This is a genomic window from Citrobacter pasteurii, from assembly GCF_019047765.1.
GTDB lineage: Bacteria > Pseudomonadota > Gammaproteobacteria > Enterobacterales > Enterobacteriaceae > Citrobacter > Citrobacter pasteurii.
This window is the reverse complement of sequence record NZ_CP077262.1, coordinates 2,075,460-2,131,307: the sequence shown is the minus strand read 5'-3', so window position 1 is coordinate 2,131,307 and position 55,848 is coordinate 2,075,460. Positions and strand designations below refer to the sequence as shown.

The window sequence follows — 55,848 nt, the reverse complement described above, 5'->3', positions numbered from 1 at the left end:
AGTAGGCAACGATTCCCACGACCACCACCGCCATCAGACGCATCACACGCCACACCATTGTCCCCTGTGACCAGTCCGGCATCATGTAAAGCATCCCTACCAGCGCAGCAGACATCACCAGCACTGAAATCAGCAGACGCGTCAGGAACCAGGCCCAGCCCGGCTGTGGGGTGAATATTTTCTGTTTGCGCAGTTGCCAGTAGAGCAGTGAAGCATTCAGACACGCCGCCAAACCGATCGACAACGACAGTCCGGCATGCTTCAACGGCCCGATAAACGCCAGGTTCATCACCTGGGTCAGAATCAGCGTTACAATGGCAATTTTTACCGGCGTTTTAATATCCTGACGCGAGTAAAAACCAGGCGCCAATACTTTCACGACGATAATACCAATCAGCCCGACCGAATACGCCACCAGCGCGCGCTGGGTCATCGCCGCATCAAACGCGGTAAATTTTCCGTACTGGAACAGCGACACCGTCAGCGGTTTCGCCAGGATCCCCAATGCCACGGCACTGGGTAACGCCAGCAGAAAGCACAGGCGCAGCCCCCAGTCCATCAGGCGGCAATACTCATCATGATTACCGCTGGAAAAACTTTTGGACAGTGACGGCAGCAGGATTGTCCCCAGCGCCACCCCCAAAACACCGGACGGAAACTCCATCAGGCGGTCGGCATAGTACATCCATGACACCGAGCCGGAGGCCAGAAACGAGGCAAAAATCGTATTGATGATGAGAGAAATCTGGCTGACAGAGACCCCAAGGATCGCCGGCCCCATTTGCTTCACGACGCGCATCGCACCTTCATCGCGGAAGTTGACACGCGGCAGTACCAGCATGCCAATTTTCTTCAAATGTGGAAGCTGATAAACCAGTTGCAGCACACCGCCCACGGTGACAGCCCACGCCAGCGCCAGCACCGGCGGATGGAAATAAGGCGCGGCAAACAGCGCAAAACCAATCATGCTGATATTCAGAAACGTCGGCGCAAACGCTGGAATGGAGAAGCGATTCCATGTGTTAAGGATTGCACCAGCCAGTGAGGCCAGCGAAATCAGCAAAATATAAGGAAAGGTTATTCGCAGCAGTTGGGTGGTCAGTGTGAACTTATCTGCAGTATCAGCAAACCCTGGCGCGGTGACCATTATCACCCACGGCGCAGCAAGCATCCCGGCCACCGTGACGACGGCCAGCGCCAGCGTCAATAGACCAGAAACATAGGCGACAAACACGCGGGTGGCGTCTTCGCCCTGCTTACTTTTGTATTCGGCAAGAATCGGTACAAACGCCTGAGAGAACGCTCCCTCAGCAAAAATGCGGCGCAGCAGGTTAGGAAGTTTGAATGCCACAAAAAAGGCGTCGGTCGCCATCCCTGCGCCAAAGATTCTGGCGACAATCGCGTCACGCGCAAAACCCAGCACACGTGAGAACATCGTCATCGAGCTGACGGCTGCCAGCGATTTTAATAAATTCATCTATGTTGTATTCCAGACTCTGAGGCAGAACCCCGCATAGCCAGTCCATTGGCCGGAGAAGGCGTTGAGCCCTCATCCGGCAATGTCGCAGGGCCTGATGCCGACGCTAAAGCGTCTTATCAGGCTGACAAACTGGTCTATAGCTTGAAAAGAGGTGTTTTTTGAGTGGGCATATAGTACCTGGATTACCGTGAATTACTACCGCCAGATGTTACAGGGGGTTATTCCGCCATCGCCTCCCGCCACAGTTTATCAACCACACGCTGCGCCAGAATCGCCTGCTCGCCCGCCGTCTCAGGAACCGTCTGATTTTGTACACAGGCTATAAAATGGCGTGCGCATCCGGCAAACCCACGTTGTTCTAGCGTAGTTTGCCATCCAGCAATGGGCTTATGTACCACCCCCTGCCCGCGCTCTTCGCGCCATTCCCGCATATCCGTTACATCAATCAAGCCACCCTCCGTCACGGCCTGGATACACTCGCGCTGGCTACCAGCACGGCGGTGCATACTGGTGGTTATCTGTAGCTGATCGGCAGAAAAATGATGTTCAGCATAAAGCATTTCACCGATGTCATTTGTTAACAGCGTGCCGCCATTAAGTTGAACCTTTCCTCCTGCCAGCCACAGCGCGGTGTCTACCACATGCAGGTAATCATCCAGCAGCGTAAAACGCAGATCGTGCGGCCCGACGCTGTTCGTACGGTGCTTGTCCATACGGACAGACGCCGCATTGACCAACTGCGCCTTTAGATCCTGATACAGCGGCGCAAAGCGGCGATTAAATCCAACCATTAGCGTCAGTTTTTTCCGCGCCGCTAGCTCCACCAGTTGTTCAGCTTCGCGCAGATTTTCTGCCAGCGGCTTGTCCACGCAAACATGAACGCCGGCATTCAACAACTCACTCACTACGGCGTAGTGAGTGGCGGTACTGGAATGAACGAAAACAGCATCGCAGGTTGCCGCTAAATTCTGTACGGAATCAACGTATGGCATTCGCCAGGTTTCACAAATACGCTGCGCTTTTTCCCGCGAGGGGGACCATGCGCCCTGCAGCGTCCAGTCCACAGATGCACCCAACACAGGCAACCATGCCTTTTGCGCGATGCCTCCTAACCCGACTACGCCAATACGCAATTTTCCCACGTCAGTCTCCCAGGTGTGCCAATAACGAATCGAGCCGCTGTTTCAACTCTGCCACTTCGGTTTCCAGCGCTTCAACACGCGCCTGCAAATCTCCAGGTGCCGCCTGCGGTTCATCTGCCGCGGCGAGTAACTCATCAACCTCGCCACAAAACAGGTGCATATAACGACTTTCTCGTTTCCCAGGTTCACGCGCCAGGCGAACCACATAAGGACCATCTTCCCGGGTAGCCAGTTTCTCCAGCGTCGACTCCACTTCCGCCATATCGCTGAACTCATACATTCGGGATGCGCGGCTACGCAATTCACCCGGTGTCTGAGCGCCACGGAGTAACAGCGTGGTAATCAGTGCCACTTCACCCGCGCTAAGCTTAAGATCGCCAAACTCTGAATTACAGAACCGCTGTTCGTATTTGGTCACGCGATTACCAAAGCCGCTCACCGTACGCAGAAAATGCCTTTTTACCAGGTTATCAAGCTGATCCTGCACGTCGGCTTCCGATAGATTCATCACCGGTTCACGGTTGGTTTTTTGATTACACGCGGTCACCACACCATTCACGGAAAGGGGATATTGTTCCGGTGTAGTAACCTGCTTTTCTAATAAGCAGCCAATCACACGGGCTTCGGTGGCGGTTAATTCGTATTTCATCGTCTTCTCCATTATTCAGGCCGTGCGCCTGAAACTTAGCGACCGGGGGTCCATTCTGATGTGGTCAACGCCGTCAGCACATGATCGCGCCACTGTCCATCAATCAGCAGATAGTCTTTTGCATACCCTTCTTTCTCAAAGCCGAGTCGCGCCAGCAAATCGCCGCTACGCTTATTGTGTGGCATGTAGTTCGCCATAATGCGGTGAATATGTTGCGTCCGCTGCACATAACGAATAGCGGCGGTCAGGGCTTCGTACATCAGCCCCTGCCCTTGCCACTTCTGCGCAATGGAATAACCGAGATAGCAAGCGTGGAAAGATCCGCGCACCACGTTCGAGAAGTTCGCTACGCCGATAATTTCTTTTTCATCAGGATCGAGCAGCGCGAAATACCAGGCCGTGCCTTGTTTATGAAATTCAGAGATCATGCTCAGACGCGCCTGCCAGCCGGACGGATAACAGTGGCTTTCATCGCGAATAGGTTCCCAGGGCTTTAAGAAATGACGATTTTCTGCGTAATAATCTGCCAGACGCCAGGCATCACGCTCATGCACTAAACGCACGACCAGGCGGTCCGTGGTTAAGCGCACTTTTGGCACGTTACTGCGATAGCCAAACATTCTATACCTACTCCTTCCCGTAACGTCTTCAATACGCAATTCGCATTACTATACCTGTGCAAATACACCGTGTGAAAAGAGCAAAATGCCATTTTTTGAATTATTCACACATTTTGATGAAAACTCTCTATCAAGACTGACTTTTGATAAAAAAATATTGTCCCGCCAAGGGTGGGAAAAGCGCAAACGACACCGCAGAATAGAAGGTGCTTATCTTTTAAACTCTCCACCGAGTGACGAGTTTTTTCCCTGGAGGGGAAATGTCGCAAGTCTCGCAGGCAAGGAGCCTGGGTAAATATTTCCTGCTCATCGATAATATGCTGGTCGTGCTGGGTTTCTTTGTCGTTTTCCCACTGATCTCTATCCGTTTCGTCGACCAAATGGGCTGGGCCGCCGTGATGGTCGGTATCGCACTTGGATTGCGCCAATTTATCCAGCAAGGTCTGGGGATTTTTGGCGGCGCAATTGCTGACCGCTTTGGTGCCAAACCGATGATTGTGACCGGCATGCTGATGCGTGCCGCCGGATTCGCCACGATGGGGATTGCGCACGAACCCTGGCTATTGTGGTTCTCCTGTTTCCTCTCCGGCTTAGGCGGTACGTTATTCGACCCGCCCCGCTCGGCACTGGTGGTCAAACTGATCCGCCCGGAAAAGCGCGGGCGTTTTTTTTCTATTCTGATGATGCAGGACAGTGCCGGTGCCGTTGTTGGCGCATTACTCGGCAGTTGGCTGTTACAGTACGATTTCCGCCTGGTCTGCGCCACAGGTGCGATTTTGTTCGTTCTGTGCGCCGCGTTTAACGCATGGCTGCTTCCGGCATGGAAGCTATCCACCGTGAAGATTCCCGTGCGCGAAGGCATGAGTCATGTGATGCATGACAAACGATTTGTCACCTATGTCCTGACGCTGGCGGGGTATTACATGCTGGCGGTACAGGTTATGTTGATGCTGCCGATTATGGTTAATGACATTGCCGGTTCGCCAGCCGCCGTGAAGTGGATGTATGCCATCGAAGCGTGTCTCTCTTTAACGCTGCTCTACCCTATCGCCCGCTGGAGTGAAAAACGTTTTCGTCTTGAACATCGGCTGATGGCAGGCCTGCTGATCATGTCTCTTAGCATGATGCCCATCGGTCTGGTCGGGAATTTACAGCAGCTTTTCACCCTGATTTGCACCTTCTATATCGGTTCTATCATCGCCGAACCGGCACGCGAGACGTTGAGCGCGTCGTTGGCAAATGCGCGCGCACGGGGCAGTTACATGGGCTTTAGCCGCCTCGGGTTAGCCATCGGCGGCGCCATCGGTTATATCGGTGGCGGCTGGCTGTTTGACATGGGTAAAGCACTGTCACAGCCAGAGCTCCCGTGGATGATGCTCGGCATTATCGGCTTTATCACCTTCCTCGCGCTGGGTTGGCAGTTTAGCCATAAACGCCCGTCACGCGGCATGCTGGAACCTGATGCCTGATAGCTGACCAGGCGTCCCGGACTCAATTTCAGTTTTTTCTGCTGGTGTCCGGGCCGCTGGTGCTGGATGCTGCTTTGTGTCACGATTACGCCACAAGCATCATGTTGAGGAACCCCATGAAAAAGTTTTTTTTTGCTGCTGCACTGATTGTCAGCGGCCTGTTGGTTGGTTGTAATCAACTCACACAATACACGGTTAGCGAGCAAGAGATTAATCAGGCACTGGCAAAGCATAACGACTTCTCGAGAGATATTGGTCTGCCTGGCGTTGCTGAAGCCCATATCGTACTGACCAATCTCGCCAGCCAGATTGGTCGAGAAGAACCGAATAAAGTGACTCTGACAGGCGATGCCAATCTGGATATGAATTCCCTTTTTGGTAGTCAGAAAGCGACCATGAAGTTGAAGTTAAAAGCATTGCCAGTCTTCAATAAAGAAAAAGGCGCGATTTATCTGCAAGAAATGGAAGTGGTCGATGCGACCGTCACACCAGAGAAAATGCAATCTGTACTGCAAACTCTGATGCCCTACTTAAATCAGTCGCTGCGCAATTACTTTAACCAGCAACCGGCCTATATTTTGCGTGAAGATAGCAGCAAAGGCGAAGCGTTGGCGAAAAAACTGGCGAAAGGGATTGAGGTTAAACCGGGCGAAATCATTATCCCGTTCACCGATTAATAAACAACAGGGCGCTAATGCGTCCTTTTTTTCGTGCAAACGAAAACGTTTCCGCTTATCCTTTGTTTCCGGCAAAAAAGACTATCCTCAGCCGGAGCATATTGATGACTGCACCATCCCAGGTTTTAAAGATCCGCCGCCCAGACGACTGGCACCTTCACCTTCGCGATGGCGACATGTTGAAAACTGTCGTGCCTTATACCAGTGAAATTTATGGTCGCGCGATTGTTATGCCAAACCTCGCTCCGCCGGTCACGACAGTTGATGCGGCCATTGCGTACCGTCAGCGCATTCTGGGCGCTGTACCCGCCGGACATAGCTTTACTCCGTTAATGACCTGCTACTTAACGGACACGCTGGATCCTAATGAACTTGAGCGTGGATTCAACGAAGGCGTCTTCACCGCCGCGAAACTTTATCCCGCCAATGCAACAACCAACTCTACACATGGTGTAACCTCAGTCGATGCCATTATGCCGGTACTGGAGCGCATGGAAAAATTGGGGATGCCACTGTTGGTGCATGGTGAAGTGACGCACGCTGATATCGACATTTTCGATCGCGAAGCACGTTTCATCGAAACGGTGATGGATCCCTTGCGTCAGCGTTTAACCGCGCTAAAAGTGGTGTTTGAACATATCACGACCAAAGATGCCGCCGAATACGTTCGCGAGGGCAATGAGCTTCTTGCAGCAACCATCACACCGCAGCATTTAATGTTTAACCGCAACCATATGCTGGTCGGTGGAATTCGCCCGCATCTGTACTGCCTGCCAATACTCAAACGTAACGTTCACCAACAGGCGCTGCGTGAACTGGTTGCCAGCGGATTCAGTCGTGCATTCCTGGGTACCGACTCCGCACCGCATGCGCGTCATCGTAAAGAGTCCAGTTGCGGCTGTGCGGGCTGCTTTAATGCGCCGACCGCGCTGGGCAGCTATGCCACTGTGTTCGAAGAGATGAACGCGCTGGACCATTTCGAGGCCTTCTGCTCACTCAATGGCCCACAGTTCTATGGTTTGCCGGTGAATGAGACCTTTATTGAGCTGGAACGCGTGGAGCACCAGGTCCCGGAGAACATCGCGTTGGAAAACGATACGCTGGTGCCGTTCCTTGGCGGTGAAACGGTACGCTGGTCAGTAAAACGCTAAAAAAGTGTAGCCCACTGTTGTCAACTGGCGCAGTTAACTGTATAAATAACCAGTACAAACAACAGGGGGCTATTATGCGTATTGAAGTCACTATTGCCAAAACTTCACCTTTACCTGCCGGTGCTATCGACGCGCTGGCAGATGAACTCTCCCGCCGTATTCATCATCATTTTCCGGATAACGAAGGTAACGTTACCGTTCGTTATGCCGCGGCCAACAATCTGTCGGTTATTGGCGCAACAAAAGAGGACAAAGAACGCATCAGCGAAATCCTACAGGAAACCTGGGAAAGCGCGGATGACTGGTTCATCAACGAATAAAAAATGATATGCAGTGATGTTTGTTTGCCGGGTCGCCCCGGCTTTTTTACACATGCGTCCTTTAAATCAATCTTGCATTCACCACGCTAGCAGATAATTTATATTAAACACCTTGATTATCTTTTAATCAAAACACCAAAATAATTGCACAACATGCTAAAAAAAAATGAATAACATGTTGTTTTATTAATCATATAACACCGAAAACAAAAAATTTATGCGCCGTCCTCTTTAAATTTTCAATGAATACCCTTATTTATTGATATACTGAAGTTGCTTCAGAAAAAAACGCATTGAACCTCGAAAACCGTTGTCTAGTAACACGAATTAGGGGGCATGATGGAAAAGAATAATGAAGTCATTCAGACTCATCCGCTTGTAGGGTGGGACATCAGCACTGTTGATAGCTACGATGCGCTGATGCTGCGTTTGCACTACCAGACCCCGAATCGTCCGGACCCGGATGGGACTGAAGTCGGTCAAACGCTCTGGTTAACCACTGATGTTGCCAGGCAATTTATTTCGATATTAGAAGCCGGAATCGCCAAAATTGAATCAGGCGATTACCAGGTAAATGAGTATCAGCGACATTAAACCTGATACATCAACCCATCAAAAGGCACCTTCACGGTGCCTTTCTTATTTCCAGGTTGAATATTCCGGATCAGTTATTTACTCTGCTATACCTGTCATACTTCAAGTTGCATGTGCATTGGCTTTATTACTCGGCCCATCCCTGGGCCTCGCCCCTTCGGGGCCAGCGCAAGCGCTGTTCAAAACGGCCGGGGCGTTTTGTCCTGCAACTCGAATTATTTAAGGTATACTATCGCGATTGCAGAGAGAAGCGGATGAAATACGACTTAATCATTATTGGCAGCGGTTCCGTGGGCGCCGCAGCCGGATATTACGCCACTCGCGCCGGTCTGAAGGTGCTGATGATCGATACGCATATGCCACCGCATCAGCAGGGCAGCCACCACGGCGATACACGATTAATTCGTCATGCGTATGGCGAAGGTGAAAAATACGTTCCGCTGGTGCTACGTGCGCAAACATTGTGGGATGAACTTTCCGCACAAAATGAAGAGCCTGTTTTTGTTCGCTCTGGCGTTATCAACCTGGGTCCAGCAGATTCGACCTTCTTAGCGACCGTGGCGCAAAGTGCCAAACAGTGGCAGCTCAATGTCGAACAGCTGGATGCAACTGCCATCATGACTCGCTGGCCAGAAATTCGCGTGCCTGAAAACTATATCGGGCTGTTTGAAACCGAATCCGGTTTTTTACGCAGTGAGCTAGCCATTAAAACCTGGATCCGCCTGGCTGAAGAGGCAGGTTGTGCGCAGCTGTTTAAATGCCCCATCACGGCAATTCATCACCACAATGATGGCGTAACGGTTGCAACAGCCGATGGTGACTACCACGCGAAAAAAGTTGTCGTCAGCGCCGGCACCTGGGTCAAGGCATTATTGCCTGAACTGCCGATACAGCCGGTGCGTAAGGTATTCGCATGGTATCAGGCTGACGGGCGCTACAGTGTCAAAAACAAATTCCCGGCATTTACCGGCGAACTGCCTAATGGCGATCAATACTACGGTTTTCCGGCTGAAAATGACGAGTTAAAAATTGGCAGGCATAACGGCGGACAGGTCATTCATTCACCTGAGGAACGTAAACCGTTTGCCGCTGTCGCCAGCGATGGTTCTGAAGCCTTCCCATTCCTGCGCGCTATTTTGCCTGGCATCGGCTGTTGTCTGCATGGCGCATCCTGTACTTACGATAACTCGCCAGATGAAGACTTCATTATTGATACGCTGCCAGACCATGACAACACGCTGGTGATTACCGGACTCAGCGGACACGGTTTTAAGTTTGCTTCCGTACTGGGCGAAATCGCGGCTGATTTTGCCCAGGGTAAACCGTCAGCCTTTGACCTGACGCCATTCAGGCTGTCCCGTTTTAAGCGATAATTGATCAATGGCCTCGTTGGTGAGGCCATTTTTAATGACAGGAATAACATTGATGCGCCGCATCTTTCACTATCTGGTTAATAATATTCGCGAGCATTTCATGCTCTACATTATTTTATGGTCGCTGCTGGCGATTATGGACGTCATATATATTATGTTCTTCTAATCTATATGCGCTGACATTAATTGACAAAAACTGATAATTACTTAATTTCATTGCAATAAACTGAATAACATAACTTTCATCTTTCCTTGTTTTCAAGCCCTTCTCCCTGTCCACTCACACTAACGATTTGATGATTGCGCCTTTAATTAATCAATTTTATTGAAATAAAAATAAATATCATCACCATTGTTATTTATTAGTTGCATTAATGTCTTTTACGCGCCATTTTCATTCACTTCTGAAATATATAACGGTGTATTTATGCAATTCAATAATAGTCCACAGCGCTATGGCGTGGTGTCTGCCGCATTACACTGGCTGGTCGCTATTGCCGTCTATGGCATGTTTGCTCTGGGTTTATGGATGGTAACACTCAGTTATTACGATGGTTGGTATCACCAGGCGCCTGAACTGCATAAAAGTATCGGTGTGTTGCTGATGATGGGACTGGTTGTCCGCATTGTCTGGCGGGTTGTTTCCCCTCCCCCTGCCGCGCTGAAAAGCTATTCCCGTTTAACCCGTATTGCAGCGGCATTGGGCCACCTCACGCTGTATACCCTACTTTTTTCTATTGGCATCAGTGGCTATCTGATCTCTACCGCAGACGGTAAAGCAATAAGCGTATTTGGTTGGTTCGATGTTCCCGCCACGTTTGCCAACGCAGGCGTACAAGCCGATATCGCCGGTAGCGTGCACCTGTGGCTCGCGTGGGCCGTGGTGGTTTTATCACTTCTGCATGGGTTAATGGCCCTGAAACATCACTTTATCGATAACGACGATACCCTTAATCGCATGTTGGGAAAATCGTCATCTGACTATGGAGCTTAAAAATGAAAAAAAACCTGCTGGGACTTACCCTCGCCTCTCTGTTATTCACCACCGGGTCGGCCGTAGCGGCAGATTACAAAATTGACAAAGAAGGACAGCATGCCTTTGTTAATTTCCGCATTCAGCATCTGGGATACAGCTGGCTGTACGGCACATTTAAAGACTTCGACGGCACATTTACCTTTGACGAGAAAAACCCGGCTGCCGATAAAGTCAATGTCACCATCAACACCAACAGTGTTGATACCAATCATGCCGAACGTGACAAACACCTGCGTAGTGCAGAATTCCTCAATGTGAGCAAGTTCCCGCAGGCTACCTTTACGTCCACCAGCGTGAAGAAAGAGGGCAACGATTTGGATATCACCGGTAACCTGACCCTGAACGGCGTCACCAAACCGGTAACTCTGGATGCAAAGCTGATGGGCCAGGGTGGCGATCCATGGGGTGGCACACGCGCCGGTTTTGAAGCTCAAGGGAAAATAAAGCTGAAGGATTTCAACATTACCACCGATCTTGGTCCCGCTTCGCAGGAAGTCGAATTAATTATCTCGGTGGAAGGCGTACAGCAGAAATAACGTCCTATTGATGCCGGATGAGGCTTTTGCCGCCATCCGGCATCGTGTTATTGCGCAGGATCGGGAATACCGAGCTTAGTATTTAAACGACCACGCGATTTATTAAAGATCTTATTGCCATTCTCACGCCCCGCGCGACGGCGGCGCTGCTCCTCTTCCGGCAGTTCGCTCTCTTCACAACACAGTTCACTACAGCAGCCTTTATACTTTTGCGCACAGGCTGGACACTGTATAAACAGCAGATGGCAGCCATCGTTTTTGCAATTGGTATGGCTGTCACATGCGGTACCGCACTGGTGACAATGCGAAATCACATCGTCAGAGATCCTTTCACCCATGCGTTCATCGAAAACAAAATTTTTACCGATAAAACGCACAGGCAGTCCCTGCTCACGCGCTTTGCGGGCATACTCAATAATGCCGCCCTCAATGTGCCAGACTTTGCTAAACCCGTTATGTTTCATCCAGGCACTGGCTTTCTCACAACGAATCCCCCCAGTACAATACATAACGATTTTTTTATCCTTATGCTCCTGCATCATTTCTACCGCTTTCGGCAGTTGATCGCGGAAGGTATCTGCCGGGATCTCCAGTGCGTTTTCGAAGTGACCCACTTCATATTCATAGTGGTTGCGCATATCAATAAACACCGCATCCGGATCGTCCAGCATGGCATTCACTTCAGCAGCCTTCAGATAATCACCCACGTTGCTGGCGTCAAAATCAGGATCATCAATGCCATCCGCGACAATTCGCTCACGGACCTTCATGCGCAGAACCCAGAAAGATTTGCCGTCATCATCTAATGCAATATTGAGACGCAACCCGGATAACGCAGGATCAAATGCGTATAACTGTTGGCGAAACGCATCAACGTTACTTTGCGGTACACTGATTTGTGCGTTAATGCCTTCCCGTGCAAGATATACGCGGCCAAACACATTCAGTGTAGTGAACAGTTGATACAGTGCATCACGCGTTTGCTGAGGATCAGCGATGGTGAAATATTTATAGAATGAAATCGTCGTGCGCGGCTCGGATTCCGCCAGCATTTTAGCTTTGAGCGCGTCATTCGAAATGCGGTTGTGTAACACTGGCATGGTGTACGTATCCTGCAATCAGTAAAAATGAAAATCGGCCGGCATGATAAAGCAAACTTCGCCAATTTACATCCACACATTTTACGCTACATTTCATACTTCACGATAAAAATGCAACAACAATTGATGATTTAATCACCGTTCTCCCGTCGTAAATTTTAGATACGCGCAAAAAAATGCGACAATACAGGGAATTGGTCGTTAGAAGACAGGATAGACATGACGAATTTACCCAAGTTTTCGGCTGCGCTACTGCATCCGCGTTATTGGTTAACCTGGCTGGGAATTGGCATCCTTTGGTTAATCGTACAGTTACCCTACCCAGTGCTCTATAAATTGGGATGCGCATTAGGCCGTCTGGCGTTACGTTTGATGAAACGTCGGGCAAAGATTGTTTCCCGCAATCTGGAACTGTGCTTCCCGCAAATGAGCGAGCAGGAACGCCAGCAGATGATGGTAAAAAACTTTGAGTCTGTCGGTATGGGCGTAATGGAAACCGGCATGGCCTGGTTTTGGTCCGACAGGCGAATATCACGCTGGACTGAAGTTATCGGAATGGAGCATATCCGGGACGTTCAGGCACAAAAGCGTGGGATCCTGTTAGTTGGTCTGCACTTTTTGACCCTCGAGTTGGGTGCACGCCAGTTTGGCTTACAAGAGCCGGGAATTGGTGTGTATCGTCCTAACGACAATCCTCTGCTCGACTGGCTACAAACCTGGGGGCGTATGCGCTCCAATAAATCGATGCTCGATCGTAAAGACCTGAAAGGGATGATTAAAGCGTTGAAGAAAGGTGAAGTGGTCTGGTACGCGCCGGATCACGACTACGGCCCTCGCGCCAGCGTATTTGTGCCTTTGTTCGCCGTTGAACAGGCTGCGACGACGTCCGGAACCTGGATGCTGTCACGAATGTCGAATGCCTGCCTGGTGCCATTTGTTCCCCGCCGCAAACCTGACGGCAAGGGGTATCAATTGATCATGCTGCCACCTGAGTGTTCACCACCGCTGGACAATGCTGAAACAACGGCGGCCTGGATGAATAAAATCGTTGAAAAATGCATCATGATGGCCCCCGAACAATACATGTGGCTGCATCGCCGCTTCAAGACACGTCCTGAAGGCTCCCCGTCTCTGTACTGAGTCTTTGTTGCAGTCCTGTGGGCTGCAACACCTTCTCTCCCCTTTTAGGTTTAACTGCTATCCGCATTGCAGCAACTATCAACCAGGCGCATAATTAGCCTGCTTATTTATATTTACTCGATAGCGCAAACAGCGCATCACACTGCGGATCGCTATGTCACCCTCTGATGTCCCCATAAACTGGAAACGCAACCTCACCGTTGCCTGGCTGGGCTGTTTTTTAACCGGCGCAGCATTTAGCCTGGTCATGCCATTTTTACCCCTTTACGTCGAGAGTCTTGGCGTGACGGGTCACAGTGCCCTGAATATGTGGTCAGGGCTGGTATTCAGTATCACCTTCCTGTTTTCCGCGATTGCCTCACCTTTCTGGGGCGGACTGGCCGATCGTAAAGGCCGGAAAATCATGCTGTTACGCTCGGCGTTGGGCATGGCCATCGTCATGCTGCTGATGGGGCTGGCACAAAATATCTGGCAATTCTTGATCCTGCGCGCCCTGCTGGGTTTGCTCGGTGGATTTATTCCTAATGCCAACGCACTGATCGCAACCCAGGTGCCACGCAATAAAAGCGGCTGGGCGTTGGGGACACTTTCCACCGGCGGCGTCAGCGGTGCTTTACTTGGACCACTGGCGGGTGGGTTACTTGCCGATCAGTATGGTCTGCGCCCTGTATTTTTCATCACAGCCCTGGTGCTGTTGATCTGTTTTATTCTGACACTCTTTTTTATCCGTGAACGCTTCCAGACAGTGAGCAAGAAAGAGATGTTGCACGTTCGCGAAGTTGTAACGTCGTTAAAGAATCCAAAGCTGGTGCTGAGCTTGTTTGTCACTACCCTGATAATTCAGGTTGCAACCGGCTCCATTGCGCCAATCCTGACGCTGTATGTACGGGAGCTTGCGGGTAATGTCGGCAATATCGCGTTTATCAGTGGGATGATTGCCTCTGTACCGGGTGTTGCGGCCTTAATCAGTGCACCAAAGCTCGGCAAATTGGGTGACAGGATTGGTCCGGAGAAGATCCTGATCGTTGCATTGGTTATCTCCGTACTGCTGCTGATCCCAATGTCATTCGTCCAGACACCCTGGCAGCTAGGCGTGCTGCGTTTTTTACTGGGTGCCGCTGATGGTGCATTGCTGCCTGCCGTACAGACCTTGCTGGTGTATAACTCAACCAACCAAATCGCCGGGCGTATTTTTAGTTACAACCAGTCGTTTCGTGATATCGGCAACGTTACAGGGCCGTTAATGGGAGCTGCTATATCGGCAAATTATGGCTTCCGTGCCGTCTTCTGCGTCACCGCTGGTGTTGTGTTATTTAACGCGATCTACTCATGGAACAGTCTGCGCCGCCGCCGGGGATCTCAGATCCTGGGATGATTTGGTGTATTCATTCTCAACGGGCCCCCAACATATCAATTGGATTAATGTAGGAGGATACGCAGAGTGAGCTCCGTGACAATTCTGATCGTACTGGCTACACACCTTTTTTAAACGTCATGACACTCAATAACGCTTAATATTATTCTAGCTGTTATAGTAAACTACTTTATTTCTACCTGAATTTTTCGCTTCATACAGCGCAGCATCAGCATATGATACGACTTTGTCAGCAGAATAATCATCAGATTTACTACAATATACACCGATGCTGATTGTCATTTTCTCTTTCAAGCCATATATATTGGGCACCGCTGTTTCAGTTTCAACATTTTTTCTTATTCTTTCCGCAACAAACATTACTTCAGCGTTATCTTTACACTTAATCAGGATCCCAAACTCTTCCCCACCAATTCTCGCAAAAATGTCTGAGTCTCTGATCGATTTATTGACAATATCAACAATGCTTTTTATAACGCGGTCGCCTTCCTGATGGCCATAAGTATCATTGATGCGTTTGAATTTATCTATATCCAGTATCATTATACAAACAGCACCTTTTACTAAAGATGATTTCAGTGCCTTATAGAATAACTTCCGGTTATATATCTTAGTCATCGCATCTTTTATTGCTGAATCCTTCTCTCTCTTAAGAATAATGAACATGTTGTACATTAATATAGATATGATACATAAGGTGCTGATAACTTCGATTCCCCTACTGACATACCAAATATACATACTATATTCATCCAGACTTAACAGAAGAACATTCGTCAGGATTGCAGAGCAACACAGTAACGCGATGCTTTTCCATAAGATACCATGCATTTTGGTTTTCACTGCCAGATACAACAAAACCATTCCCCATGCAATAATCAGTGAATATATATAGCCAATATGCCAGTGCACCGTTTTATTGTCAGCTTTGAGACTGGTAATTTCAATCGTGACATCAGCGTTATAACTGGACAAATTATGCGAAAGGGATGCAATTGCCAGCATAATCAACAAGGCTATAATTATGTAACATGGTTCTCTTTCTTTAGTCTCAATAACTGTGGAAGTCGCTTTATAAGATTTCAATGATACAAAAAACAATGCAATAAAACTAACTTGCCTAAAATAATAGAAGATAGCGATATCATTTGTGCGTTTTTCTATCAAAACGCTATCATTAATTAAATCCTGAACGATATATATAGTTTCTATAAAATAGATATCATTACTAAGAAATGCCATTCCTAGTATCATCAGGTATGTTAGATCTTTCCTGCAAAGGTATTGAAAAAGCATAAAAAGAAAAATTATGCCGTACAGAAAAAACAACCCAACGATGATTATCAAATATGTTGTTTGAGGTACACTCTGCACTTCTAGCTGATACTGAGAAAGACACATGCCAGCAATAAAATAGCTGACTAAGCAAGTAATGTAAAAGTTCATCAACCTGCTATTATTTGAATTACTATTATCCATAACAGCCCTGACAAGAATCCTATTTCGCATTTTATATATTAAGTCATTACTCTTTGCAAATTAATAATTTATCATTTTTTTAATAATGACAATCTTATTTATAACGCATGTTATTATTCATTAAATATTATGGATGCTCTCTTATACTCCGCTATATATATAATATAGTCACCACATGCATAATGATTAACAATATCATTTATGGATATCTAACTTAAACAAACATCGATACTTTCAGACGTAATACTCACACGCGTCATTTTTATACTTACCTTTTAATTTCAACTAGTTAAAATAAAAAATTTTGTATGAATTATAATTGTTTCACCCGCCATAAAGTATGGTTTGCAGTCTATTTAATCACCCCGTTTAAACTATAACATCCTCACTCATGGTGCTCCTGTCATAACGGCTTGAGTTTAATACACTCCAACCGATTCTTAAAAACTTAAGGTTTGCTGTTCATGAATCGTATTGGCGGTAGGGTTCCCCCGTGTTTTTGTTGTTTCAGGAAGCACCACAACCGTATGGTTATGGTAAGAAACACCCGATGCTTCAAGCCGTTGCATACCTGAAACTTCGCGATAAACGAATGCTTTGACAGTTCTCACCACACCACCTATATCTTTTTATTAAGCCAATCACCCATGCGATCAGGATGCGAATATGAATGCCTTATACCCCACCCTTGAAGAAGCCATTGATGCAGCCCGTGAAGAGTTTCTGGCTGAGAATTCAGGCCTTGAATCTGACGAAGCCAGTGTCCAGCAGCTGAACGTACAAAAGTACGTGCTACAGGATGGCGATATCATGTGGCAAGCTGAGTTTTTTGCCGACGAAGATGATGGCGAAGGCGAATGTTTGCCCATGCTGAGCGGTGAAGCGGCACAAAGCGTTTTTGATGGCGACTATGATGAGATTGATATTCGTCAGGAATGGCAGGAGGAAAATACGCTCCACGAATGGGATGAGGGTGAATTTCAACTGGAGCCTCCCCTTGACACAGAAGAAGGCCAGACCGCAGCCGATGAATGGGATGAACGATAGTTACTCGTAAGGCCCATGGTGTATATCGAGCGGTAATAGCAACGTATCAAACACCAGCGAAAACGGCAGATCCAGGAGGGTGACATAACGCCACGCAGAGTCCCGGACATCCCATTGCACGCCTGGATAGTATTGATTTCCGTGTCCTTGTCCGGGGATCGTCCGGCTAATAATGCTGCCGCATCCGCTCAGAAGAAAGACCATCATTCCCACAGCGAGTATTCGCACTGGATACCTCATGACTTTTATATTCAGTATAAAAAAATACCGGCTCCAGGCCGGTATTTTTACGTTTCACACGCTTATTTTTTCCTGAGCGCCAGTGGGTTCAGGGAGATCCCCTGATAATAATTAACCCATGAAGAATACTTATCTGGTGAATTCCAGACGCGATAATGTAAACGCGCCATAGTCACCGGATCGCTCAACAGAACCAGGCGGCGATCGCGATTCAGTTTCTCCGGCGTTTCATTCAGCGCCTGCTCGACATGACGATCACGTGCGATTTCAAGCACGTTACTCGCACGATGGCGCGCGGTAGCCATTGCCGTTGCCAGCGCGTTAAACGACGGGTTAAACACAGCGTGCATGAAACCGTCATCCAGCGAACGATTACGGTTCAGCTCCAGATAGTTATCCGTGTCCACCAGCACCTTCGGCGGAGAATACTCTTCCGGGATCAGGAACAGTTTCCAGCGTTTGGTACGTAACCCAACCGTTGAACGACTGGAAATGACGGAAACAAACGGCGACAGGATTAGTGAAAAGACAATCGGAGCCAGCCAGAACAGGAAACGCAGATCCAGCCAGGCCATCCCTACTGCCCACACCAGGCCCAGCAACAGCTGAGATCCGTGACGCATAAACGCCTCGCCCCACGGAGTGGAGTCGTCATCGCGTTGCGGCGAATTCCACACCACTTCCCATCCGAGGAAGGCACTGACCACGAAAACGGTGTGGAACAGCATACGCACCGGCGCCAGCAGCACGGAGAACAGGACCTCCAGCAGCAGCGACAACGTGACGCGAATAAATCCACCGTACTCTTTCGTGCCTTTGCACCAGATAAGCAAAATACTCAGCAGCTTCGGCAGGAACAACAGCACCATCGTTGAGGCAAACAACGCGATAGCCAGCTCAGGACGCCACTGCGGCCAGACCGGGAACAACTGACGTGGTTGCAGGAAGTACTGCGGTTCCGTCAACGCATGGACCACCTGCAATGCGGTCGACAACGCGAGGAACATAAACCATAACGGTGCTGACAGATAGGACATCACACCGGTCAGGAACACCGCGCGATGAACCGGGTGCATCCCTTTAACCAGGAACAGACGGAAGTTCATCAGGTTACCGTGGCACCAGCGACGGTCACGCTTGAGCTCATCCAGCAGGTTCGGTGGCAGCTCTTCATAAGAGCCCGGCAGATCGTAAGCAATCCACACGCCCCAGCCCGCACGACGCATCAATGCCGCTTCCACGAAGTCATGGGAGAGGATCGATCCCGCAAACGAGCCTTCGCCCGGCAGCGGTGCAAGCGCACAGTGTTCAATAAACGGTTTCACACGAATAATCGCGTTATGACCCCAGTAGTGCGATTCACCCAACTGCCAGAAGTGAAGTCCGGCGGTAAACAGCGGACCATAAACGCGGGTAGCAAACTGCTGGCAGCGCGCGTACAGGGTGTCCATACCGGACGCTTTTGGCGAAGACTGGATAATCCCGGCATTCGGGTTCGCTTCCATCAGGCGTACCAGACCGGTCAGACAATCTCCGCTCATCACGGAATCAGCGTCCAGCACCACCATATAGCTGTACTGGTTGCCCCAGCGACGGCAGAAGTCATCAATGTTACCGCTTTTACGCTTCACACGGCGACGACGACGACGGTAGAAAATCTGTCCTTCGCCCTGCACTTCGGCAATCAGCTCCATCCACGCCTTTTGTTCCGCAACGCAGATATCGGGATTGTAGCTGTCACTCAGAATGTAAACATCGAAATGCTCCGCATTCCCCGTGGCTTTAACCGACTCCCACGTAGCGCGCAGGCCCGCGAATACGCGGTCAACGTCCTCGTTACAGATAGGCATGATTAGCGCAGTGCGGTGCTCAGGATTCAGCGGCTCATCCCCTACCGTTGAGGCAGAGATACTGTACTTGTCACGCCCAATCAGCAACTGCAGGAAGCCCATCAGCGCGGTCCAGAAACCGGCTGATACCCAACAAAAAAGCACGGCAAACAGAATGAGGATACCGGTCTGCAGCACATAAGGCAGCAACTGCATAAAGGAAACCCACAGGTTCTGCCCCATCATATCTGCTGGATTAATGAATGCCCATCCCTGATAAGGAAGGATCGTTTTCATATACCAGGTCGCTACGACCGTTTGCGCCAGCGTTAAGATCAACAGCGTATAACGGCGGATCGTGCCGACGGTACGCCATTTCTGCTCACTTTCTTGTTCTTCTTTCGTCAAACGAGAAAGATAACGCGGTGTGACATCGCGCCCGCGCAGGCGATCCCAAAAACGGCCAACCGGGTTAGTACGCCAGGGATCGGGAAACATTGAAGTACGTGTCGCTTTCGGCATTGCCTGCAGCTGGTCACGCCCTTCATCATCCTTTATCAACTGATCTTTGGCCAGAGAGTCTGGCCAGGCTTGCTCAAGGCGAGCTTTTACAGAACCCTGCGGTGAGTCATCTTCGCGCGAGTAAGTACGGTGCTCGGCATCCAGCGCCTGATGAACGGCGCGAATGTCAGTTTTCGGCAGTGCCGCTTTTTCGATATCCGAAAGCGGCATTGCGTCAATATACTCAGTTGTCTTATTCATTGGCAGGTAACTGGTAGCTCCAGGTTTCACTCAACGGCTGATCGGCATTGGCCAACGCAGCACGCATTTCAGTGGTTTTCTTCGCATCTTTCACTTTCACGCGCAGCATCAAACGCCACCCTTTCGTAACCGGGTTGTAGCGCACGGTGCTTTCCACGATTTCACCGTTGTCACCAATGCTGGTTTGCGCGGTAATCGGGGTGTCCTGCGGCAGCTTTTTCATTTCGGTGCCGGTGAAATCCACCACAAACGCGATAGTGCCGTCAGGCTGACGAATGAGATTGGATTGTTTGACATCCCCTGTGGAACGGCGAGTCTGCTGCACCCAGGCATTTTCTGGCGCATGAAGCTTATCTTCATCACGCGTAAACGTCAGGGTGTACTTAAAGTTCATCTCTTTACCTGCTTCCGGCAGTTGGTCCGGCGTCCAGTAGGCAACGATGTTATCGTTTGTTTCGTCGTTAGTAGGGATCTCAACTAATTCAATTTTGCCTTTACCCCAGTCGCCTTTTGGCGTGATCCAGGCACTTGGGCGCAGGTCATAACGGTCGTCGATATCTTCGAAACGGGAGAACTGACGTCCACGTTGCAACAGGCCGAATCCTTGCGGGTTTTCCATCGCAAAGCTGCTCACCGCGAGATGTTTCGGGTTATTCAGCGGACGCCAAATCCACTCGCCGTTACCTGCATGGATAGACAATCCGTTTGAGTCGTGCAGTTCCGGACGATAATTTGTCGTCGGAGATGGCTGGTTCGGGCCGAACAGGAACATACTGGTTAACGGAGCTACGCCCAGTTTGCCCACTTTATCGCGCAGATAGACTTTGGACTGAACATCCACAACCGTGTCACGGCCTGGAATAATCACAAAGCGATACGCCCCGGTTGCACGCGGGGAGTCAAGCAGGGCATAAATGGTTAAACGTTTGTCAGTCGGTTTTGGACGTTCGATCCAAAACTCACGGAAGCGGGGAAACTCTTCACCAGAAGGCAGTGCGGTATCTATCGCGAGACCGCGCGCAGACAGACCATAGACCTGGCCTGCACCAAGTACGCGGAAATAGCTGGCGCCGAGCATGCTGACGATTTCATCGTTTTTGTCTTTGCTGTTGAGCGGATACAGCACCTTAAACCCGGCGAACCCGAGATCTTTTACGGTGTCTTTATCGTGCTGCACATCGCCAAAATTAAAATAATCCGGGCTGTATTTGATTTTTTTTACCGCAGTCGCGGTAACTTCGTTGATCTTGACCGGCGTGTCGAAGTACATACCCTGGTGGTAGAATTCGAGCTTAAATGGGGTCTTGAGATTGCTCCAGTATGCTTTGTCGCGATTAAACTGGATCTGCTGATAATCCGCATATTTCATGTCGCGGAAAACGGAGGGCAAGTTACTTTTTGGCGCCTCGTAGCCTTTATCGGCTAAGGATTGAGCTTGCTTTGCAACATCATCAATACTGAACGCCCAGCTCGATGATGTATACAGCGTTAACATTACTGCTGCACCCAACCAACGCATTTTCATCATTTGTAGTTTATGTTTCATAATTAGTAAGCACTTCCCCCTTTGTGTGCTTATATTGATCCGATCCATTTTAATGGATAATCGGGTATTCCGACAACTGAATCCCTGTATTGTTCGTATGCTGGCTCATGGTTTAAGCAGGTTCGCCTGCCTGTTTTCACTTTGAGTGCTTATCCTGGAGACAGGTTGTTGGACTTCGTGTAGGGTTGCCTTCGAATGTAACCATAATTCGTCTTAGGGATAAGACGAAAAGTCTGAGAATACGTAACTGTCTATGAGCTCTGTATCTCCACCGCGTGAATATTTTCTGGATTCCATCCGTGCCTGGCTGATGTTGTTGGGGATTCCCTTCCATATCTCGCTGATCTACTCCACGCATACCTGGCATGTGAACAGCGTAGAACCGTCATGGATATTGACCCTGTTTAACGATTTCATACATGCATTTCGCATGCAGGTCTTCTTTGTTATTTCGGGTTATTTTTCATACATGCTGTTTTTGCGCTACCCCTTAAAGCGGTGGTGGAAAGTGCGTGTTGAACGCGTGGGGATCCCTATGCTGACCGCCATCCCACTACTCACGCTGCCGCAATTTATCATGCTGCAATATGTGAAAGGCAAAGCCGACAGTTGGCATACTCTTAGTGGATACGATAAATACAACGCGCTGGCATGGGAGCTGATTTCTCATCTGTGGTTTTTACTCGTCCTTGTCGTTTTAACAACCGTGAGTATGTGGGTGTTTAGCCAAATGAAACACCGGTTGACGAGCCCCGATGGCGTCAGCACTTCCACGATATCGATGACAAAACTGACGTTGATCTTTTTGTTGCTTGGCGTCGGATACGCCGCCGTCAGAAGAACAATTTTTATCGTCTACCCGTCTATTCTCAGCGATGGCATGTTTAATTTTATCGTCATGCAAACGCTGTTCTATGTGCCGTTCTTTATGCTCGGCGCGCTGGCGTTTATCAATCCGCAGCTGAAAGCACTGTTCACAACGCCCTCGCGCAGCTGCACGTTAGGTGCGGCATTCGCTTTTGTGGCTTATCTGCTCAATCAACGCTATGGAAACGGCGATGCCTGGATGTATGAAACCGAATACGTAATAACGATGGTGATGGGACTGTGGATGGTTAACGTCGTTTTCTCGCTCGGCCACCGTTTATTGAATTTCCAGTCAGCCCGCGTCACCTATTTTGTCAATGCATCACTGTTTATCTATCTGGTGCATCATCCGTTGACGCTGTTTTTCGGTGCCTATATCACACCGCACATTACATCAAATCTGCTGGGTTTTCTCTGTGGGCTGCTGTTTGTTGTCGGGATTGCGGTAATATTGTACGAAATCCACTTGCGGATACCGGTGCTGAAGTTCCTCTTTTCAGGGAAACCCATCGTTAAGCAGGATAAAAACAAGGCCATTGCCGGATAGCAGGCCTGTCATTGCATGGTTCAGAGCAGCCATTCAATCGGTAATACAGAGGCCAGCCTCACCAGAACCCGCTTCCAGAATCCTGTGGCGGGTTCTTTTTTCACTACCCGCTCGCTGCTGCCAGGACAATCTACCCAGTTTATCCGGCCCCAGCGGTCCAGGCGTAATTGCCAGGCCACATCACGCTGGCTTTGCATAAAGCGTTTATGAATCAATGACGCCAGAACTTCACTCTCAATCACAAATCCCATTTCCGTATTGAGCAACGTTGAGCGCGGATCGAAATTAAGCGAGCCGATGAAAACTTTGCGGCCATCAATGCTGAAGGTTTTCGCATGCAGACTAGAGCCTGAATTGCCGGTCAACCCGCGATCGTGTACCACCGCACCGCGATCGCGGGTTGGTTTTAGCTCATACAGTTCTACACCATAGCGCAGCAATTTTTTCCGCCAGCGCGCGTATCCTGCATGCACAATTGCCACATCATTCGCAGCCAGCGAGTTAGTTAAAATAGCAATCTTTACCCCTTTTCGGACCAGGCGCAGGAGCTGTGCGACTCCGGCACGTGTCGGCACAAAGTAAGCGGAAATTATATCAATACGCTCAGTGGGTGAGCCCATGACGTCAAACAAACGTTGCGGTAATAGCGAGTGACGCGGCGCTTTCCCCTCTCCTTTTGCCGGATCGTCACTGAGCAGGCGCGTTTTGGCCCAAATCAGCGACAGTGAACCCTGATCAAGATGCGTCATAAACTGGCTGGTCTCCAGTTTGTGCAAATAGCGTCGGGTAATATCGTCGTTATACCACGATTCAGGCAGTTCAATGCGTTGAGTCGTTTCTGGCTCAGACAACTCCAGGACTCTTTGTAACGTTGAAACTGACTGACATTGCCAGTATCGCTCAAAATCATCCGCGACCTCTTTCACCACCGGACCGATGGCCATCACGTCAAGATCGGAAAACAACGGTTCTTCACCCGCACCGAAATAGGCATCGCCGATATTACGCCCGCCAACCAGCGTCACTACACCGTCCGCGGTATAACTTTTATTGTGCATGCGGCGATTGAGCCGGGCGAAATCGGTTAAATACCCCAACGCGCGAAGGATGCGAAATGAGAAGGGATTAAACAGGCGGACTTCAATATTCGGATGGTTATCCAGCAGACGCAGCGTGTCATCAAGGCCCGGCGTGTTGTTATCATCCAACAGCAAGCGAACCCGTACCCCGCGTTTCGCCGCGGCCAGCAGAACAGAAAACAGCAGCAGCCCGGACATGTCGTTCTCCCAGATGTAATACTGCACATCCAGCGTTCGTTCCGCCATTTCTGTCAGCCGATAACGGGCTGCGAAAGCATCCAGACTGTCATCCAGTGCCAGAATGCCGCACTGGTTCGGATGGCTTGCGCACAATGGGGTAATGGCACGCTCAAGTCGCGTCATATCAGGCCGTGTTATCATCGCCTTGTTGGGTGAGTAATCTCTTGTATAACCCGGCATTTTCCTCATCAAAACACACGAAGTAGATTTGATCAGGTAGCGCACGGCGGGTGATAAATTTCAGCACCGTATTCACCGCTATCTCCGCCGCCGCCGCACGTGGATATCCGTAGGCTCCGGTGCTAATAGCCGGGAACGCAATGGATTGATAGCCATTGGCCAGTGCCAGTTGTAATGAATTGCGATAGGCCTCTTCAAGGCGTTCTGCTTCATGATGATCGCCGCCCTGCCAGACGGGCCCAACAGTGTGGATCACCGCTTTGGCGGGGAGATTTCCCGCCAGGGTAATAACCGCATGACCGGTTGGGCATTCGCCCTGTTGCTGTAATACCTGTTTGCAGGCCTCCAACAGTGCAGGTCCAGCGGCGCGATGAATCGCTCCATCAACGCCACCGCCGCCCAGCAACGAGGAGTTGGCCGCATTGACAATCACATCAACGGCGATTGCCGTAATGTCGCCCTGTAAAACATGAACACGCGATTGCATAAGTTCCCCCTGACAAAACACTCTCTGTTAAGTGTACAGCAGGGTTTTCTATGAAATCTCACTTTTTAACCATACAGGTGCATATCTACGCCAGAACGATTCATTTATATTCAATATTAAGAATCGCCAGATTTTTCTGTTCATTAAGGTACTGCATTCTCATACTGGCAATTTGCTGGAGGCTTTCAGGAGCCATCGCTATCTGTTGTGTGTTATAGCGACTACTCCGTAACTTACCATCACGTATACATGACACTTCAATCTGTTGTTGTTGCGAGTTCACTTCACAAGGCGATTCAACTATTGCGCCACGAAAATGGATAATCCCGCCAGGTGTGATTTGCTGCGCCGTTGCGGGGAACATAAAAAAAGAAGTAACACATAAACTGGTACTTAAAATACGTTTTAATAAGGTGCTCATAAGGGTTCCTCAATGATAAACCATCCTTGAGGGATCAAAGTGATCCTTCACCGCTGTGATTAACGACCAAATAAAAACGTTTTCACGTCTCTATATTCATAGAACAGCACCGCTTTCCCAGCCACACCCTTAAAGCAAATACAGCAAAAAATCATGAGCGATTGCTTGAATCAGGCCACTGCTGGGACAGATGCAATGACTGCCCATCCGAAACGGTAACGACAATGTTGACCGTATCTTCAGGTGAAATATTAAAGCTCAGTTTTGTTAATTCAATCGGCCGATTAGCAGGGATCGACAGGCTTGTTTTCTGTTGTGTTTGGCTTTGCCCCCCCGCCCCTTTACGTATGGCAAGAATTTGTACCTGGCACACGCAGGGTTGCGATAATGTCACCTGCGGAATAATGGTATACATCTCACCTTGCTGGGCTGTATTAAAAGTTATTTGATTTGAAAGCGCGGCAATGAGTAATAGCGTATGCATAATATGCTCCCGAAAAAAAACAGGGCTTTCGCCCTGTTTATTATCAGTTATAAAACTGAATTAGTGCTGGTTAGCTGTCGCATTGTTGCCATAACCAACCTGCTGAATCAGAACATTCGAGTCAGATGCAGTCTGATTAACCACCGCACCGTTACGACCACCGAACTGAGTTACACTGATGTCAGCATTTTTTGCATTCCACTGATTGATATCAGCGCTGTTCTGGAAGCCAGTCTGTTTCAGGCTAATGGTACTGTCATCAGCACCTTGCCCGACGGTAGCACCGTTACCATGTCCGTGTTGCGTGATGGTCACATCTGATTTACGTGCATCACTTTGCAGCGCATTCGCAACGTTACTTGACCCATATTGGTAAATACTCAATGAAGAGTCCGGGCCATAATTACTGCCACCGTGATGGTGACCATTGCTGTTCAATTGCGGAACAAGGCCTGCCAGAGCACTGCCAGAAACTACGATTGCTGCGAATGCTGCCACTTTTAAAAGTTTCATGGTAAAACCCCCATCGGATTGATTTAAACGTCGTTTACGGATTAGCGTTGAGTAACGCGAATTGCCATTTGCGACTGTCTCTGCACCACAACTGCTGTTTTTTGTGTACCGTACTGGGTAATATTTGCTTTATTACCAGAACCTTTCTGGATAATCATCGCTGTATTACCGTAAGAACTTTGTTTAATACTCGCATCATTAGAGCTGCCTGTTTGATCAATATATGCAAAATTATATGATCCTGTCTGATCTGTTCTCGCCCGGTTACCTGAACCTTCTTGCGAAATGACCGACAATAACTTGCTGCCCTCCTGGCGGGTATTTGCACTGTTAGCAGTGCCAACCTGACCAATAATGGCTGCCTGATTAAATGAAGACTTACTTAATTCATTTACCGCAAAGTTATATTCTGAATTAGCTAAATCATAACTGGTTGCGGATGCAATCCCAGGCACACCCAGTATTGTCAACATCATAAATAACAACTTGTTTTTCATGCTGTCACCCTGGACCTGGTCGTACATGAAGTTAAATTAATTACCACTCAAATTGTTGTTAACATGACTTACATTTGTTAACGCCACGTTACGATGAAGAGTATGTCCGTTGAAACATTTTAAATAACTCACCCGCGAGTGGTATTTTGATATCCAGATTCACACCAAAGTACTAATTAACAGTGAATAACACCGCTACAGGTATAGGTTTTATTTTTATTTCGCCATCAGGAATGAATTTCTATGCAGTCACTGAAAAAGTGCATTTTCCACGATTTCAGGGCTTCGCAGCACCGTGTCCCGATAGTCACCGATGCAAGTCGTGACAAAGGTCAGTTTTTTCCGCTTAAAATTGTCCAACGTAAAGTGGGACAAATAATTTAGAATTCATTAGAAATCTAAAACTCGCCAATCGTTAATTAAAATATTAAAAATCAATATGTTATTATAATTTGTATGATTTTTTAAATCTATGCAGTAACGGTAAAATGTACAACTTTCCTATCAAATCTAAACTCCAAAAAAACCTAAAAATCACATTTTAATATATAATTTTACATTCTGTTACATGTTTAACACTTGCTTTAAGATTTGTAATAGCTAGATTGAAATCAGTTGAAGTCCATTTGTTTTAATATTTTCACCCCTTTGGGTCGATATTTTATTTCTACACAGCAGTGCAACATCTGTCAGTACTTCTGGTGCCTCTATTTTAGTAGAGACAGCTGTCAGGTGTGCGACTAAAAAGTGGAGTTTCATCATGTTTAATGAAGTCCATAGCATTCATGGTCATACATTATTGTTGATCACGAAACCTTCTTTGCAGGCAACTGCATTATTACAACATTTAAAACAATCACTGGCGCTAACCGGAAAACTACATAATATTCAACGTTCTCTGGATGATATTTCCTCTAGCTGCATTGTTTTACTGGATATGATGGAGGCAGATAAAAAACTGATCCATTACTGGCAAGATAATTTGAGCAGAAAAAACAACAATATAAAGACGTTATTGTTGAATACCCCTGATGACTACCCTTATCGGGATATCGAAAACTGGCCACATATCAATGGCGTGTTTTACGCAACTGAAGATGAACAGCGTGTCGTTAGCGGCTTGCAGGGTGTCTTACGCGGTGAATGTTACTTCACGCAAAAGCTTGCCAGTTATCTGATCACGCATTCTGGAAATTATCGTTATAACAGCACGGAATCGGCGCTGCTGACACACCGTGAAAAAGAAATACTTAATAAATTGCGTATCGGCGCCTCAAATATTGAAATCGCTCGCTCACTATTTATTAGTGAAAATACGGTAAAAACACATCTTTATAATCTTTTCAAAAAGATAGCTGTCAAAAATCGTACGCAGGCGGTCTCATGGGCCAATGATAACCTCAGGCGATAAAGCCATGAAACGCTATTTGACCTGGATTGTGGCAGCAAATTTATTCTTTGCTGCCGGGAATTTGCACGCGACTACAAGCGTAGAGGTGGAGGTTCCCGGACTGTTAACTGACCACACTGTCTCTTCAATCGGGCATGATTTTTATCGTGCATTTAGTGACAAGTGGGAAAGTGAGTACACAGGAAATTTAACTATCAATGAAAGACCCAGTGCGCGTTGGGGAAGTTGGATCACCATAACGGTCAATCAGGACGTTATCTTCCAGACTTTTTTATTCCCCACGAAAAGAGACTTCGACAAAATTGTCGTCTTCGCATTGGCACAAACTGAGGAAGCATTAAATCGCCGGCAAATAGATCAAACTCTATTAAGCACGAGCGATTTAGCGCGCGATGAATTCTAAAACATGATTTTGTCCGGAGGCTTTCATGCGTGTCAAACATGCAGTGGTTTTGCTCATGCTAATTTCACCATTAAGTTGGGCCGGAAACATGACGTTCCAGTTCCGAAACCCAAACTTTGGTGGCAACCCGAATAACGGGGCTTTTTTGTTGAACAGCGCTCAGGCGCAGAACTCCTATAAAGATCCGAGCTATAGCGATTACGGAATTGAAACACCGTCAGCGCTGGATAACTTTACTCAGGCGATTCAGTCACAAATTCTCGGCGGCCTGCTCACCAACATTAATACCGGTAAGCCGGGAAGAATGGTGACCAATGATTTTATCATTGATATCGCTAACCGGGACGGGCAGTTGCAATTGAATGTTACCGACAGGAAATCGGGAAAAACATCAACGATCGAAGTGTCGGGTTTACAAACACAGTCAACCGATTTCTAAGCTATAGCCACGAAAGGAAAAAATCATGCAGCGCTTACTTATAATGGTTGCAGTATTTTTACTCAGCGGATGCTTAACGTCCCCACCGCAAGAAGCCGCTAAACCGACATTAATGCCTCGCGCCCAAAGTTACAAAGACTTGACGCATCTCCCGATGCCTACGGGTAAAATCTTTGTATCGGTTTACAATATCCAGGATGAAACGGGTCAGTTTAAACCTTATCCGGCAAGTAACTTCTCCACTGCCGTACCGCAAAGTGCCACGGCAATGCTGGTTACCGCACTGAAAGATTCGCGTTGGTTCATCCCGCTGGAGCGTCAGGGATTACAGAACTTACTGAACGAACGGAAAATCATCCGTGCGGCACAGGAAAACGGCACGGTTGCCATTAACAACCGAATTCCGCTGCAATCATTAACCGCAGCTAACGTGATGGTGGAAGGTTCAATCATCGGCTATGAAAGCAACGTTAAATCAGGTGGTGTCGGCGCGCGTTATTTCGGTATTGGTGCCGATACGCAATATCAACTCGACCAGATAGCGGTAAACCTGCGCGTAGTTAACGTCAGTACCGGTGAGATCCTTTCTTCGGTCAACACCAGTAAAACCATCCTGTCTTATGAAGTGCAGGCAGGGGTATTCCGTTTCATTGACTACCAACGGCTTCTGGAAGGGGAAATTGGTTATACCTCTAACGAACCGGTCATGCTTTGCCTGATGTCAGCCATTGAAACTGGCGTTATCTTCCTGATAAATGACGGTATCGATCGCGGCTTGTGGGACTTGCAGGATAAGAAACAAGTTGATAACGACATTCTGGTTAAATATCGCCATATGTCGGTACCTCCAGAGTCCTGATACTAAAGAGAGAATAAAAAGCGTGAGGGAACCCTCACGCTTTTTTTATTTACTGGTCAGCGTGGATGAAGCCGAGTTTTCGCGACGAGATGCCAGCCACAATCCGCTGTTTTTCATTGCATAGCCGAATACCAGACCCAGCGCCAGAGACGGCAGAACCAACTGCCAGTCGCCCTGTCCTGCAAATGTTGCGCATGCGCCAATAAACGTGCCCGGCACAAATGAAAGCAGCCATTGCTTTGCCTGGATACACATCATAAATGCGACAATTCCCGTTATGACATAGCCAAGGATGTCCATATGCGGAGCAAGTGCACTACCATTAATAATCACCAACGCCCACACCACACCGCTTAGCAGCGTACACGCCGAGATCCACAGCCCTTTCAGTCCACCTTGTGGGCAGGCAAAATAGGCTGTACAGCCCAGGAAGCCAGCCCAACTGAGTAAACCAAGAGAAACGGCCACCCATCCCCAGAGTCCGGAGAGAATGCCCGTTGTGATTGCAATAGAGAGAAGTATGCTCATGCCGCGCATCTTAGCAGAAAAACGGCATGGTAATGAGATCGTGCACACAATTTATGCAAGATGATAAATTGCGTTGCAGTATATAGTGACTTAGATCACATTCACTCGTCTGTATCTTCCTGCAATTCATCCCACATTGCGCTAATTGCATCGCGCGTCAGCGGCGCCATAGTTCGCCAGAAAGCGGTATTCGCATGCGCCTCAACTTTACCAAGGAACGTGTCGCACCAGGGAAGCAGGTAGTCAACAAACAAGGTTTCCAGTGCTTCACTCTCATCTTCTGCGGACTGGTCTTCAAGCCAGGATGCCGCCAGCAACAAGGTACCAATATGATCGGCTGGTGTATCCGCCAGCGGCATTCCACGCGCAGACAAGAATGCACGAACATCCGCTTCCTTCGCCCCTTCTACCCAGGCGCTACGATAAGGCGGCACTGAACACTCTTTCCCGACAAACAGCGCGTTGTAATCCGCAGCAAGCTGGGGCATATCACAGCTTTTCTGCAAACGGGCCAACAGCTCATCCTGTTCCAGTGGCCAGTTAGCAGACAGTTTACCTTCGCTAATCAAGGTAAACAGGGGAACCAGTAAAGGGTCCTGCGGTTGGCGGTAAAACAGCGAGCCCAGTACACGGCACAGGATAGAAAACTCGTTCATTGATATATTCCAGTTAGTAACAATTAAAGTTCAGCAAATTCCGCGATAGGCTCCATGCCCCGCGATTCCAGAAACGACAGCAAGCGTTTTGGTGAAACGTTCAGAATTCGGTCTTCCGGGAAGCCCACATCATCCAGAATCTTACGGCATTCACCGAACTCTCCCAACGTGAATGCGGTATGGGAATCTGAACCCAGGGCCACCCAGCCACCTGCATCACGTACTGCCGCAGCCACAGCGCGACAGTTATCTTCACTGCCCTTACGCGAATGCAAAAACGAGGAATTATTGATTTCCAGCGCGACCTGGTATTTTGCCGCCGCCTGTGCAATTGCGGTGATATCGACGGGATATTTGGGATTTCCAGGATGGCTGATAATATGCACATTGCCACTCGCCATCGTGGCGATCATCGCCTGAGTATTGGTCTCTTTATTGTGAGGGGCAAAAACCGGCTCATGGAAGCCCGCAATAATCAGATCGAGTGAGTCAAACATCGGCCCTGAGCAGTCGATTTCCCCTTCAATATTCTTAATGTTCGCTTCTATCCCTCGCAGGATCCCCACGCCGTTCACCACGCGCGGCCAAATACGCATGTTAATAAAATGCCAGTGGTGTGGCGCATCCGCCATGTCCGGTCCATGATCGGTGATGGCAAACAGCTTGATACCTTTTCGATGAGCTTCAGCGATGTAATCACTCAGGGTGCTGTAGGCGTGGGTGCTGGCAACGGTATGCATATGCAGGTCAACGGGATACATAACTCTCTCCTGTAGTCGTTTTCCGTCAAGGATAGCAGGTATCGCCGCCATTAATACCCTAAATAATTCGGGTTGTATTTAGTCGAAACCCGGCGCTGGCCGGGTTGACATTGTTATCAGTAACCCCGAACACGATCGACCTGACCGGTAACCGCTTTGCCACTTTCCAGGCTCAGGATTGTACGAGAAATATAATCCACCGCTTCCGCTGGGCGCGTTACCGCAGCAATGTGCGGCGTCATCGCCACACGCGGGTGTTTCCACAATGGGTTGTCTTCCGGTAGCGGTTCTCGGCTATAGACATCCAGCATAGCACCTTTCAGTTTTCCGCTATCCAGTGATGCCAGAAGATCGTCTTCATTGAGATGAACACCACGCGCCAGGTTCAGCACATAGGCTCCATCCTGTAATTGATTCAACAGTCCGGCATTAATAATGCCTACCGTTTCTGCCGTATTGGGCAGAAGATTAATCAGCACACGCGTCTGGCTTAAAAATGCACTCAACTCTTCCGTGCCCGCAAAACTTTCCACCCCAGGCCAGGATTTACGGGTACGACTCCAACAGCGCAGTGGGAATCCCCATGCCTGCAGGCTCTCTGCCACTTTAGCCCCTAATACACCGGCCCCCATGATGCCGATGGTAAATTCATCACGGGTATACTCTTGCAACGGCTGCCACTTCGCCTGGGATTTTAATGCCTGATAGTCATCAAAGCGGCGGAACCAGTGCAACACCTGACTCACTGCATACTCCTGCATTTGCAGACCCATACCGGTATCTTCCAGACGGAAAAGTGGAATCGAGGTATCCAGCATCTCCGGGTGTGCTTTAAGCTTACTGAGGATGGAGTCCACTCCGGCTCCCAATGCAAAGACAGCTTTTAACTTTCGTCCTGCCAGCATTTCAACCGGCGGATGCCAGACCAGCGCATAGTCGGCATGGGCATTATCACCTGCTTTCCACTCGCGAACGTTAGCACCAGGGATGGCTTTCGTCAGCGCCTTTACCCACCAGGCCGTATCAAATGTAGGGTGATAGAAAATTATTTCCATATTGTCTCCTGAACATTGTTATGCGGAACATTCTCGCACTTATTATCATCATTTTCCGAGGGAACATCAGATTAGCAAATTTCAGGGTGCTGGCAAAAAAAACAATTCCCGCTCATTTAAGCCCCATGTTGCTTGAAGTTTGTGTAAATGCACGTTTTTTTGAAAAAGTAGATTGACGCCGGGGCGGTATTTCACCTACATTAGCGCCCGTTCCAGCAGTACAGGAACAACAATATGGTGAGGTGTCCGAGTGGCTGAAGGAGCACGCCTGGAAAGTGTGTATACGGCAACGTATCCGGGGTTCGAATCCCCGCCTCACCGCCATATTTTGAGAAGAGCTCGTACGCAAGTACGGGCTTTTTTTTGCCTGTTTCACAGCCTGGCGGGGATGAGAAGCCCGGAGCGGGGTTCGACAACTGGCACAGCCAGTTGGACAGACTGCGAATGCAGTGAGCAGGCTGCCCGAAGGGCGAGCAACGCGAGTCAATCCCCGCCTCACCGCCATATTTTGAGAAGAGCTCGTACGCAAGTACGGGCTTTTTTCGCCACTGACCCATACAGGCTATCCCCCCCCTCAGAACCCGTCGATGGGTCTTCGCTTTCAGCAAGTTCCTACGCCATAAACGCATTCCTGACATACACTAGTTAAAACGATAAAAGTGAGGCAACAGGATGATAGCATTCCCGGCCAGCTTACTGATCCTGAATGGAAAAAGTGCTGATAACCTTCCCCTGCGTGACGCTATTGCTCAACTGCGCAATGAGAGTGTCGAAATCCATGTTCGCGTGACCTGGGAAAAAGGCGATGCGCAACGTTACGTTGATGAAGCGCTCCGCTTGGGCGTGGCAACGGTGATTGCCGGCGGTGGTGACGGTACCATCAACGAAGTATCCACTGCGCTGATCCACTGTCAGGGGGAGAATGTTCCGGCACTTGGGATTTTGCCATTGGGAACGGCAAATGATTTTGCTACCAGCGTTGGCATTCCTGAAGCGCTGGACAAGGCATTAAAGCTGGCTATTGCCGGGAACGCGGTAGAGATTGATATGGCGCAGGTCAACGATAAAACCTGCTTTATCAATATGGCGACCGGAGGGTTCGGTACGCGGATCACCAGCGAAACACCGGAGAAACTCAAAGCCGCCCTGGGCGGTGTGTCGTACTTTATTCACGGGTTAATGCGCATGGATACGCTGAAGCCAGACAGTTGCGAAATTCGCGGCGAAAACTTTCACTGGCAGGGGGATGCGCTGGTGATTGGTATTGGCAACGGGCGTCAGGCCGGTGGCGGACAGCAACTTTGCCCGACAGCGCTCATTAATGACGGTCTGCTGCAACTGCGAATCTTTACCGGTGAGGAGCTGATTCCGGCACTGCTATCGGCGATAACTCAGTCCGAAGACAATCCGAATATCATTGATGGCACATCATCATGGTTTGATATCCGTGCGCCACATGAAATTACCTTCAATCTGGATGGTGAACCGCTCAGCGGGCAAGAGTTTCATGTTGAAATCCTGCCTGCAGCCCTGCGCTGCAGGCTACCGCCGGGTTGCTCATTATTGCGCTAATCCGACGGCACTCTACTGACATCAGGCAATCGTGACTTTGTTATCCAGATAAACATCCTGGACGGCATTAATCAGCTTCACGCCGTCAGCCATGGTTTTCTTGAACGCTTTACGTCCAAGAATTAACCCCATCCCACCGGCACGCTTGTTAATCACCGCAGTACGCACCGCATCGCTGAGATCGGTTTCTCCGCCGGCCGCACCACCGGAGTTAATGAGTCCGGCGCGACCCATATAGCAATTCGCCAGTTGATAACGCACCAGGTCAATCGGGTTATCGCTGGTCAGCTTGCTATAGACACGATCGTCGGTATAGCCGAAGTTAACCGCTTTATACCCGCCGTTGTTTTCCGCCATTTTCTGTTTAACGATATCCGCGCCGATAGTCGCCGCCAGATGGTTTGCCTGCCCGGTCAAATCAGCCGAAACATGATAATCCACACCGTCTTTCTTAAACGCAGAGTTGCGCAAATAGGCCCACAGTACCGTCACCATACCCAGCTCATGGGCGCGCTCAAAGGCCGCAGAGATCTCTTCAATCTGGCGGCGCGACTCCTCTGAACCGAAATAAATGGTTGCCCCCACCGCTACCGCGCCCATATTGAACGCCTGTTCTACGCTGGCATACAGCGTCTGGTCGAACGTATTGGGGTAGCTCAGCGTTTCGTTGTGGTTAATCTTCACGAGGAACGGAATGCGGTGCGCGTAGCGACGGGAAACAGACGCCAGCACGCCATAGGTCGATGCCACGCAGTTACACCCTGCTTCGATAGCCAGCTCCACAATATTCTTAGGATCAAAATACAGCGGGTTAGCGGCAAACGATGCCCCAGCGGAGTGCTCCACGCCCTGGTCCACCGGTAGAATCGACAGATAGCCGGTCCCGGCGAGCCGTCCGGTGTTGTACAGCGTCTGCATATTACGCAGCACGGCGGGTGGACGGTTATTGTCAACCATCACGCGGTCGACGTAATCATGTCCTGGCAGGTAAAGTTGGTCAGAAGGAATGGTCATACAACGATGCTGTAAAAGGTTGTCGGCATCTTTGCCAAGCAACTGCGCAATATCAGTCATAGCTATGCTCCCGTAAGTTCCGATTTGATCTCGGAAGTGGATTGTCCTGACCCGCCTGATGGCGGGCAGCAATAAGCCTGGTACTGACTGCGCATTTTTTCCATCTTTAGCGCACTTTTCAGCGATTTCCGCTGGCTCGATTCAGGCATCAAAAAATGATACAGCGGTCAAACTTAGACCACAAAGGTATTTAAAAGGTATTATCAAGTGGTACTATCCAGACGTACCTTACCTGTCATGAAGGATTTAAAGATGAAAACTACAGTTAAGCTGTCGTTCATGATGTTTGTGGAGTGGTTTATCTGGGGCGCCTGGTTTGTGCCGCTTTGGCTCTGGCTGAGTAAAAGCGGCTTTACTGCCGGTGAAATTGGCTGGTCTTATGCCTGCACCGCCATTGCCGCGATCCTCTCACCGATCTTCGTCGGTTCGATCACTGACCGCTTTTTCTCTGCGCAAAAAGTACTGGCAGTGCTGATGTTTCTCGGCGCGATTTTGATGTATTTTGCAGCGCAACAGACGACGTTCGGCGGATTCTTTCCGCTATTGCTGGCGTATTCACTCACCTATATGCCGACGATTGCACTAACCAACAGTATCGCCTTCGCCAACGTCCCGGATGTCGAACGTGATTTTCCACGCATTCGCGTAATGGGCACGATCGGCTGGATTGCATCCGGCCTGGCTTGTGGGTTCTTACCGCAAATGCTCGGCTATAACGACATTTCACCGACCAACATTCCACTGCTCATTACAGCCGCGAGTTCCGCGTTACTGGGTATCTTCGCTTTCTTTTTACCGGATACGCCGCCGAAAAGTACCGGCAAGATGGATTTCAAAGTCATGCTGGGTCTGGATGCACTGATCCTGCTGCGTGATAAGAACTTCCTGGTCTTTTTCTTCTGCTCTTTTCTGTTTGCCATGCCGCTGGCGTTTTACTACATCTTCGCCAACGGGTACCTGACAGAAGTTGGGATGAAAAATGCGACCGGCTGGATGACGCTGGGCCAGTTCTCTGAAATTTTCTTTATGCTGGCACTGCCGTTCTTCACCAAACGCTTTGGCATTAAAAAGGTATTGCTGCTTGGTCTTATCACTGCCGCGATCCGCTACGGATTTTTTGTTTACGGCGGCGCGGAAGAATATTTCACCTACGCCCTGCTATTTCTCGGCATTCTGCTACATGGCGTTAGCTACGACTTCTACTACGTTACGGCCTACATCTATGTCGATAAAAAAGCGCCAGTGCACATGCGTACCGCTGCGCAGGGGTTAATCACTCTCTGCTGTCAGGGATTTGGCAGCCTGCTCGGCTACCGCCTGGGTGGGGTGATGATGGAAAAAATGTTTGCTTATAAAGAGCCGGTTAATGGACTCACCTTTAACTGGGCTGGCATGTGGGGATTTGGTGCGATCATGATCGCCGTTATCGCCGTGCTGTTTATGATTTTCTTTCGCGAGTCAGACAAAGAAATCACCGCCATTAAGGTGGACGACCGCGATATCGCATTGCAACAAGGGGAAATTAAATGAAAGCAGAACGTATTCTCGGTGCTCTTTATGGGCAGGCTTTAGGGGATGCGATGGGTATGCCGTCGGAACTGTGGCCAAGAACCCGGGTTAAAGCCCATTTCGGTTGGATCGACCGTTTTTTGCCAGGTCCGGCGGAAAATAATGCCGCCTGCTACTTTAACCAGGCGGAGTTTACTGATGACACGTCTATGGCGCTGTGTCTGGCAGATGCCCTGCTCGAGTGCAACGGAGAAATTGTTCCGGACGTTATTGGCCGCAATATCCTCGCCTGGGCTGAACGTTTTGATGCTTTCAATAAAAACGTGCTGGGTCCCACCTCAAAAATTGCGCTCAATGCCATCCGCGACGGTAAGCCCGTTGCTGAGCTGGAAAACAACGGTGTCACCAATGGAGCGGCTATGCGCGTGTCGCCGCTGGGATGCCTGCTGCCCGCCCACGATGTTGATGCGTTTGTTGATGATGTGGCATTGGCCTCCAGCCCGACGCATAAATCGGATCTGGCTATCGCCGGTGCGGTCGTGGTCGCATGGGCGGTATCACGCGCTATTGATGGCGGAAAATGGTCAGAGATTGTCGACGCACTGCCTGCCATTGCCCGGCATGCCCAACAAAAACGGATCACCACCTTTAGCGCATCACTCTCTGCACGCCTTGAACTGGCGCTGAAAATCGTCCGTAATGCCGACGGCATTGAGTCTGCCAGTGAACAGCTGTATCAGGTGGTCGGAGCCGGAACCAGTACTATTGAATCCGTGCCTTGCGCCATCGCGATGGTCGAACTGGCACAAACCGATCCTAACCGCTGCGCCATTCTGTGCGCGAACCTCGGCGGCGACACTGACACCATCGGAGCAATGGCAACCGCTATTTGTGGTGCGCTACACGGCGTAAGCGCGATTAATCCGACGTTAAAACAGGAGCTGGATGCGGTGAATAAGCTCGATTTCACCCGCTATGCCAGTGCGCTAGTGCGACTGCGCGAGCTACGGGAGGCGCTATGAGTGCTACGCGTCTGCAAACGCTTCTCCCACAGTTGCACAGCCAGCGACCAGTAACGGTAGTCGGTGCGGCGGTTATTGATGTGATTGCCGATGCGTATGCTCTTCCCTGGCGCGGCTGTGATATTGAACTCAAACAGCAAGGGGTGAACGTGGGCGGTTGTGCGCTCAACATTGCCGTGGCGCTTAAGCGTTTAGGTATCGACGCCAGTAATGCTTTACCGCTGGGTCAGGGCGTATGGGCCGATATTATCCGCAAGCGCATGGCGAAAGAAGGATTGCACAGCCTGATCGATAATGCCGAGGGCGATAACGGCTGGTGTCTGGCATTGGTCGAGCCGGACGGTGAACGCACATTTATGTCCTTTAGCGGCGTCGAAAATCAGTGGAATGCTGACTGGCTGGCACAGCTAACTATCCCGCGCCACAGCCTGCTTTATCTCTCGGGCTATCAGTTAGCCTCTGGATGCGGTGAACTGCTGGTGCAGTGGCTGGAAAATCTGGATGAAGTGACGCCATTTATCGATTTTGGTCCACGCATCGGTGACATATCCGAGGCCTTGATGAACCGCATTATGGCCTGCCGCCCGCTGGTATCACTCAATCGCCAGGAGGCGGAAATTGCCGCCGAGCGGTTTGCATTAAGTTACGACATAGCGGGTTTTGGTGCCGCATGGCTGAAGCGCTTTGCCACACCCGTGGTGGTGCGTCACGATAAAGATGGGGCATGGTATTTTACTGAGCACACATCCGGTTGCGTACCCGCCTTTCCGACCACAGTCGTTGATACCATCGGTGCGGGAGACAGTCACGCAGGCGGCATGCTGGCTGGGCTGGCATCAGGTTGGTCGCTGGGCGATGCCGTCCTGCTTGGCAATGCGGTAGCATCCTGGGTGGTGGGTCACCGCGGTGGCGACTGCGCCCCTTCGTGCGAGGCGTTACTCCTCGCACACAAAGACGTATAGGTCGCTTCGACAGTAACTGATACTGTATTCAATAGGCCGTTGCTGCTGATCAAGTGCTACCTGCTTGATCACCAGTACCGGCACTTTGCTGTCCATCTGGATATGTGACTGGAACTCTGCGTCCGGCATCCGCGCACTGACACGTGAGCGTGTGCGCTGTGGAAAGATATGCTGGCTGCGGAAATAGTCGTACAGTGAAACGCCAATGGCATCCACGTCATGGATAAGATGGGCGGGTACCCATGATTCTTCAATAGACACAGCATCTTCATCAACATAGCGAATTCGCTTAAGCAAGAAGACCTCACTGCCGACAGCAATGGCCAACTGCTGAGCCACCTCTTCCGGGCAGGGCACCACACGTTTATTCACCCACAGCGTATCCGGCTTTTTACCGCGCAACACCACCTGTTGTGAAAAACCGCGCGCTTCTTTGAGCGAATACTCGAAGATGTTATTGATTTGCGTCCCGTAGCCACGCGCACGCGTCACCACCCCCTCTTCCTCCAGCGCCTGCATCGCTTTCCGCACCGTAATGCGTGAAACGCCAGTCAACTGGCTGAGATCGCGCTCGCCAGGCAGGATATTGCCATGCTCCAGGATCCCACTGCGCACAGCGTTCTTAACCGTTTGAGCGAATTTCATATACAGCGGCGTGTTGTCCGCCGCTGAAATACGTTCATTCAGTTGCGCGATAAGCTGGGTATGCGCTTGTTCCATTTATCTTTTTCCTGGCAGCCGTTTCTGCAGCCAGTATACCATTTCTGCTCATCACCACCACGCGTGGAAATGATGCACCGGACCAATCCCCTCGCCCACTTCCAGCGTATCCGCCTGCGCCAACGCCGCAGAGAGCCACAACTTAGCCTCCTGTACCGTATCAGCCCAGTTAACATGACGTGGACGCAGTGCCGCCAGCGCTGCCGACAGCGTACAACCGGTGCCATGGGTATTTTTGGTCATCACCCTTGGCGCGGTAAAACGCTGTTCGCCATCACGGGTAAAGAGCCAGTCAGGGCTTTGCTCATCATCAAGATGCCCTCCTTTCATTAATACCGCCTCACAGCCCAGCGCTCGCAGCGCCCGTCCCTGTTCTAACATTTCCTGCTCCGTTCGGGCATGCGATGCCCCGAGCAACGCCGCCGCCTCCGGCAGATTAGGGGTAATAATTGACACTTGCGGTAACAGACGGGTACGCAGCGTTTCAACCGCAGAGGCAGACAACAGCGGATCGCCGCTTTTTGCCAGCATTACCGTATCCAGTACGACGTTTTGTACCCGGTGACGCTGTAAACGTTCGGCAACGGCTTCGACAATGTCGGTTTCTGCCAGCATACCGATTTTGGTGGTATCGATGCGCACATCGCTGAACACCGAGTCCAGCTGTGCAGCAACAAAGTCAGGTTCAATGCGATACACCGACTGCACCCCGCGCGTATTTTGTGCCACCAACGCGGTAATAACTGAGCAGCCGTATGCGCCAAGCGCCGAGAAGGTTTTTAAATCGGCCTGAATACCCGCGCCACCGCTTGGATCGGTTCCGGCGATCGTTAATGCGTTAATCCGTTTCATGCTTGCTCCTGGGCGTTCAGGTTATAGAGAGCGTCGAGAAATGCCGGAACAAAACTTCCCGGTCCCGTCGATTGTTCAGTGGCGCGTTGTCCGGCTTGCTTCATCCAGCTACAGGCAGAAGCAACATTATTCAACCGGTCGCCCTCCAGGGCGCAACTGGCTGCGACTACCGCTGACAGTGCGCATCCGGTCCCCACTACCCGTGTCATCAGCGGATCGCCACCATGAATACTCACCGTCCGCTGACCATCTGTGACGAAATCCACTTCTCCGGTAACCGCGACAATGGTTCCAACCTGGCGTGCCAGTGTTTGTGCTGCCGGAATCGCAGCCAATGCGGTGTCGGTGGTATCCACCCCGCGCCCACCGGCGTTCATCCCGGCCAGGGCGAGTATTTCTGACGCGTTGCCACGAATTGCAGCCGGGCGCAGCGCAAGTATGTCCAGGCAAAAGCGACGACGAAAATCCAGTGCGCCAACGGCAACAGGATCCAGCGTCCAGGGGGTTTTCGCCTGCTGCGCCTGTTCGACCGCCGCGCGCATGGCAATGGCGCGGCTCTCGGTCAGCGTACCCACGTTAATCAGCAGCGCACTGGCGATAGCCGCAAACTGGCTGGCTTCTTCAGGTTCGATCACCATCGCGGGCGATGCGCCAAGTGCGAGTAACGTATTGGCGGTGAAGCTTTGCACAACCTCGTTGGTCATACAGTGCGTGAGTGGGGAAAGCGTTCTAAATTGCTGTAAGGTGTGAGCTGCAAGGGCGCGGCTGTGCCGGTCAGGCTGCATGATTCAACTCCTGTCCGCGTGAAGAAGGGACACGAGCAGTGTCAGACTTCCCTACGCTGGCATTATCCAGATCAGGTGGTACGGGTATTTCTCAGCCTTCACCAGGAAGGGCACCCCGAGTCGTTGAAACACAAATATGATATTCAGGTTTCGGCAACAGGATACTGCCTGCGCTTAACGATGTAAATTGGCGCGGAACAGGCTTTGACGGTGAAACCGCTGGTCACGGTTGCTAGATTTCTGTACTTTCATTTACACTTTTTACGAAATAACTGGCGTGATCACAAAAAAATGCTTGTCAGACATCCGGTATGCCAGGAATGATACACGACTGATTTTGACGACCCGAATAAGTAGAGAGGATGGGTATGAAGAATAAAATGTTGCTGGGTGCACTCCTGCTCGCGAGCAGCGTCGTCTGGGCCACGCCGGCCGCAACAGCCGCCCCCACCGGTATCGATAAGTATGAGCTGAGCAGCTTTATTGCTGACTTCACCCACTTCAAACCCGGTGACAAGGTTCCACCACTGTATCTCACCGAAGAATACACCATTAAGCAGTGGAATCTGCGCAACCTGCCCGCGCCGACGCCAGGCACCCACTGGACCTACATGGGCGGCGCGTATGTGCTGGTCAATGATGCCGACGCTACAATCATTAAAGCCTATGACGGCGAGATTTTTTATCACCGGTGAAAAAGATAACGCGCTTTCAACTAAGTGAGAGCGCTTATTAAAAATTATAACCATCTAAAAGTATTAATAATATTCCACTACTACTTTCACAAGACTTCTTACACTTCCCGAATGAAAATCATCGCTATACACCACGTATTTTCCATATAAAACAAGGTCCATTTTTTGCTCAATCGAACTAATTTCATTAAAACTCAAAAGATTATAGCTCTTACTACTACCACTATCGAAATATATCTTGTTAGCGCCATCTAATGAAATCTCAAATCCGACATCACCCGCACCTGTAGCATTTCGCGCATCTTCGTTTTTAAGAATACTACCAACTGCATTGCTTGACTCAAAATGATATCGAAACGAATCAGATGACACCCCTGTAGTACACTTAAAAGCAACCTCACCGGCCGTCTTTTCTAACCTAAAGAAACTCTGCGGTGTACCTCTCAGGTCATTAATAGATATATCTGGCGCACTAAGCACTCCATCTAAAAATTTGCATGTTTTAATTATTAATTTCACATCAGGATTTATTTTAAAAACATACTTATGGCCTTTATTTGATGTAGCGCCAATACCTGTACTTTCTCTAGGTTCAAACCTAATTTCAAAACCATCGGACAAATTTGCAGCATTTATGGAGTTTTGATTATTAGCAGAAATAACATCAAACGTGAATTTTAGGTTTTGCTTGTTAATTTCATTTATATCTTGAGCTTTATAGTTCTTTTCATAAAAATTGATTTTATATTCTACAGTATTTGGTGAGCTAGGGTAGTTTGCTTTTAGATAAATAAATCGCCCTCCCCCAACATCATATTTAAAGTAAGGTGAAGTTGGATATTTAATGTCAAAAATTGTTTCAACGCCCCAACCTAATATATTCCTGCACATTGGTTTTTTCGTGAATCCAAAGTTTTGCAAAACAAGTTCATTTCCATTCATTGTCGAAATAGATAACACCTCGTTTCTTTCTACACTTTCGATTCCGCCATCAGGAATATAGCAATTGGCAATGGAGTTAAAACTAAAAAAAACAACAAGTAAAAAAAATAATCTCATGATTTATCCCTCACCGACAAATATAAACTTTACTTTCATCAATCGTTTTGCCGAAAGTGATTGAGCATGAAAGTCCCTGTTGTTTATCAATCGCCACGTTTATCTCCGGTGGCATTTCATTGGTACGGATAAAAAGCTGGCTTCCCTGACCGACCACACCAATATTGTGCCCGTGGATATCCTCAACTTCATAACCAAACGTCAGCGGTGAACCATCAGGGCGCTGCGCCCGGATATACCAAGGTTTACGTTGGTCGGTATCAAACGTTGCCAGCACAACCGCTCCCCGGTACGGCGCTGCGCTACGGCGATTACCTTGCAGGTCGGTTTCACTCTTGGCATTAGACACATCCAACGTCAAGTGGTTTTCACGATAAGGCGTTAAGCCGTCGTAGACCACCACGCCATTACGGTTGGTGGTACGGTATTTCTGCCCATTCACATATGCCCCTTCCAGACCCGGCGCATGCATCACGGCAAACGTTTCTGATAGCCGATTGGCTAAATTCACGCCACCAGACCAGGCCACAAGGCCGCCTGAAATACTGCCGCCAGTTTGTGTGTATTTAGAAGACTGACTGTAGCTGCCGTTAAGCGTCGCGACCGGCGCATTCCACGTCAGATTACCGCCCGCCGTTGTTTCGCTATTCTGACGTTGATGACTCAGATTCACCCCATAGTTAAACTGATCGCGACTGCCTGCAGTGCCGGAAAGCCCGGTATTGTTAGACGCAAAACCATCATCATCAAAGGTCGTGGAATTAGACACGTACAGATGTCGGCGCGGAGCGCTAATATCATCTCCCCAATCGAAAGGTATAGAGATAAAGACGTTAAAACGCTTATCTTCGTGGTGATCTTCGTCATAGGTCTGGCTGGCTGAAAAGGTGTAGCTAATTCGCTGCCAGCTATTGGAATAGCTCAACTGGTAATCTTTACTGCTGCCGCCACGCCCCCAGTAATCGCGCCACAGGGTACTGAGCGAAAACGAACCCCAACCTTGCGGCAGAGACTGGCTGACGTTAGCCGAAAAACTGTTCTTACGACCAAAATCGTTTTGATAATAGTCCGCGATATCGTACACATCATTTTCATCACGATGATAGCTGTTTTTATTGTTTGCCCAGACGTGATCGTTAAACGTGCGATAGTCTTTGGAAGAGTAGCGATACGCCGCCAGGCCAAAACGCGTGGCGGTTTGCGTCAAATACTTGTTATAAGCAATCTGGTAACTTTGCCCGTCAAACACATCGCCATTATCCTGTTTGCTGTGCGATTGTGTCGCATCGACGGAAATCGCACCGATACGCGTATTCCAGCCAGTACCAAGCGTAAACGCATTGTAGTTATCTGCCAGCATGGTGCCGCCATACAGCGTTAACAGATTATTCAGCCCGTATTGATAGCTCATCTGCGCAAAATCGGTCTGGTTGCTGGCGCCTTCGATATGGCTACGTCCAGCGGCAAAATCATATTTTGAAACACCCGGTTGCAGCATGTTGGGCACCGCTGCATACGGTACCAGAAAAGTGGTTACTGAACCGTCAGCCTCTTTGATGCTGACATCAAGATCTGAGCCGCCACCTGCCAATTGTAAATCGGCGATGGAAAACGGTCCTGGAGGAACCTCTTTTTGGTAAACCACAAAGCCGTTCTGCTCAATGGTGACCAGCGCGTTACTCTGTGCAATCCCCTGCACTAACGGCGTGAAATTTTGTTTAGAACTTGGCAACATCTGCATATCGCGATACAGCCGCACGCCACGAAAGCGCACCGCATCAAAAATATCTGATGAGGTATACATATCCCCGGCACGCAGCGTGCCCAGAATTTGCGGTATGCCACGTTCCAGATACAGGGTATTACTTTTCCATTCACCGCTGCTGTCATCGGTTTTGTTATAGCTGGCATCGGAATGCAACTGCCAGCCCAGCAGATTTAACCCACTGGTAAAACGTGCATAGGTACTTTTACTGTTACCCGAATCCTTATAATCGCTGTAATACTGGCTGGCATAGTACGAGGTATAGAAGGCATTGACGCCGCGATCCCAGTTCTCAGGAGGAACATACCCTTGCTCGAGTTCGTCGACAAACGCCTGCGGAACGCTGAGATCCAGGCGAAACGTGCCGATATTCCAGGCATAACTACCCCCTTGCACCGCCTGCTTCAAGGTTGGGCATTCATTTTTCTTGTCCAAAGCTTGCGTGCTTATTCCCAGACGCGTTAATGCGTCACGGGATAAACAGGTGTCATCCGGATTATCCTTAACGGTTATTTCATACTTACCACGCCACTGCTTATTGACGTAGATATCAATATCATATTGGCCTGGCAGTGGTTGATTATCATCGAGGCGAAAATTTGAGACCTTTTCGCCTTTCATACCGCCCATCATAAAGTGGGTGTCAAACGTCTCTTCTGCGGCCTGGGCGTCAATGCCAACCAACAAAAGCAGTATTGCCGAAGCAAGCGGAGTCATCCTTAACATAATCGGCTCCTGTTATTTTAGGCTGACGTTATCGCTGATATAATTGCCGTGATCATCAATAATGGTCAATTTATACTGACTGGCGTTGCTATTCTTCAATGCCACTTTTTCACTGGAGAGCGGAGCAAGCATAATACTTTCGTTGTTGATCCTAATATTATTAGCTTTAACTTCTGTCACCGTGACCCAGTTAGCTGCATCATTTCTGATAGAATAACCATTACCACTGCGTGTTAACGACAGTTTATGGAAAGTATTTTTATTAACGGCCGCAATACCTTTAGGACGATAAAATAATTTAATACGATTCTGCATGGCAAATTTTAGTACATTTTTTCCGGCGCTGTCAGGGTTGTTTGGTGGAATATCCAGCACATTGAGATAAAAAAGGCTCTCCTTGTTATTGGGCAACATATTCGGCATTTTTTTAATTTTCAACTGCTGACCAGAATCCGCAGCTATCTTAGCCACCGGAGGAGTCAGCATAAATGGTACGTGAATTTTTTCCGGTGGCAACGAACTGTCGCCGTCATCAATCCATGACTGTACCAGTGCAGAGCGTTCACCCTGATTCATCAATTGTACCAATACTTCTTTCTTTTCTGCTGGGTAAATAACACGAGTGCCATAGATCACAATGCCAGCATGGACGGGTTGCACAGATACGATTAATAAAGCGCTTAGAATCCATTTCATGTTGCGTTCGTCCTTTAAAAAAACAGCCGGTGAACACACCGGCATAGAAATTTATTCTGCAGAAACGGAAATAGTTAAAACTGATGATATTTCCCCTGCAACAACGGGTGTTGCTGTATTTAATCTAGCGTACTGCGCTGAAAATCCCAGAGTATATTCCACCCCTGAAGAATCATCTTTAGTTGCGGTAATAATATCTTTGACATTAGTTTCCTGATCATTAGTAATAGACTTGTTACCTAATTTCAATTTAACACCAACGCCCTTAGACGCATCAACTTCACCGTTTACTTCTTTTGTATTTTTAAGTACACCCTCTGTAGTAAATTCTCCATTAGAAATTCTTATTGTATTTAATTTTGTACCTGCGGGACATATTATTTTCATTGGTGTTGAATCAGATACTTCAGTACCAACAACTGCACCTGCAGACAATCCAGAAAAACGTGAAGCATCAATTTCCGGCAATGTGATAACACTTGAATTCATGTTGTCTGCAAAATGGCAAGAACTATTAATAATAGTACCTTCGATTGTTAACGTCCCTTCTTCCCCAGCAGCAAAAGCCCCAGCGCTCATAAATACAGCAGAAAAAACAGCAGCAGAAATAATTGAACGTTTCATAGTATCTTCCTTAATAAAGTAATTTCTATTTATTACCAGGTGTCGGCCCTTGAAATTAAATTCGCACAGCACAAACGTTACCGCAATGTAAACGTGTTGTTTTTTTGATTTAAAACAAGTTGCAAATATCAATATATTTGCAACAAATGAATATCATGACTATCATCATCGACTTTAATAAATTAACGTAATTAATCGTTAGATATCATTATTCAGGCCCAAAAAAAGCCCCCATCACTCATTAAAATGATGGGGGCTTACTATGCACTACGCTTTTTTAGTCGTAGCAATTTAATACTATCTGTCGCGAAGAGTCCCCTGGAATAGCGACGATATGGGTCACAACGCCTTGTGCTGGAGCAGTCATCACATTGTTGATATCTGCACTATGCAGAGTCTGACCACACTGCTGTTGCACAGTACTAGCCACGACATCAGTGCTACAGGTAGGTTCAACTATCTTGCCGGTAATGGTCAAGGTCGCGGTATCAGAAGCAAAAGCAGACGTGTTAATTCCATAAGCCAGTGTGATAATTCCCAAGAATAAACTAATTTTCATTTTTTCATTATTCCTGTAAGGGGTCAGAAACAGCGTGTAAGCGGCTTGTCCGTTGAATTATGAGATAACTTCCCTGCTAAAACCAATTGAAATTGTAGATTGATGAGATTGGTATGATCAATTTGAATGATGCATTAAGAGGGATTATTCGGAAAAGGACACGGATTATAGTGGCATGATGAATAATATTGGACAGTTTGTTCACTCTATATATTCACCGTATCAATATATCATTGATACGGTGAATAAGTACAACACGTCTTGCATCAAAAAAAATTACACCGCGCGGAAGGCAATTTCCCCTGGAATAACCTCTCCCTGCCAGTAGAGCTGGGCGGCGACACGACCGGCCAGATCGCGGTAAATCGCGGTGAATTCACTGTCAGGACGACTGATAACCGTCGGCATACCGCGGTCGAGATCTTCACGCAAGGAAATATGCAGCGGCATCTGTCCCAGCAGTTGGGTGTGATATTGCTCAGCCAGCTTTTGTGCGCCACCCGTGCCGAAAATCGGTTCATGATGACCGCAGTTGCTACAAATATGCATGCTCATATTTTCAACAATGCCCAGCACAGGTACTTCCACTTTTTCGAACATCACGATGCCTTTTTTCGCATCGATCAGCGCGATGTCCTGCGGCGTCGTGACCACTACCGCGCCCGTTACCGGAATGTTCTGCGCCAGCGTCAGCTGAATGTCACCGGTGCCCGGCGGCATATCCAGAACCAGATAATCAAGATCCGGCCATAAGGTCTCTTGCAGCATTTGTAACAACGCTTTGCTGGCCATTGGACCACGCCACACCATCGCATTGTCATCGGTTACCAGATACCCAATGGAATTGGTTGCCAGGCCATGGGACATAATCGGCGCCATATGGGTGCCGTCTGGCGAGGTTGGACGCTGATTTTCCGCACCGAGCATGGTCGGAATGGACGGGCCATAAATGTCAGCATCCAGGATGCCCACTTTCGCCCCTTCGGCTGCCAGCGCCAGCGCCAGGTTCACCGCAGTAGAGGATTTACCCACACCACCTTTGCCGGAACTCACGGCAATGATGTTTTTCACACCATTAATACCCGGCTGGTTTTTCACACGCTTCAGCGTCGCAATGTTATGCGACAGCTTCCAGTCAATAGCTTTAGCACCAGTAATACGCAGTAAATCGGCACTACATTGCTCTTTTAATGCCTCAAACGCGCTGTGCCAGACGAATGGCATGACCAGCTCAACGTGCAACGTGTCGTCCATCCAGGCGACATGATGCAACGCTTTCAGCGTCGTCAGATTATGCTTCAGGGTTGAATGCTGAAAATTCGCCAGCGTCCCGGCGACCATGGCGCGCAGGGTCTCTGGTGATTTGGCCTGGGATTGTGCGTTCATCCCGACTCCTTTTTGTTGTTCTGAAAGTACAATAGTCACCAGGTAGTTTACTCCAACCGCAACAATTATTCATTTACGGATAAATGCCCTTATCGCTTGGCGCAGTAATTACCATTTTGGTACTATCAAAGCCCTTTTCACTACAAAAGAAGTAATTGCCCACTATGACTCAAGTCGCGAAGAAAATTCTGGTAACGTGCGCGCTGCCGTACGCCAACGGCTCAATCCACCTCGGCCATATGCTGGAGCACATCCAGGCTGATGTCTGGGTCCGTTACCAGCGAATGCGCGGCCACCAGGTTAACTTCATCTGCGCGGACGACGCACACGGTACGCCAATCATGCTGAAAGCACAGCAGCTTGGGATCACGCCAGAGCAGATGATCGGTGAAATGAGTCAGGAGCATCAGACTGATTTTGCAGGTTTTGACATCAGCTATGACAACTACCACTCAACGCACAGCGAAGAGAACCGTGAGCTGTCTGAACTGATTTATACGCGCCTGAAGGAGAATGGTTTTATAAAGAACCGCACCATCTCCCAGCTCTACGATCCGGAAAAAGGCATGTTCCTGCCGGATCGTTTCGTTAAAGGCACCTGCCCGAAATGTAAGTCTCCGGATCAGTACGGCGATAACTGTGAAGTGTGCGGCGCAACCTACAGCCCGACCGAACTTATCGAGCCGAAATCCGTCGTTTCCGGTGCCACACCGGTAATGCGTGACTCCGAGCACTTTTTCTTTGACCTGCCGTCGTTCAGCGAAATGCTGCAGGCGTGGACGCGCAGCGGCGCGTTGCAGGAGCAAGTGGCGAACAAAATGCAGGAATGGTTTGAATCTGGCCTGCAGCAGTGGGATATCTCCCGCGACGCACCATACTTCGGCTTTGAAATCCCGAACGCACCGGGCAAATATTTCTACGTCTGGCTGGATGCGCCAATCGGCTACATGGGTTCCTTCAAGAACCTGTGCGACAAGCGCGGTGATACCACAAGCTTTGACGAATACTGGAAGAAAGACTCCGATGCTGAGCTGTATCACTTCATCGGTAAAGATATCGTCTACTTCCACAGCCTGTTCTGGCCTGCCATGCTCGAAGGCAGCAACTTCCGCAAACCGACTAACCTGTTCGTTCACGGGTATGTGACGGTGAACGGCGCGAAGATGTCCAAGTCTCGCGGTACCTTCATTAAAGCCAGCACCTGGCTGAAACACTTTGATGCCGACAGTTTGCGTTACTACTACACGGCGAAGCTTTCTTCGCGTATTGATGATATCGACCTGAACCTGGAAGATTTTGTCCAGCGCGTCAATGCTGATATCGTCAACAAAGTGGTCAACCTGGCGTCCCGTAACGCGGGCTTTATCAGTAAGCGTTTTGACGGCGTACTGGCGGCTGAAGTGGCCGATCCGGCGCTGTACAAAACCTTTACCGACGCCGCAGCGGTGATTGGCGAAGCGTGGGAAAGCCGTGAATTCGGTAAAGCAATCCGCGAAATCATGGCGCTGGCCGATGTGGCTAACCGCTACGTTGACGAACAGGCTCCGTGGGTCGTGGCTAAACAGGAAGGCCGTGACGCCGACCTGCAGGCAATTTGCTCCATGGGTATTAACCTGTTCCGCGTCCTGATGACGTACCTGAAACCAGTACTGCCGACGCTTGCTGAACGTGTTGAGGCATTCCTGAACAGCGACCTGACCTGGGATGCCATTGAGCAACCGCTGCTCGGTCACAAGGTCAACACCTTTAAGGCGCTCTACAACCGTATCGACATGAAACAGGTTGAAGCGCTGGTGGAAGCGTCCAAAGAAGAAGTGAAAGCCGCAGCCGCACCGGTGACCGGCCCGCTGGCGGATGACCCTATCCAGGACACCATCACCTTTGACGATTTCGCCAAAGTCGATCTGCGCGTGGCGCTGATTGAGAACGCCGAGTTCGTGGAAGGTTCCGACAAACTGCTGCGCCTGACGCTGGATCTCGGCGGTGAGAAGCGTAACGTCTTCTCCGGTATTCGCTCTGCTTACCCGGATCCGCAAGCCCTGATTGGCCGCCAGACCATTATGGTGGCGAACCTGGCTCCGCGTAAGATGCGCTTCGGTATCTCTGAAGGGATGGTGATGGCAGCAGGCCCCGGCGGAAAAGACATCTTCCTGTTAAGCCCGGATGACGGTGCGAAACCTGGTCAGCAGGTGAAATAACAAAAAAGCCGGAGATTATCTCCGGCTTTTCTTTTGCTTTTACTCCGGCTGGCGGTTTCGCCTTACCCGGTCTTCAAATCCCGCAGGCTTTGCAAGCACAGCGCCGCTGGGCAACCATCACGACTTCGCGTTATGTACTCGTGCAGTTAAACCGCGCAAGAAATAGCGCAAGAATTGATCGCCACATTCGCGATAGTTCTTATGGTCCGGTGCACGCATCATCGCGGTGATTTCCGGCATCGATACACGAAATTTCTGTTCGGTCATGATGGCCAGAATATCATCGGTTTTCAGTGAAAACGCGATACGCAGTTTTTTCAGCACCGTATTGTTGTTAACACGACGTTCAATCGCCAGTTCCGGCGCAGAATCATCTTTGCCACGCAGATGGTAGATAAGACCGTTCAGGAAACCGGAGAGGATGATATCCGGGCAGCGAACAAACCCGTCCTCATCTTCTTTTGTCATCCAGGTGTCGAAACCTGCAGAGGTGGATTCCATCTCTGCAAGCGCAAGAATGCGCACCATATCGTTATTATTCGCTTTCAGGGTGTAGCGCAGGCTACGAAGAATATCGTTACTTAGCATAGAGCCTTCAACTGTCGGTGATGCAATGGCGCGCAGTGTACCAGTTTTACAGGCCAATCGCCTCTTTTAGACTTTTGAGGTACCGACGGCTCACCGGGACAGTCAGTCCGTTACGTAAAATCAGCTCAGCCTGACCGTTATCTTCCAGACGGATCTCCTGCAAATGGGCCATGTTGACCAGGTATTGTCGGTGGCAACGCAGCAGCGGAGTACGGCTCTCCAGCGTTCTGAGCGTCAGCTCGGTGAATCCTTCTTTGCCATCGCTACTGGTCACATAAACGCCGCTCATACGACTGCTGACAAACGCCACATCATCCATTTGCAGCAGATAGATTCGGCTATGACCGCTACATGGAATGAATTTAAGCGCCTGCTGATGTTCCGGCAGTAACGACACATCCTGCTTTGTTCGCTCCTGACGTAAACGGATCAGCGTTTTCTCCAGCCGCGTTTCTTCAATCGGCTTAAGCAGATAATCAAAAGCATGTTCTTCAAAGGCTTTCACTGCATATTCGTCAAAAGCGGTGAGAAAAACGATATACGGGCGATGCTCGGGATCCAGCATACCCACCATTTCCAGCCCGCTGATACGCGGCATCTGGATATCGAGGAACAGCACATCCGGGCGCAGCTTATGCACTGCACCAATGGCCTCTACCGCATTCGAACACTCTCCGACTATCTCGATGTCGCTTTGCTCCTGTAACAGGATCCGCAGGTTCTCCCGCGCTAGCGGTTCATCATCGACAATCAGCACTTTGATCATGCCAGTTCCTCCAGGGGAAGTCGTAAAGTAATTCGGGTAAAGAGCTCAGGCTCACAGGCTACGCTGATGCCAAAATCATCGCCAAACCGTTCCCGCAGGCGTTTGTCCACCAGACTCATTCCAAGCCCGCTGGACTCAGTCGTGGGCTGATACAGTCCGGCATTATCTTCAATATCCAGCATCAGATACTGTCCTTCCTGGCGAGCAGTGATGGAGACTTCTCCGGTATCAAGTAGCTGGGAAGTGCCATGCTTAATCGCATTCTCGACTATCGGTTGCAGAGTAAACGCAGGCAATTGCTGATGCGCAAGCGCTTCCGGGACCGTTAACGTCACCTGCAGACGGGACTGGAATCGTGCCTTTTCAATTTGTAGATAGGCATTTACGTGTTCGATTTCATCAGCCAGCGTCACAATTTCCGACGGGCGTTTTAAATTCTTACGAAAGAAAGTCGAGAGATATTGCACCAGTTGGCTGGCCTGCTCGCTGTCACGACGGATCACGGCTTTAATCGTATTCAACGCGTTAAACAGAAAATGGGGATTAACCTGAGCGTGCAGAAGTTTGATTTCTGACTGCGTCAGCATCGCTTTTTGTCGCTCATATTGTCCGGCCAGGATTTGCGCGGAAAGCAACTGGGCGATCCCTTCTCCCAGCGTGCGGTTAATTGAGCTAAAGAGACGGTTTTTGGCTTCATACAGTTTAATCGTCCCCATCACCCGCTGGTTTTCACCCCGCAACGGGATCACCAGCGTCGACCCTAATTTGCATTGCGGATGCAGTGAACAGCGATAAGGCACTTCGTTACCGTCGGCATACACGACTTCTCCGGTTTCAATCGCCCGTTGGGTGTATGAAGAGGATATGGGCTTGCCTGGCAGATGGTGGTCATCACCAATGCCGGTAAACGCCAGCAACTTCTCGCGATCAGTAATCGCCACCGCACCGATATCCAGCTCTTCATACAGCACCTGAGCGACCTTCATGCTGTTAACCTCGTTAAATCCCTGTCGCAGAATCCCCTCCGTAGAGGCGGCAACTTTTAGCGCAGTGGCAGAAAACGCCGAGGTGTATTTTTCAAACATCGCGCGTTTGTCGAGCAGAATACGCATAAACAACGCAGCGCCAACGGTATTGGTCACCATCATCGGCGCGGCAATGTTACTGACCAGGTGCAAGGCATCCTCAAAGGGACGTGCAATCAGCAAAATGATCAGCATCTGCACCAGTTCGGCGACAAAGGTAATCGCGCCAGCCGTCAGCGGACTAAACACTTTATCAGTACGACCACGTCGGGTAAGTACACTGTGTACCAGTCCCCCAAGCAGGCCTTCCACGATGGTCGAAATCATACAACTGAGCGCCGTCATGCCCCCCATCGAATAGCGATGAAGACCGCCGGTCAGGCCAACCAGTCCCCCAACAACTGGACCGCCAAGCAGACCGCCCATCACCGCGCCGATGGCGCGAGTATTCGCAATGGAGTCTTCAATATGCAGCCCAAAGTAGGTGCCCATAATGCAAAAGATGGAGAAGGTGACGTAACACAGAAGTTTGTGCGGCAGTCGGATAGTGACCTGCATCAGCGGGATAAACAGACGCGTCTTGCTCATTAGCCACGCGATAACGAGAAACACGCACATCTGCTGAAGCAGCAGCAACACCAGATTAAACTCGTACATACCCGCCAACCACACATTTCTTAAAAGCGCGTAACATACATGGGCTGCGCGTAACTTTCTTTGAACTGTTGCAAAAAAACAGGAATTTGTGAGAACGATCACTCGAAAGCGCGAGTATGGCGACAATCTCACCCTTGCTCTGATCAAAAAACAGACAAAACTACCTGGTTCGCAAAAGAGCGTCTAAAGTAAAACTGGGACCTCGCGAGCAAGAGTGAGACAACGATGGCGCTTTACACGATAGGTGAAGTGGCTTTGCTTTGTGATATCAACCCTGTCACTTTACGTGCATGGCAGAGGCGTTACGGATTACTAAAACCTCAGCGTACAGACGGGGGGCATCGCCTGTTTAACGATGCGGACATTGACAGGATCCGTGAGATAAAACGCTGGATAAATAATGGCGTTCAGGTCAGTAAAGTTAAAATGTTACTCAGCAATGAGAACATTGATGTGCATAACGGCTGGCGTGAGCAGCAAGAAACGCTATTGAGCTATTTGCAACGTAACAATTTGCACAGCCTCAGGTTGTGGATCAAAGAGCGTGGTCAGGATTACCCTGCACAAACGCTCAATACACATTTGTTTATTCCCTTGCGCCGACGTCTGCAATGTCAGCAGCCCATTCTCCAGGCGCTATTGGGGATCCTTGACGGTGTACTCATCAATTATATTGCGATTTGTCTTGCTTCGGCGCGTAAAAAACAGGGTAAAGATGCCCTGGTAGTCGGCTGGAATATCCACGATACCACCCGCTTATGGCTGGAAGGCTGGGTCGCCAGCCAGCAAGGATGGCGTGTTGATATACTGGCCCACTCGCTCAATCAGCTACGGCCCGAGCTGTTTGAAGGGCGCACCCTGCTCGTCTGGTGTGGAGAGAACCAAACCCCTGCACAACACCAACAACTGGATGAGTGGCGCGCGTTAGGTCACGATATTTATCCACTCGGTATTTAATATTTTATTAACAAACGTGTACAATCCTTGAATTCACATAAGGAGTACAAAATGAGCGCAGCTAAAATCGGTGTTATAACCCTCTTCCTGCTGATGGCTATCGGTGGTATCGGCGGCGTGATGCTGGCAGGTTATACCTTTATTTTACGTGCCGGGTAAGGTAGTACGCTAATCGCTCAAACCCGCGATCGACAATAACTGCGGCCAATGCGACCAGCAGCGCCCCCTGGATCACATAGGCGGTATTAAACCCGCTTAACCCGATAATAATCGGTGTTCCTAACGTATTCGCACCAACGGTAGAGGCAATCGTTGCGGTGCCAATATTAATAATCACCGACGTGCGAATCCCGGCCAGAATAACCGGTGCCGCGAGCGGAAGTTCGACTTTGCGTAGCCGCTGCCCATGACTCATGCCCATCCCGCCGGCGATATCTATTACGCTGGCAGAGATCCCTCCCAGCCCTGCCAGCGTTGCCTGTAAGATCGGTAACACCCCATACAGGATCAGCGCGATAATCGCAGGCTCCGGGCCAAAACCCATCACCGGTACGGCAATCGCCAGCACCGCAACCGGCGGAAAAGTTTGCCCCACCGCGGCAATCGTTTCGACCAAAGGTCTGAACTCTACTCCCCATGAACGGGTTACCGCTACACCT

General features: G+C 49.4%; 58 protein-coding genes, 1 tRNA gene and 1 riboswitch (2 of these 60 running past the window's edge). Of the genes, 26 read left to right on the top strand and 33 right to left on the bottom strand.

Translation table 11 applies throughout. From position 1 onward, the window contains the following. The 4 genes from murJ to rimJ form a co-directional block, all read right to left on the bottom strand. Positions 1-1,477: the 5' portion of a murein biosynthesis integral membrane protein MurJ gene (gene murJ, locus I6L54_RS10235; RefSeq protein ID WP_005129059.1), read on the bottom strand. 59 nt of this gene lie to the left of the window's left edge; only the first 1,477 of its 1,536 coding nucleotides appear in the window; its start codon is at positions 1,475-1,477; the stop codon falls past the left edge of the window. Between the two features lie 221 nt (positions 1,478-1,698). After that, positions 1,699-2,622 (bottom strand): Gfo/Idh/MocA family protein, encoded by a 924-nt coding sequence (locus tag I6L54_RS10230; protein WP_040230670.1) that lies wholly within the window; start codon positions 2,620-2,622, stop codon positions 1,699-1,701. A 1-nt stretch (position 2,623) separates the two neighbouring features. Further along, positions 2,624-3,271, bottom strand: a complete 648-nt coding sequence (locus tag I6L54_RS10225; protein ID WP_005129063.1) for a YceH family protein — start codon at positions 3,269-3,271, stop codon at positions 2,624-2,626. Between the two features lie 35 nt (positions 3,272-3,306). After that, complete coding sequence (rimJ, locus tag I6L54_RS10220; protein WP_005129064.1) at positions 3,307-3,891, bottom strand: ribosomal protein S5-alanine N-acetyltransferase; 585 nt, start codon at positions 3,889-3,891, stop codon at positions 3,307-3,309. A 260-nt stretch (positions 3,892-4,151) separates the two neighbouring features. Between rimJ and mdtH the strand changes: the two genes are divergently transcribed. From mdtH to I6L54_RS10175, 9 genes are all read left to right on the top strand, one after another. Continuing rightward, on the top strand, positions 4,152-5,360 hold the full coding sequence (gene mdtH / locus I6L54_RS10215; protein ID WP_040230669.1) for a multidrug efflux MFS transporter MdtH: 1,209 nt from the start codon (positions 4,152-4,154) through the stop codon (positions 5,358-5,360). A 116-nt stretch (positions 5,361-5,476) separates the two neighbouring features. After that, entirely contained in the window at positions 5,477-6,037 is a 561-nt protein-coding gene (locus tag I6L54_RS10210) for a lipoprotein (RefSeq protein WP_040230668.1), read from the top strand. 104 nt (positions 6,038-6,141) lie between these two features. Continuing rightward, positions 6,142-7,188, top strand: a complete 1,047-nt coding sequence (pyrC, locus tag I6L54_RS10205; RefSeq protein ID WP_040230667.1) for a dihydroorotase — start codon at positions 6,142-6,144, stop codon at positions 7,186-7,188. A 74-nt stretch (positions 7,189-7,262) separates the two neighbouring features. Then, entirely contained in the window at positions 7,263-7,508 is a 246-nt protein-coding gene (dinI, locus tag I6L54_RS10200; protein WP_005129073.1) for a DNA damage-inducible protein I, read from the top strand. Between the two features lie 339 nt (positions 7,509-7,847). Continuing rightward, the gene (gene bssS / locus I6L54_RS10195; protein WP_003036154.1) at positions 7,848-8,102 is read left to right on the top strand and encodes a biofilm formation regulator BssS; all 255 of its coding nucleotides are present in this window, start codon (positions 7,848-7,850) and stop codon (positions 8,100-8,102) included. Between the two features lie 254 nt (positions 8,103-8,356). Next, positions 8,357-9,475 (top strand): N-methyl-L-tryptophan oxidase, encoded by a 1,119-nt coding sequence (gene solA, locus I6L54_RS10190; RefSeq protein WP_040230664.1) that lies wholly within the window; start codon positions 8,357-8,359, stop codon positions 9,473-9,475. Between the two features lie 52 nt (positions 9,476-9,527). Beyond that, on the top strand, positions 9,528-9,641 hold the full coding sequence (locus I6L54_RS10185; RefSeq protein WP_003846814.1) for a YceO family protein: 114 nt from the start codon (positions 9,528-9,530) through the stop codon (positions 9,639-9,641). 261 nt (positions 9,642-9,902) lie between these two features. Continuing rightward, positions 9,903-10,469: a cytochrome b gene (locus I6L54_RS10180; RefSeq protein WP_005129081.1), complete on the top strand. Its 567-nt coding sequence runs from the start codon at positions 9,903-9,905 to the stop codon at positions 10,467-10,469. 2 nt (positions 10,470-10,471) lie between these two features. After that, positions 10,472-11,047, top strand: a complete 576-nt coding sequence (locus I6L54_RS10175) for a YceI family protein (protein WP_005129089.1) — start codon at positions 10,472-10,474, stop codon at positions 11,045-11,047. 47 nt (positions 11,048-11,094) lie between these two features. Here the strand turns inward: I6L54_RS10175 and trhO are convergent, their stop codons facing one another. Then, positions 11,095-12,147 carry an oxygen-dependent tRNA uridine(34) hydroxylase TrhO gene (trhO, locus tag I6L54_RS10170; protein WP_040230660.1) on the bottom strand — a complete coding sequence of 351 codons (1,053 nt, stop codon included), beginning with the start codon at positions 12,145-12,147 and terminating at the stop codon, positions 11,095-11,097. Positions 12,148-12,366: 219 nt separating this feature from the next. Between trhO and I6L54_RS10165 the strand changes: the two genes are divergently transcribed. Beyond that, positions 12,367-13,287 (top strand): Kdo(2)-lipid IV(A) acyltransferase, encoded by a 921-nt coding sequence (locus I6L54_RS10165; RefSeq protein ID WP_005129093.1) that lies wholly within the window; start codon positions 12,367-12,369, stop codon positions 13,285-13,287. A 154-nt stretch (positions 13,288-13,441) separates the two neighbouring features. Further along, positions 13,442-14,662: a multidrug efflux MFS transporter MdtG gene (gene mdtG, locus I6L54_RS10160; RefSeq protein WP_040230659.1), complete on the top strand. Its 1,221-nt coding sequence runs from the start codon at positions 13,442-13,444 to the stop codon at positions 14,660-14,662. A gap of 147 nt (positions 14,663-14,809) precedes the next feature. On the opposite strand, the gene I6L54_RS10155 is transcribed toward mdtG, so the two are convergent. Beyond that, entirely contained in the window at positions 14,810-16,141 is a 1,332-nt protein-coding gene (locus I6L54_RS10155) for a sensor domain-containing diguanylate cyclase (RefSeq protein WP_040230658.1), read from the bottom strand. A 666-nt stretch (positions 16,142-16,807) separates the two neighbouring features. On the opposite strand from I6L54_RS10155, the gene I6L54_RS10150 reads away from it, so the two are divergent. Beyond that, positions 16,808-17,188 (top strand): MysB family protein, encoded by a 381-nt coding sequence (locus tag I6L54_RS10150; RefSeq protein WP_005129101.1) that lies wholly within the window; start codon positions 16,808-16,810, stop codon positions 17,186-17,188. Here I6L54_RS10150 and I6L54_RS10145 read toward each other — a convergent pair whose 3' ends face one another. The 3 genes from I6L54_RS10145 to mdoG form a co-directional block, all read right to left on the bottom strand. After that, the gene (locus tag I6L54_RS10145; protein ID WP_223236914.1) at positions 17,189-17,428 is read right to left on the bottom strand and encodes a YceK/YidQ family lipoprotein; all 240 of its coding nucleotides are present in this window, start codon (positions 17,426-17,428) and stop codon (positions 17,189-17,191) included. Between the two features lie 62 nt (positions 17,429-17,490). Next, a complete protein-coding gene (gene mdoH, locus I6L54_RS10140) occupies positions 17,491-20,019 on the bottom strand; it encodes a glucans biosynthesis glucosyltransferase MdoH (RefSeq protein WP_040230656.1) in 2,529 nt (842 codons plus the stop codon). After that, the gene (gene mdoG, locus I6L54_RS10135; protein ID WP_086523802.1) at positions 20,012-21,547 is read right to left on the bottom strand and encodes a glucans biosynthesis protein MdoG; all 1,536 of its coding nucleotides are present in this window, start codon (positions 21,545-21,547) and stop codon (positions 20,012-20,014) included. The genes mdoH and mdoG overlap by 8 nt, the downstream gene beginning before the upstream one ends. A gap of 271 nt (positions 21,548-21,818) precedes the next feature. On the opposite strand from mdoG, the gene mdoC reads away from it, so the two are divergent. Beyond that, complete coding sequence (mdoC, locus tag I6L54_RS10130) at positions 21,819-22,979, top strand: glucans biosynthesis protein MdoC (protein WP_005129107.1); 1,161 nt, start codon at positions 21,819-21,821, stop codon at positions 22,977-22,979. 20 nt (positions 22,980-22,999) lie between these two features. On the opposite strand, the gene I6L54_RS10125 is transcribed toward mdoC, so the two are convergent. From I6L54_RS10125 to csgB, 6 genes are all read right to left on the bottom strand, one after another. Next, the gene (locus I6L54_RS10125) at positions 23,000-24,487 is read right to left on the bottom strand and encodes a phospholipase D family protein (RefSeq protein WP_137378516.1); all 1,488 of its coding nucleotides are present in this window, start codon (positions 24,485-24,487) and stop codon (positions 23,000-23,002) included. Then, entirely contained in the window at positions 24,423-24,965 is a 543-nt protein-coding gene (gene ymdB / locus I6L54_RS10120) for an O-acetyl-ADP-ribose deacetylase (protein WP_005129111.1), read from the bottom strand. Before ymdB ends, I6L54_RS10125 begins: the two co-directional genes overlap by 65 nt. A gap of 100 nt (positions 24,966-25,065) precedes the next feature. Beyond that, positions 25,066-25,386, bottom strand: a complete 321-nt coding sequence (locus I6L54_RS10115; protein WP_005129119.1) for a YmdA family protein — start codon at positions 25,384-25,386, stop codon at positions 25,066-25,068. A gap of 151 nt (positions 25,387-25,537) precedes the next feature. Next, the gene (gene csgC / locus I6L54_RS10110; protein WP_005129120.1) at positions 25,538-25,870 is read right to left on the bottom strand and encodes a curli assembly chaperone CsgC; all 333 of its coding nucleotides are present in this window, start codon (positions 25,868-25,870) and stop codon (positions 25,538-25,540) included. Positions 25,871-25,930: 60 nt separating this feature from the next. Continuing rightward, positions 25,931-26,383 carry a curli major subunit CsgA gene (csgA, locus tag I6L54_RS10105; protein WP_005129121.1) on the bottom strand — a complete coding sequence of 151 codons (453 nt, stop codon included), beginning with the start codon at positions 26,381-26,383 and terminating at the stop codon, positions 25,931-25,933. A 41-nt stretch (positions 26,384-26,424) separates the two neighbouring features. After that, complete coding sequence (gene csgB / locus I6L54_RS10100) at positions 26,425-26,880, bottom strand: curli minor subunit CsgB (protein WP_005129122.1); 456 nt, start codon at positions 26,878-26,880, stop codon at positions 26,425-26,427. A gap of 760 nt (positions 26,881-27,640) precedes the next feature. Between csgB and csgD the strand changes: the two genes are divergently transcribed. Genes csgD through csgG form a run of 4 tightly spaced genes read left to right on the top strand, consistent with a single transcriptional unit; the run spans position 27,641 to position 29,992 of the window. After that, the gene (csgD, locus tag I6L54_RS10095) at positions 27,641-28,291 is read left to right on the top strand and encodes a biofilm master transcriptional regulator CsgD (protein ID WP_005129125.1); all 651 of its coding nucleotides are present in this window, start codon (positions 27,641-27,643) and stop codon (positions 28,289-28,291) included. A gap of 4 nt (positions 28,292-28,295) precedes the next feature. Further along, on the top strand, positions 28,296-28,694 hold the full coding sequence (gene csgE, locus I6L54_RS10090) for a curli production assembly/transport protein CsgE (protein WP_040230652.1): 399 nt from the start codon (positions 28,296-28,298) through the stop codon (positions 28,692-28,694). Between the two features lie 25 nt (positions 28,695-28,719). After that, complete coding sequence (gene csgF, locus I6L54_RS10085; RefSeq protein ID WP_005129126.1) at positions 28,720-29,133, top strand: curli production assembly/transport protein CsgF; 414 nt, start codon at positions 28,720-28,722, stop codon at positions 29,131-29,133. Positions 29,134-29,158: 25 nt separating this feature from the next. Continuing rightward, positions 29,159-29,992, top strand: a complete 834-nt coding sequence (gene csgG / locus I6L54_RS10080; protein ID WP_005129128.1) for a curli production assembly/transport protein CsgG — start codon at positions 29,159-29,161, stop codon at positions 29,990-29,992. Between the two features lie 45 nt (positions 29,993-30,037). On the opposite strand, the gene I6L54_RS10075 is transcribed toward csgG, so the two are convergent. The 4 genes from I6L54_RS10075 to ghrA form a co-directional block, all read right to left on the bottom strand. Further along, positions 30,038-30,520 (bottom strand): DUF1097 domain-containing protein, encoded by a 483-nt coding sequence (locus I6L54_RS10075; RefSeq protein WP_040230650.1) that lies wholly within the window; start codon positions 30,518-30,520, stop codon positions 30,038-30,040. Between the two features lie 101 nt (positions 30,521-30,621). Further along, positions 30,622-31,176, bottom strand: coding sequence for a TorD/DmsD family molecular chaperone (locus I6L54_RS10070; protein WP_005129133.1), 555 nt, complete (start codon positions 31,174-31,176; stop codon positions 30,622-30,624). Positions 31,177-31,199: 23 nt separating this feature from the next. Beyond that, positions 31,200-31,937: a phosphatase gene (locus tag I6L54_RS10065; protein WP_040230649.1), complete on the bottom strand. Its 738-nt coding sequence runs from the start codon at positions 31,935-31,937 to the stop codon at positions 31,200-31,202. Positions 31,938-32,053: 116 nt separating this feature from the next. Then, on the bottom strand, positions 32,054-32,992 hold the full coding sequence (gene ghrA / locus I6L54_RS10060) for a glyoxylate/hydroxypyruvate reductase GhrA (RefSeq protein ID WP_040230648.1): 939 nt from the start codon (positions 32,990-32,992) through the stop codon (positions 32,054-32,056). A 236-nt stretch (positions 32,993-33,228) separates the two neighbouring features. On the opposite strand from ghrA, the gene I6L54_RS10055 reads away from it, so the two are divergent. Beyond that, a tRNA-Ser gene (locus I6L54_RS10055) sits at positions 33,229-33,316 on the top strand. 348 nt (positions 33,317-33,664) lie between these two features. Then, on the top strand, positions 33,665-34,564 hold the full coding sequence (gene yegS, locus I6L54_RS10050; protein WP_040230647.1) for a lipid kinase YegS: 900 nt from the start codon (positions 33,665-33,667) through the stop codon (positions 34,562-34,564). Between the two features lie 21 nt (positions 34,565-34,585). Here the strand turns inward: yegS and fbaB are convergent, their stop codons facing one another. Beyond that, positions 34,586-35,638 carry a class I fructose-bisphosphate aldolase gene (fbaB, locus tag I6L54_RS10045; RefSeq protein WP_005129139.1) on the bottom strand — a complete coding sequence of 351 codons (1,053 nt, stop codon included), beginning with the start codon at positions 35,636-35,638 and terminating at the stop codon, positions 34,586-34,588. 252 nt (positions 35,639-35,890) lie between these two features. On the opposite strand from fbaB, the gene I6L54_RS10040 reads away from it, so the two are divergent. The 3 genes from I6L54_RS10040 to I6L54_RS10030 are packed head-to-tail and all read left to right on the top strand — an operon-like array spanning position 35,891 to position 39,131. Further along, positions 35,891-37,168, top strand: a complete 1,278-nt coding sequence (locus I6L54_RS10040; RefSeq protein WP_040230645.1) for a nucleoside permease — start codon at positions 35,891-35,893, stop codon at positions 37,166-37,168. Beyond that, positions 37,165-38,169 (top strand): ADP-ribosylglycohydrolase family protein, encoded by a 1,005-nt coding sequence (locus I6L54_RS10035; RefSeq protein ID WP_040230644.1) that lies wholly within the window; start codon positions 37,165-37,167, stop codon positions 38,167-38,169. The genes I6L54_RS10040 and I6L54_RS10035 overlap by 4 nt, the downstream gene beginning before the upstream one ends. Then, positions 38,166-39,131 (top strand): PfkB family carbohydrate kinase, encoded by a 966-nt coding sequence (locus tag I6L54_RS10030; protein ID WP_040230643.1) that lies wholly within the window; start codon positions 38,166-38,168, stop codon positions 39,129-39,131. Before I6L54_RS10035 ends, I6L54_RS10030 begins: the two co-directional genes overlap by 4 nt. Here the strand turns inward: I6L54_RS10030 and I6L54_RS10025 are convergent. Genes I6L54_RS10025 through thiM form a run of 3 tightly spaced genes read right to left on the bottom strand, consistent with a single transcriptional unit; the run spans position 39,105 to position 41,488 of the window. Then, positions 39,105-39,851: a GntR family transcriptional regulator gene (locus I6L54_RS10025; protein WP_005129153.1), complete on the bottom strand. Its 747-nt coding sequence runs from the start codon at positions 39,849-39,851 to the stop codon at positions 39,105-39,107. The genes I6L54_RS10030 and I6L54_RS10025 overlap by 27 nt on opposite strands. 51 nt (positions 39,852-39,902) lie before the next feature. After that, a complete protein-coding gene (gene thiD, locus I6L54_RS10020; RefSeq protein ID WP_040230642.1) occupies positions 39,903-40,703 on the bottom strand; it encodes a bifunctional hydroxymethylpyrimidine kinase/phosphomethylpyrimidine kinase in 801 nt (266 codons plus the stop codon). Continuing rightward, positions 40,700-41,488, bottom strand: coding sequence for a hydroxyethylthiazole kinase (gene thiM / locus I6L54_RS10015; protein ID WP_040230640.1), 789 nt, complete (start codon positions 41,486-41,488; stop codon positions 40,700-40,702). The genes thiD and thiM overlap by 4 nt, the downstream gene beginning before the upstream one ends. 31 nt (positions 41,489-41,519) lie before the next feature. After that, a riboswitch (TPP riboswitch) is annotated at positions 41,520-41,616 on the bottom strand. A gap of 234 nt (positions 41,617-41,850) precedes the next feature. Between thiM and I6L54_RS10010 the strand changes: the two genes are divergently transcribed. Next, on the top strand, positions 41,851-42,183 hold the full coding sequence (locus I6L54_RS10010; protein WP_167335588.1) for an RcnB family protein: 333 nt from the start codon (positions 41,851-41,853) through the stop codon (positions 42,181-42,183). A 63-nt stretch (positions 42,184-42,246) separates the two neighbouring features. Here I6L54_RS10010 and I6L54_RS10005 read toward each other — a convergent pair whose 3' ends face one another. From I6L54_RS10005 to apbC, 6 genes are all read right to left on the bottom strand, one after another. Next, positions 42,247-43,242: a fimbrial protein gene (locus I6L54_RS10005; protein WP_040230638.1), complete on the bottom strand. Its 996-nt coding sequence runs from the start codon at positions 43,240-43,242 to the stop codon at positions 42,247-42,249. Between the two features lie 10 nt (positions 43,243-43,252). Then, positions 43,253-45,733: a fimbrial biogenesis outer membrane usher protein gene (locus I6L54_RS10000; RefSeq protein ID WP_040230637.1), complete on the bottom strand. Its 2,481-nt coding sequence runs from the start codon at positions 45,731-45,733 to the stop codon at positions 43,253-43,255. Between the two features lie 12 nt (positions 45,734-45,745). Next, the gene (locus I6L54_RS09995; protein WP_040230757.1) at positions 45,746-46,429 is read right to left on the bottom strand and encodes a fimbria/pilus periplasmic chaperone; all 684 of its coding nucleotides are present in this window, start codon (positions 46,427-46,429) and stop codon (positions 45,746-45,748) included. 51 nt (positions 46,430-46,480) lie between these two features. After that, positions 46,481-47,053, bottom strand: a complete 573-nt coding sequence (locus tag I6L54_RS09990; RefSeq protein WP_040230636.1) for a fimbrial protein — start codon at positions 47,051-47,053, stop codon at positions 46,481-46,483. 277 nt (positions 47,054-47,330) lie between these two features. Continuing rightward, positions 47,331-47,612, bottom strand: coding sequence for a DUF2574 family protein (locus tag I6L54_RS09985; RefSeq protein WP_040230635.1), 282 nt, complete (start codon positions 47,610-47,612; stop codon positions 47,331-47,333). A 276-nt stretch (positions 47,613-47,888) separates the two neighbouring features. Next, positions 47,889-48,998, bottom strand: coding sequence for an iron-sulfur cluster carrier protein ApbC (apbC, locus tag I6L54_RS09980; protein ID WP_040230634.1), 1,110 nt, complete (start codon positions 48,996-48,998; stop codon positions 47,889-47,891). Between the two features lie 164 nt (positions 48,999-49,162). Here apbC and metG point away from each other — a divergent pair, with 164 nt between their 5' ends. After that, positions 49,163-51,196, top strand: a complete 2,034-nt coding sequence (gene metG, locus I6L54_RS09975) for a methionine--tRNA ligase (protein WP_040230633.1) — start codon at positions 49,163-49,165, stop codon at positions 51,194-51,196. Positions 51,197-51,313: 117 nt separating this feature from the next. Here metG and I6L54_RS09970 read toward each other — a convergent pair whose 3' ends face one another. Genes I6L54_RS09970 through I6L54_RS09960 form a run of 3 tightly spaced genes read right to left on the bottom strand, consistent with a single transcriptional unit; the run spans position 51,314 to position 54,232 of the window. Continuing rightward, on the bottom strand, positions 51,314-51,784 hold the full coding sequence (locus I6L54_RS09970; RefSeq protein WP_005129173.1) for a YehS family protein: 471 nt from the start codon (positions 51,782-51,784) through the stop codon (positions 51,314-51,316). 46 nt (positions 51,785-51,830) lie between these two features. Continuing rightward, complete coding sequence (btsR, locus tag I6L54_RS09965; protein ID WP_005129174.1) at positions 51,831-52,550, bottom strand: two-component system response regulator BtsR; 720 nt, start codon at positions 52,548-52,550, stop codon at positions 51,831-51,833. Continuing rightward, positions 52,547-54,232, bottom strand: a complete 1,686-nt coding sequence (locus I6L54_RS09960; RefSeq protein ID WP_005129175.1) for a sensor histidine kinase — start codon at positions 54,230-54,232, stop codon at positions 52,547-52,549. The genes btsR and I6L54_RS09960 overlap by 4 nt, the downstream gene beginning before the upstream one ends. 225 nt (positions 54,233-54,457) lie before the next feature. Between I6L54_RS09960 and mlrA the strand changes: the two genes are divergently transcribed. Beyond that, entirely contained in the window at positions 54,458-55,189 is a 732-nt protein-coding gene (mlrA, locus tag I6L54_RS09955; protein WP_005129176.1) for an HTH-type transcriptional regulator MlrA, read from the top strand. A 51-nt stretch (positions 55,190-55,240) separates the two neighbouring features. Further along, positions 55,241-55,348, top strand: a complete 108-nt coding sequence (locus I6L54_RS09950; protein ID WP_003027354.1) for a protein YohO — start codon at positions 55,241-55,243, stop codon at positions 55,346-55,348. Here the strand turns inward: I6L54_RS09950 and I6L54_RS09945 are convergent. After that, positions 55,329-55,848, bottom strand: partial view of an ABC transporter permease gene (locus I6L54_RS09945; RefSeq protein WP_005129178.1) — the 3' portion only. It continues 212 nt past the right edge of the window; 520 of the gene's 732 nt are visible here — the last part of the coding sequence; the start codon falls outside the window, past its right edge; the stop codon is at positions 55,329-55,331. The two genes, I6L54_RS09950 and I6L54_RS09945, sit on opposite strands and share 20 nt — an antisense overlap.

What these genes read in the sequence shown, in the direction of transcription:
- I6L54_RS10225 (WP_005129063.1), bottom strand. Translation starts at nt 3,271, where the DNA reads ATGAAATACGAATTAACCGCCACCGAAGCCCGTGTGATTGGCTGCTTA.
- rimJ (WP_005129064.1), bottom strand. Translation starts at nt 3,891, where the DNA reads ATGTTTGGCTATCGCAGTAACGTGCCAAAAGTGCGCTTAACCACGGAC.
- mdtH (WP_040230669.1), top strand. Translation starts at nt 4,152, where the DNA reads ATGTCGCAAGTCTCGCAGGCAAGGAGCCTGGGTAAATATTTCCTGCTC.
- I6L54_RS10210 (WP_040230668.1), top strand. Translation starts at nt 5,477, where the DNA reads ATGAAAAAGTTTTTTTTTGCTGCTGCACTGATTGTCAGCGGCCTGTTG.
- pyrC (WP_040230667.1), top strand. Translation starts at nt 6,142, where the DNA reads ATGACTGCACCATCCCAGGTTTTAAAGATCCGCCGCCCAGACGACTGG.
- dinI (WP_005129073.1), top strand. Translation starts at nt 7,263, where the DNA reads ATGCGTATTGAAGTCACTATTGCCAAAACTTCACCTTTACCTGCCGGT.
- bssS (WP_003036154.1), top strand. Translation starts at nt 7,848, where the DNA reads ATGGAAAAGAATAATGAAGTCATTCAGACTCATCCGCTTGTAGGGTGG.
- solA (WP_040230664.1), top strand. Translation starts at nt 8,357, where the DNA reads ATGAAATACGACTTAATCATTATTGGCAGCGGTTCCGTGGGCGCCGCA.
- I6L54_RS10185 (WP_003846814.1), top strand. Translation starts at nt 9,528, where the DNA reads ATGCGCCGCATCTTTCACTATCTGGTTAATAATATTCGCGAGCATTTC.
- I6L54_RS10180 (WP_005129081.1), top strand. Translation starts at nt 9,903, where the DNA reads ATGCAATTCAATAATAGTCCACAGCGCTATGGCGTGGTGTCTGCCGCA.
- I6L54_RS10175 (WP_005129089.1), top strand. Translation starts at nt 10,472, where the DNA reads ATGAAAAAAAACCTGCTGGGACTTACCCTCGCCTCTCTGTTATTCACC.
- trhO (WP_040230660.1), bottom strand. Translation starts at nt 12,147, where the DNA reads ATGCCAGTGTTACACAACCGCATTTCGAATGACGCGCTCAAAGCTAAA.
- I6L54_RS10165 (WP_005129093.1), top strand. Translation starts at nt 12,367, where the DNA reads ATGACGAATTTACCCAAGTTTTCGGCTGCGCTACTGCATCCGCGTTAT.
- mdtG (WP_040230659.1), top strand. Translation starts at nt 13,442, where the DNA reads ATGTCACCCTCTGATGTCCCCATAAACTGGAAACGCAACCTCACCGTT.
- I6L54_RS10155 (WP_040230658.1), bottom strand. Translation starts at nt 16,141, where the DNA reads ATGGATAATAGTAATTCAAATAATAGCAGGTTGATGAACTTTTACATT.
- I6L54_RS10150 (WP_005129101.1), top strand. Translation starts at nt 16,808, where the DNA reads ATGAATGCCTTATACCCCACCCTTGAAGAAGCCATTGATGCAGCCCGT.
- I6L54_RS10145 (WP_223236914.1), bottom strand. Translation starts at nt 17,428, where the DNA reads ATGAGGTATCCAGTGCGAATACTCGCTGTGGGAATGATGGTCTTTCTT.
- mdoH (WP_040230656.1), bottom strand. Translation starts at nt 20,019, where the DNA reads ATGAATAAGACAACTGAGTATATTGACGCAATGCCGCTTTCGGATATC.
- mdoG (WP_086523802.1), bottom strand. Translation starts at nt 21,547, where the DNA reads ATGATGAAAATGCGTTGGTTGGGTGCAGCAGTAATGTTAACGCTGTAT.
- mdoC (WP_005129107.1), top strand. Translation starts at nt 21,819, where the DNA reads ATGAGCTCTGTATCTCCACCGCGTGAATATTTTCTGGATTCCATCCGT.
- I6L54_RS10125 (WP_137378516.1), bottom strand. Translation starts at nt 24,487, where the DNA reads ATGAGGAAAATGCCGGGTTATACAAGAGATTACTCACCCAACAAGGCG.
- ymdB (WP_005129111.1), bottom strand. Translation starts at nt 24,965, where the DNA reads ATGCAATCGCGTGTTCATGTTTTACAGGGCGACATTACGGCAATCGCC.
- I6L54_RS10115 (WP_005129119.1), bottom strand. Translation starts at nt 25,386, where the DNA reads ATGAGCACCTTATTAAAACGTATTTTAAGTACCAGTTTATGTGTTACT.
- csgC (WP_005129120.1), bottom strand. Translation starts at nt 25,870, where the DNA reads ATGCATACGCTATTACTCATTGCCGCGCTTTCAAATCAAATAACTTTT.
- csgA (WP_005129121.1), bottom strand. Translation starts at nt 26,383, where the DNA reads ATGAAACTTTTAAAAGTGGCAGCATTCGCAGCAATCGTAGTTTCTGGC.
- csgB (WP_005129122.1), bottom strand. Translation starts at nt 26,880, where the DNA reads ATGAAAAACAAGTTGTTATTTATGATGTTGACAATACTGGGTGTGCCT.
- csgD (WP_005129125.1), top strand. Translation starts at nt 27,641, where the DNA reads ATGTTTAATGAAGTCCATAGCATTCATGGTCATACATTATTGTTGATC.
- csgE (WP_040230652.1), top strand. Translation starts at nt 28,296, where the DNA reads ATGAAACGCTATTTGACCTGGATTGTGGCAGCAAATTTATTCTTTGCT.
- csgF (WP_005129126.1), top strand. Translation starts at nt 28,720, where the DNA reads ATGCGTGTCAAACATGCAGTGGTTTTGCTCATGCTAATTTCACCATTA.
- csgG (WP_005129128.1), top strand. Translation starts at nt 29,159, where the DNA reads ATGCAGCGCTTACTTATAATGGTTGCAGTATTTTTACTCAGCGGATGC.
- I6L54_RS10075 (WP_040230650.1), bottom strand. Translation starts at nt 30,520, where the DNA reads ATGAGCATACTTCTCTCTATTGCAATCACAACGGGCATTCTCTCCGGA.
- I6L54_RS10070 (WP_005129133.1), bottom strand. Translation starts at nt 31,176, where the DNA reads ATGAACGAGTTTTCTATCCTGTGCCGTGTACTGGGCTCGCTGTTTTAC.
- I6L54_RS10065 (WP_040230649.1), bottom strand. Translation starts at nt 31,937, where the DNA reads ATGTATCCCGTTGACCTGCATATGCATACCGTTGCCAGCACCCACGCC.
- ghrA (WP_040230648.1), bottom strand. Translation starts at nt 32,992, where the DNA reads ATGGAAATAATTTTCTATCACCCTACATTTGATACGGCCTGGTGGGTA.
- yegS (WP_040230647.1), top strand. Translation starts at nt 33,665, where the DNA reads ATGATAGCATTCCCGGCCAGCTTACTGATCCTGAATGGAAAAAGTGCT.
- fbaB (WP_005129139.1), bottom strand. Translation starts at nt 35,638, where the DNA reads ATGACTGATATTGCGCAGTTGCTTGGCAAAGATGCCGACAACCTTTTA.
- I6L54_RS10040 (WP_040230645.1), top strand. Translation starts at nt 35,891, where the DNA reads ATGAAAACTACAGTTAAGCTGTCGTTCATGATGTTTGTGGAGTGGTTT.
- I6L54_RS10035 (WP_040230644.1), top strand. Translation starts at nt 37,165, where the DNA reads ATGAAAGCAGAACGTATTCTCGGTGCTCTTTATGGGCAGGCTTTAGGG.
- I6L54_RS10030 (WP_040230643.1), top strand. Translation starts at nt 38,166, where the DNA reads ATGAGTGCTACGCGTCTGCAAACGCTTCTCCCACAGTTGCACAGCCAG.
- I6L54_RS10025 (WP_005129153.1), bottom strand. Translation starts at nt 39,851, where the DNA reads ATGGAACAAGCGCATACCCAGCTTATCGCGCAACTGAATGAACGTATT.
- thiD (WP_040230642.1), bottom strand. Translation starts at nt 40,703, where the DNA reads ATGAAACGGATTAACGCATTAACGATCGCCGGAACCGATCCAAGCGGT.
- thiM (WP_040230640.1), bottom strand. Translation starts at nt 41,488, where the DNA reads ATGCAGCCTGACCGGCACAGCCGCGCCCTTGCAGCTCACACCTTACAG.
- I6L54_RS10010 (WP_167335588.1), top strand. Translation starts at nt 41,851, where the DNA reads ATGGGTATGAAGAATAAAATGTTGCTGGGTGCACTCCTGCTCGCGAGC.
- I6L54_RS10005 (WP_040230638.1), bottom strand. Translation starts at nt 43,242, where the DNA reads ATGAGATTATTTTTTTTACTTGTTGTTTTTTTTAGTTTTAACTCCATT.
- I6L54_RS10000 (WP_040230637.1), bottom strand. Translation starts at nt 45,733, where the DNA reads ATGTTAAGGATGACTCCGCTTGCTTCGGCAATACTGCTTTTGTTGGTT.
- I6L54_RS09995 (WP_040230757.1), bottom strand. Translation starts at nt 46,429, where the DNA reads ATGAAATGGATTCTAAGCGCTTTATTAATCGTATCTGTGCAACCCGTC.
- I6L54_RS09990 (WP_040230636.1), bottom strand. Translation starts at nt 47,053, where the DNA reads ATGAAACGTTCAATTATTTCTGCTGCTGTTTTTTCTGCTGTATTTATG.
- I6L54_RS09985 (WP_040230635.1), bottom strand. Translation starts at nt 47,612, where the DNA reads ATGAAAATTAGTTTATTCTTGGGAATTATCACACTGGCTTATGGAATT.
- apbC (WP_040230634.1), bottom strand. Translation starts at nt 48,998, where the DNA reads ATGAACGCACAATCCCAGGCCAAATCACCAGAGACCCTGCGCGCCATG.
- metG (WP_040230633.1), top strand. Translation starts at nt 49,163, where the DNA reads ATGACTCAAGTCGCGAAGAAAATTCTGGTAACGTGCGCGCTGCCGTAC.
- I6L54_RS09970 (WP_005129173.1), bottom strand. Translation starts at nt 51,784, where the DNA reads ATGCTAAGTAACGATATTCTTCGTAGCCTGCGCTACACCCTGAAAGCG.
- btsR (WP_005129174.1), bottom strand. Translation starts at nt 52,550, where the DNA reads ATGATCAAAGTGCTGATTGTCGATGATGAACCGCTAGCGCGGGAGAAC.
- I6L54_RS09960 (WP_005129175.1), bottom strand. Translation starts at nt 54,232, where the DNA reads ATGTACGAGTTTAATCTGGTGTTGCTGCTGCTTCAGCAGATGTGCGTG.
- mlrA (WP_005129176.1), top strand. Translation starts at nt 54,458, where the DNA reads ATGGCGCTTTACACGATAGGTGAAGTGGCTTTGCTTTGTGATATCAAC.
- I6L54_RS09950 (WP_003027354.1), top strand. Translation starts at nt 55,241, where the DNA reads ATGAGCGCAGCTAAAATCGGTGTTATAACCCTCTTCCTGCTGATGGCT.